Origin of the sequence: Stenotrophomonas sp. S39 (assembly GCF_016624665.1) — a bacterium.
Classification (GTDB): Bacteria; Pseudomonadota; Gammaproteobacteria; order Xanthomonadales; family Xanthomonadaceae; genus Stenotrophomonas.
The window spans coordinates 1-40830 of sequence record NZ_JACVTT010000039.1 but is presented as its reverse complement, the minus strand read 5'-3'; the positions used below and the strand labels follow the sequence as shown (position 1 = coordinate 40830).

Sequence of the window (40830 nt, the reverse complement as noted above, 5' to 3'; positions counted from 1 at the left end):
TGGGGCGCTCCCCCCCCAAATTGGCCCCCGCTCGGGGGCGCCGCCCGAGCATGGGCTCGGGCGCTACCACCGGATCACGGCCGCCAATTGGCGTTGTTCTCCCAGAACTGCACCGCGCGCTGGTAGGCCTCGCGGTCTAGTGGCACGCCGGAACCGCCCTCCTCCACACCCAGTGCATTGCGCATCATGGTGATCGGCGCCATCGGAACCTCTTCCGGTTCGGCGGTATAGATGCAGCCGACGATGCCCCAGTCCGCGTCGACCGGCGAGCCTTCCTTCGCCAGCTGTTCGGCGCTGTACAGGATCACCACCAGGTAATTCGCGCGCGGCGATTCCACGCCCTCGAACCAGCGCACCAGCACCGGCAGTTCCTCGCGGTTGCGCGCCTCGTAGCCGCTGCGCAGCAGGTGGCGGTTGGCCTCGGTGACCGGCACGGTCAGGCAGCGCGTGCTGGTCCAGTTCTCGTACACGAACAGCTTGCAGAACGGCGCATAGCCGTCGAGCACCTTCAGCGGCGCATGCGCGTTGAGGTGCGCCTGGAACTGCTCGGCGCTGATGTCCTGGATGGTGTTGGCGCGCGGCACGCGCGGGAACAGGCGGGGACGGGCGAATTCAGTGAGGACGATGGACATGGCGTGCACGGGCGGGAACAGGTCATCAGGGTAACGGTCGATACGCTTGAAGTCTGCTTCACATTTGACGGCCACAGTGCGCATACACCTCCCGGAGAGTCCTGCATGAACCGCTTCCACCGCCCCCTGCTGTCCGGCCTGTTGGCCCTCCTTCTCCCCGCTGCCTTGTCCATCCCTTCCGCATCTGCCGCATCACCGCGGGTGCTGCTCGTGGTCAGCAGCGAAGGCCGGGACCAGGGCAAGACCCGTCCTGGTTTCGAGATGGACGAATTCGCGCAGGCCTGGCTCATCCTCAAGCAGAACGGCTTCGACATCGATGTGGCAAGTCCGCGAGGTGGCGCCGTCGAGGCTGACAAATACAACCCCTCCGAGGCTTTCAATGCCGCCGTCCTTGCCGATCCGCAGGCCATGGGCAAGTTGGCCGCGACCGTGCCCACCGCACAACTGCGTGCCAGCGACTACCAGGGCGTCCTGGTGATCGGCGGCAAGGGCGCCATGTTCGATCTTCCCGTCGATACGGCCCTGCACGCCACGATTGCCGGAATCTGGCAGCAGGGCGGGCTGGTCGCGGCGGTGTGCCATGGCCCGGCGGCGCTGGCAGGTGTTCGCCTTCCCGATGGCCGGGCAATGGTGGATGGCCGCGCCATGACCGGTTTCACAGAAGAGGAAGAAGCGCTGTTTGGCAAACGCTGGGCGAAGGAATTCGCGTTCCAGCTTGAACCGCGCATGCGCGAGCTGGGGGCACGCTGGCAGGAGGCACCGTTGATGATGCCGAAAGTCGTGGTCGATGGACGCCTGCTGACGGGTCAGAACCCGTTCTCGACCGCCGCACTGGCCGAAGCCTTCGTGCGTGCCAGCGGACGCGTGCCACTAGCCCGCCAGGCATGGCGCGACGAGCGCAGCATGGCGCTGGTGGAGCAGCATCTGCAGCAGCGCGATGGGCAAGCGGCGCGGGAACTGGCGCAGCGCCCCTCCGACCACCACGTCGAGTTGATCGGCATGCTGGGCTTCTACCAGCTGAAGGGCGCCAAGGATGCCAGCGCCATCACCGACGCGCTGTCCATCATGCAATTGGCCAGCCCGCATATGGACGAACCGAGGTTGCAGGTCGCGATCGCAGAAGCCCACTGGCGTCTGGGCCGGACCGAACTGGCCCGTTCGCAGGTACTGGCTGTGCTGGAAAAGCAGCCCGGACTGGACGAAGCTAGCGCTCTCCTGGCCCGCATGCAGCCCTGACCATGGACGCCGAGCGCCTGCGCCTGCTGTTGATTGAAGACAACCTGCCGTTGGCCTCGGCCATCATCGACATGCTGCAGGCGCATGGGCATCTGGTCGATTTCGCCGCTGACGGACACCTCGGGCTGCAGTTGGCACTGGCATCACCGCCGGATGTACTGCTGCTCGATATCGGGTTGCCCGGCATCGATGGCACGACCGTCTGCCATCGATTGCGCGAACGCAGCGATCGGCACGTCCCGGTGCTGATGCTGACCGCACGAGATGCGATCGGCGACAAGCTGCAGGGCTTCGCTGCGGGCGCAGATGACTATCTGGTCAAGCCCTTCGACGACGCCGAACTGCTCGCCCGCTGTCTCGCCCTCGCCCGCCGCCATCGCGTAGGTCAACCGAATCTTCTGCAGGTTGGACCGTTGAGCATCGACCGCCGCAGCGGCCGGGCCTGGCGTGCCGGAACGCTGCTGGAACTGGCACAGGTTCCGCAGAGCATCCTGCTCATACTGGCCGAGGCCTGGCCGCGAACGGTCACGCGCAGCGAGCTCGTTCAACGCCTGTGGGGTGATGAGGCGCCGCCTTCCGATCCGCTGCGATCGCACCTGTATCTGCTGCGGCAGGCACTGGACAGGCCGTTCGAAGGCGAGATGCTGCGCACCGTCCACGGTGTCGGATTCCGTCTGGAAGCCTCGCCATGAAGCCGCGGCCAACCCAGCGCCTGCGCCGTCGACTGGTGATCACATTCACCGCCTTCGCGCTGTTCACCGCGATGGTGTTCGGCACCTATTCGATGGTGTTCATGTACGTGGTGGAAGACAGCATCTTCAACGCCCAGCTGGAGCGTGAAGCGCGGGCCCAGCTTGCCCGCCACGCGCACGAAGGGGACTGGGGGACGCCTGCCGACGCCGCCATCCAGCTGCATGACTCACCCTCGACCTTCCCCGACGATCTACGCAGCGAGTTCGCGAAGGAACCCTGGCGCTCGGAGTTCGCAGGCGTCGATGGGCGGCACTACCATCTCAAGCGGATCGATCCTCCGGCCGGCGCCCCGCCTGCGTGGCTCGTGTCGGAAGTCAGCGCGCAACTGGTGGTCCGACCGATCCGCGACCGGGTTGTCATGCTGCTGGCCGGCACGGCACTGCTGGTCTTGATCGCGGCGATTGCTCTTGGCATGTGGCTCGCCCATCGCAGCACGCGCTCGCTCTACGTGCTGGTCGAAGAGGTTGAAGCGCTGCAGCCGGAACCTGGCCACGGCATGCGCCTGGCAGCACGTTTCGACGATGACGAGATTGGCGTACTCGCGCGCGCGCTCGATGGGTTGTCCGCACGCGTCGCTGCCTTCCTTGCCCGCGAACAGGCGTTCACGCGCGATGCCAGCCATGAGCTGCGCACCCCTCTGAGCGTCATCTCCAGTGCGGCAGGCCAACTATCCAGCGAGCCAGCATTGTCCGAGCGTGGCTGCCAGCATGTGCAGCACATCCGCCTTTCGGCACTGCAGTTGCAGCAGGCCATCGCAGCGCTGCTGGCGCTGGCACGCGAAGAAACCGCCAGCCACGGTGCGCCGCCGGTCAAGCTGGTACCGCTGCTGGAACGGGTGATCATCGAGCAGTCTCCGTTGCTGGCCGCGCGGCCTGTCGAAGTGCGGCTGACCGTGCCCAACGAGGCCGCGCTGCGTGCGCCCGAGGCGGCCCTGCGCGTCGTCCTGGCCAATCTGGTCGGCAATGCGTTCGCGCATACCGCGCAGGGAGAGGTCCTGATTGCATGGCAGGACGATCACCTGCTGGTGCGCAACACAGCGGGTACATCGCCCTTTCTGGGCAACTGGCCCGAACCGCGGCCCTTCGACAAGCGAGATGGCAGTGAGGGCAACGGTCTGGGCCTGGACATCATGCGGCGACTCTGCAGCCATTACGGGCTCGAGCTGGTCATCCAGCATGGCGGCGATGGGGTCATGGCCCGTTTGAGGGGTCAGCCCGCCGAGCTGTAGCAGCAGCTACAGCGCCATCCGCTCGCGCAGCTCACGCGCCTGCCGCCGCGACACCTCCACCTCGCTGCCATCATCCAGCGCCAGGTCGTAGCCATCGCCCACGCTGGGGCTGACCGCGCGGATCCGCCGCAGGTTCACCAGCGTGTTGCGGTTGGCACGGAAGAACAGCTCCACCGGCAGGCGTGCTTCCAGCGCGCTCAGGCTGCGTGCCAGCAGCGCGTTCTGGTCGCGGAACCACAGGCGGGTGTAGTTGCCATCCACCACCAGCCGGCGGATCTCGCCCACGGCCACGAACCAGCACCGCTCGCCATCACGCACGAACACCTGGTCCTGCGCGCTCAAGCTGCCAGCGGCGGCCACCGGCGGCGCGGCAGGCACATCTTGCTGGCGCGCGCGTTCCAGCGCTTCATGCAGGCGCGGCGCTTCCACCGGCTTGACCAGGTAATCCAGCGCATTGGTCTGGAACGCGCGCACCGCATACGCATCGTAGGCGGTGACGAACACCACGGCCGGCGCCTGTTCCAGGCCATCAAGCACATCGAAGCCGGTGCCGGAGGGCATCTGCACGTCCAGCAGCACGAGGTCGGGTTTCAACCGTGCGATCGCCTCGCGCGCGGCCGGCACGTCATCGGCCTCGCCCACGCACTGCACCCACGGCAGCGCCGCCAGCAGCGTGCGCAGTTCCTGCCGCGCCAGGCGCGCGTCATCGACGATCAGGACATTCAGGGTCGTGCGCATTGCGGGATCTCCAGGACGGCCTGCATGCGGCCGTCCGCCGGTTGCAGGTGGAAGCGGCCACCGCGGCCCAGCTGCGAACGCAGGTAGGCCAGGCCGACGCCGTGCCCGGCGGTGGCGGTGGCGGTGGCATTGCCTGCGGCGGCCACACCCAGCGGATTGTCGACCTGCAGCCGCAACAGGCCATCGCTGCACTGCGCGCTTATACGCACTTCGCCGCCGCCAGGACACACGGCGATGCCGTGCTTGATCGCATTTTCCACCAGCAGCTGCAGCGCCATCACCGGCAGGCGCGCCTGTGCGGCTTCGCCACTCACCTCGAAGTGCACCTGCAGGCGCTGTTCGTAGTGCACGGCTTCAACAGCCAGATAGTCCTGCACCACGGCCAGTTCGTCGGCCAGCACGGCCTCCTCGCTGCGCGCGTGCTCCAGCGCATGGCGCAGCGTGCGCGACAGATCGGTGACCATCTGCCGTGCGCGCTCGGGATCTTCGAGGATCAGCGCGCGCAGGTTGTTCAACGCGTTGAACATGAAGTGCGGGTTCAAGCGCGCGCGCAGCGCATCGCGCTCCAACGCACTGCGTTCGGCTTCGGCACGCAGGCGCGCCAGTTCGGCCTGGCGCGCACTGCGCACGCCGTGCAGGCCGGCCCACAACGCGGTCCACAGCCCCAGCATCAGCACGGTGTTGAGCCAGTAGAGCAGGCGTGCGACCGGGCGGAAATCACCCGATCGGCCAGCAAAATCCACCCAGCCCAGTGCCAGCGCCGGCTGCAGCACCGCCGTCAGCAGCAGTTGCGCCAGTGCTGCACCCAGCAGCACCGCCAGCGCCAGCCGCAGCACCAGCGCGCCCAGGTCCAGCCGCCACCAGTGGCGCCGCAATGCCAGCGCGCGCACGCTGCCGCTGATGGCATACAGCAGCACGCCCAGGCCGACGCTGATGAGCGTGCTCCCACTGCTGCTGCCGCCGCCAAACGCGCCGGTCATGGCCAGGCTGACCACGCAGAACAGCGCCCAACCGAGGGTGTTGATCAACCAGAAACGCAGCGTGGAGGTCGATTCGGGCATGGCAATGGCCGGCGGGGACGGAAGGATCAGCGGTGGCTGTCGAGGAACGCCTGCACCTGCCCACGCAGCCATTGCGGATCATCCCACATCAGGAAGTGGTGGCCGGTCGCGCTCAGTACGATGCGCACGCCGGGCAGCGCGGCGTACTGCGACTGGAAGATCGCACGCGCCGAGGCTTCGGTCGCGCCCATTGCCTGGTAGGACGCCCAGGCGCCAAGGACCAGCGTGGGCGAACGGATGCCGGCCACTTCGCTGCGCAGGTCGGTCACCAGCAGCGAGTACATCGCATCGGCGGTGGTGGCGCGATCGCTGTCATGGCCCCAGCGCTTCAGCTCGGGCAGGCGCGCGGTGCTGTTGGTCAACGGGGCCAGCGCCGCTTCGGCCTGCGCCTGGTAGCTGGCCGGGTCCGCGGCCAGCATCGCCGTGCGCATCTGTTCGGCCATCGGCTGCACGCTCTGCGCGGTCGCCTGCGGGTTCTGCATGCCCGCGTAGAACGGCAGGGAATCGACGATGACCAGCGGCCCGAGCGCATCCGGCGCCTTCACCGCCATCTGCAGGGTCAGCACGCCACCCAGGCTGTGGCCGATCACCGCCGGATGGCCCAGCTTCTGGTCATGCACATAGGCCAGCAGCTGGTCGCGCATGGCCGACAGGAAATCGGCCGGTCGCGGGTCGGCGGCGCGGGCGCCGGCAAAGCCCGGCAGCTGCACCAGGTGGCACTGCACGTCCTTCAGCGCCCGACAGGTCTCGTGCCAGACCTCGGCGCTGCTGTTCAGGCCGGGGATCATCAGCAGCGGGCGGCCATGCCCGACCACTTCCACCTGCACCTTGCCGGTGCCAGCCGGGGCCGCCGCGGAGGCATGGGCAGCGCCCGAGCCGAGCACGGCCATCGCCATGCCCAGCATCGCCAGCCGGGCCAGGGCCTTCATCGCGTAGTACATCGCCAGCATCATCTTCATCGCGTACTCCTTGCAGGGACGGGTGCGTGGGGGGATGCGGCCAGCCTGGCCGCCGTGGCTGCCGGCGTGTTGCAGTAGCGGAGCAACGGCCGTGCGCCCGGGTGAACGGTCGCCCGGGGCGGACCGGTTCTTCACGTCGCGCAGCTTCACATCCATCTTGATGGAGAGATATACTCAACCGCACCCACCGCCACCGCCCGTGCCATGAGCGCCATCAGCTTCGAGTTCTACCCGCCCAAGACCGATGAGCAGCGTGGCCAGCTGGACCGAACCGCCGCCCGCCTGAAGGCGTATGCCCCCGAGTACGTGTCCTGCACCTTCGGTGCCGGCGGCTCCACCCTCAGCTACACCTCCGAGACGGTGCGCCATCTCAACCAGCACCACGGCCTGGACGCTGCGCCGCACCTGTCCTGCGTCGGCGGCACCCGCCAGGAGATCCGCGAGCTGCTCAAGCTGTACCGCGCCATCGGCTGCCGGCGCCTGGTCGCGCTGCGCGGTGACCTGCCCTCGGGCATGGGCTTCCCCGGCGACATGCGCTATGCGTCCGAACTGATCGCCTTCATCCGCGCCGAACACGGCGATGCCTTCCGCATCGAAGTGGGCGCTTACCCGGAAACCCATCCGCAGGCACCGGACGCACTGACCGACCTGAAGCACTTCAAGGCCAAGGTCGATGCCGGCGCCGATGCGGCCATCACCCAGTACTTCTACAACGCCGACGCGTACTTCCACTTCGTCGATGAAGTGCAGCGGCTGGGCGTGCAGGTGCCGATCACCCCGGGCATCATGCCGATCGCCAACTTCAGCCAGCTGCGGCGGTTCTCCGAACAGTGCGGCGCCGAGATCCCGCGCTGGATCAGCCGCAAGATGCTGGCCTATGGCGACGACAGTGAGTCGGTGCGTGCGTTCGGTGCCGAAGTCGTGGCCAAGTTGTGCCAGCGGCTGGTCGAAGGCGGCGCACCCGGCCTGCACTTCTACACGCTGAACCTGGCCAAGCCGACGGTGTCGGTGCTGAAGCTGCTGAACGGCTGAAAGCGCACTGTGTTGTCGCGTTCAACGCTACCCTGTGGCGATGAAAGCCGTCCTGTCCCTGCTGCTGGTGCTGTTGTCCGCTGCCAGCATCGACGCCCACGCCCAATCCACGCGCTTGAACCGCTGCACCGATGCGCAGGGCCAGAGCGTCTATACCGACCGTCCCTGTGACAGCGTGGGCGCGCAGTCGCGGCGCCCGCCGCCGCCACCGGCCGGCAGTACCCTGCAGCGCGACAGCCTGGGCGCCAGCTGCCCTCGCCGCCTGAGCGAACTGGTGCAGGCCCTGCACGACGCGGTGAACACCCAGGACGTCAACCGGCTGTCCACGCTGTACCTGTGGAGCGCGGTGTCCGATGCCGGTGCGCAGCGCATCCTCGGCCAGCTGGAATCGGTGGTGCGGCGGCCGCTGGTGGACGTGGTGCCGGTGTATCCGCAGCAGGTTGATGAGGTGCAACCGGATGAGGGTCAGAGCCCTGCTGCGCAGGGATCCGACCCGGAGCCGACGGCGCCACGGCATCCCATCGGCCTGCGCCTGGAACAGACGCTGCCGGGCAGTGCGGCGCGCGCGGCGACGGTGCTGGGGCTGCGGCGGCAGTACGGGTGTTTCTGGATCACGTTGTAGGGCCGCATCCACGCATGGCGTGGATCTACTGACGGCGGGCGAGACCGACCCTATCCACGCATGGCGTGGATCTACCGGCGTCCTGCGGCGGGGTAGCGCCGGGCCATGCCCGGCGAAGGGCCAGAAGCCCCGCGCTACCCGCCCGGCCACAGCCCGCGGATCGCGGCGATGCCCTGCCCGCCGTGGCGACGGGCCTGGCTGACCTGGCCTGCATCCAGCCCGCCCAGCGCGTAGATCGGCAGCGACACCTGCGCCCGCAACGCGGCGAACGCCTCCCAGCCCAGCGGGGTGGCTCCGGGGTGGCTGGCCGTGGCCTGCACCGGGCCGAGCACCGCGAAATCGCAGCCCAGCCGCTGCGCTGCCTGCAGCTGCGCCAGGTCATGGCAGGAGGCAGCCACCAGCTGGCCCTCCGGCAGCGGTCGTTCCTGCAGGGCCAGCAGCTGTTCGCTGCCCAGGTGCACGCCGATGCCCAGCGCGCGGGCCAGTTCGATATCGCGGTTGAGCAGCCATTGCACGCCCTGCCGGTGCGCCTGCAGGGCCTGCTCGATCAGCACCTGCCGCTGCGGGTGCGCGGCCGGCAGGCGCAGCTGGATGCGCTGCTGGCCCGTGGCCACCGCCTGCTGCAGCTGGTCCTGCCAGCGCTGCACGCCGGCCTCGCCCTCTTCCGGCGCCGGGGTGATCAGGTAGCGGTCGGGCTGGCGCAGCGCGGCTACCACCGGCAGGTCGGCCGGCGGCATCGAATAGCGGCCCAGCTTGTCCGGCGCCACCCAGGTGATGGCCTGGCCCTCGCGCCCGCGCGGGGTGCCCTTCCAGCTGCGGATGTGCCGCACCTCCAGGGTCAGGTGCTTGTCCGGGTAGTGCTGCGGCACGTCCATTATCCACTCGCCGATCTCGGCCTCGATGCCGAGCTCTTCGCGCAGCTCACGCACCAGTGCCTGTTCGGAACTCTCGCCGGCCTCGCGCTTGCCGCCGGGGAATTCCCACAGGCCGGCCATGTCGCGGTTCTCGGTACGGCGGTTGAGCAGCACGCGGCCACGGACGTCGGTGATGACGCCGGCCACGACATGGATCGATCGTTTCGGGGAAGGCATGGGGACAGGATGCCGAATCGGCAGGGCGCCGCGCAATGCCGGCCGCCGGCCCGGCGCGGCCATCGCCCCGGCCACAACGAAGAAGCCCCGCTTTCGCGGGGCTTCCTGGGTCAGCTCAGCTGGCCGTGGCAGTGCTTGTACTTCTTGCCACTGCCGCAGGGGCACGGATCGTTGCGGCCGATCTTCGGCTCGTCACGCTGCAGCGGGCTCCCGCCCTGCTGGGCGGCTTCCACCTGTGCCGCTTCTTCGTCGGCGCTGTAGCTGCCGGCGTCCTGGTGCTGGAACTGCGACTGGCTCAGGCGGGCTTCCACCTGCTGCCGCTCGGCGGCTTCCAGCGCCTGCACTTCCTCGTCGCTGCGGATGCGCACGCGTGCCAGCAGGGTCACCACTTCGCGCTTGACGTTCTCCAGCATGTCCGAGAACAGCTCGAAGGCTTCCTTCTTGTACTCCTGCTTGGGCTGCTTCTGCGCGTAACCACGCAGGTAGATGCCCTGGCGCAGGTAGTCCATGCGGGCCAGGTGTTCCTTCCAGCTCTGGTCGAGCACGGTCAGCATGACGTGCTTTTCCAGCGCGCGCATGGTTTCCTCGCCCACGCCGGCTTCCTTCTCGGCGAAGTGCTGGTTGACGCGCTCCAGCACCTTCGCAGCGATGCCTTCGGCGTCCAGTTCCTCGTGCGACTTGACCATGTCCACCAGCGACATCTGCAGGCCGAAGTCCGACTCCAGGGTCGCTTCCAGGCCACGCAGGTCCCACTGCTCGTCCACCGAGTTCGGCGGCACGAAGCGGGCGACCACGTCGAAGATCACGTCGTCGCGGATGCCGTCGACGTTGTCCTTCACCGATTCGGCGTCCAGCAGCTCGTCGCGCTGGGCGTAGATCACCTTGCGCTGGTCGTTGTTGACGTCGTCGAAGTCCAGCAGGTTCTTGCGGATGTCGAAGTTGTGGGCCTCGACCTTGCGCTGCGCCTTTTCGATCTGGCGGCTGACCAGGCGGTCCTCGATGACGTCGTCTTCCTTCATGCCCATCATGCGCATGGCCTTCTGCACCCAGTCGGAGGCGAAGATGCGCATCAGGTTGTCTTCCAGCGACAGGTAGAAGCGGGACGAACCCGGGTCACCCTGGCGGCCGGAACGGCCACGCAGCTGGTTGTCGATACGGCGCGATTCGTGGCGCTCGGTGCCCACGATGTGCAGGCCGCCGGCGGCCTTCACCGCGTCATGGCGCTTCTGCCATTCGGCCTTGACCGCCGCCTTCTGCTCGTCGGTCGCGCCCTCGCCCAGCTCGTGGATTTCCGCTTCCAGCGAACCGCCCAGCACGATGTCGGTACCGCGGCCGGCCATGTTGGTGGCGATGGTCACGGCGGCCGGGCGACCGGCGTTGGCAACGATGGTCGCTTCGCGGTCATGCTGCTTGGCGTTGAGCACTTCGTGCTTCACGCCGGCCTTGCTCAGGTGCTCGGACAGCATTTCCGAGGTTTCGATCGAGGTGGTACCCACCAGCACCGGCTGGCCGCGCTTGGCGCACTCTTCGATGTCGGCCAGCACCGCATTGAACTTGCCCTTGCGGTTGAGGAACACCTGGTCCGGGCTGTCCTTGCGGATGGTCGGGCGGTTGGTCGGGATGACCACCACTTCCAGGCCGTAGATGCTCTGGAATTCGAACGCTTCGGTATCGGCCGTACCGGTCATGCCGGACAGCTTCTTGTACATGCGGAACAGGTTCTGGAAGGTGATGCTCGCCAGCGTCTGGTTCTCGCGCTGGACCGGCACGCCTTCCTTCGCTTCCACCGCCTGGTGCAGGCCGTCGGACCAGCGGCGGCCGGCCAGGGTACGGCCGGTGAATTCGTCGACGATGACCACTTCGCCGTCGCGCACGATGTAATCCACGTCACGCTGGTAGATGGCGTGCGCGCGCAGGGCGGCGTTGAGGTGGTGGACCACGGTCAGGTTCTGCGGCGCGTACAGGCCTTCGGTTTCGCCGTCGAGGATGCCGGCTTCCACCAGCAGCTGCTCGGCGTGCTCCATGCCCGCTTCGGACAGGTGCACCTGCTTGCCCTTCTCGTCGACCCAGAAGTCGCCCTCGCCGTCTTCCACTTCCTGCTTGACCAGGTTCGGCACGACGCGGTTGACGCGGATGTACAGCTCCGGGGAATCATCGGCCGGGCCGGAGATGATCAGCGGGGTACGCGCTTCGTCGATCAGGATGGAGTCGACTTCGTCGACGATGGCGTAGTGAAGGCCGCGCTGGTAGCGGTCGGCCTTGGACAGCGCCATGTTGTCGCGCAGGTAGTCGAAACCGAATTCGTTGTTGGTGCCGTAGGTGATGTCCGAGGCATAGGCCTCGCGCTTGTCGCTGTGCGGCATGCCCGGGTAGACCACGCCCACGCTCAGGCCCAGCCAGTTGTACAGCTTGCCCATCTGCGCGGCATCGCGGCGGGCCAGGTAGTCGTTGACGGTGACCACGTGCACGCCCTTGCCTTCCAGCGCGTTCAGGTACACCGGCAGGGTCGCGACCAGGGTCTTGCCTTCACCGGTGCGCATTTCTGCGATCTTGCCCAGGTGAAGCACCATGCCGCCGATCAGCTGCACGTCGTAGTGGCGCATGCCCAGCACGCGGCGGCCGGCTTCGCGGCAGACCGCGAACGCTTCCGGCAGCACCTTGTCCAGGGCTTCACCCCCGGCGATGCGCTGCTTGAACTCCGGCGTCTTGGCCTGCAGCTGCTCGTCGGAAAGCTTCTCGATCTCCGGCTCCAGCGCATTGATCTTGGCGACGATGCGGTTGAGCTGGCGCAGCTGTCGTTCGTTACGACTGCCAAATACGCGGGTAAGCAGGCTGTTGATCATTGAAGGAACCGGGTTGGATGGACACAGCGGCCCGGCCTCCCCCCCGGGGATCCGATCGCCGCAAACGAAACAGGGCGCCTGGCGCCCTGTCGATGGCAACACCCATTGTAGCTTGGGACGGGCCGCTGGGGTTTCAACCCCGCAGGCGTCTGCGGAACCGGGAACGGGGTCGGATCGACCGCGCTGCGCGCTCGCGGGGCGTGGCCCCGCGCTACCACCTTGGCCCGGTAGCGCCGGGCCATGCCCGGCGTTGGGTTCAACCGCGGCTGATGCGGCCGACCGGGGTATTGCCGCCGTCGCCGAGGAACTTGCGCGGGTTGACCACGTTGCCGTTCTCCCACACCTCGAAGTGCACGTGGGCACCGGTGGAGCGGCCGGTGGAACCGGCCTTGGCCACTTCCTGGCCGGCACGGACCAGGTCACCGACCTTCACCACCAGGCGCGAATTGTGCGCGTAGCGGGTGACATAGCCGTTGCCATGGTCGACGTCGACCACGTTGCCGTAGCCGCCCTTCACGCCGGAGAAGCTGACCACGCCATCGGCCACGGACATCACCGGGTCGCCGACGCGGGCGTGGAAGTCCATGCCCTTGTGGGTGGCGGCACCGCGGCCGAACGGGTCGGCACGGGTGCCGAAGCCGGAGGTGACGTAGCTGTTGCGGATCGGCATGCGCGAGGGCACGGCGTTCTGCTGCAGCTGGTGGTCGAACATCAGCGATTCCATCACCGACAACTGGCGGCCTGAAGCAGCGAAGCGCTGCTCCAGCACCTGTAAGTCGGCGTTGACGTCCTTGACCGGGATGTCCGCGGTCGGGCCGCCGGCATCGCCGTCACCCAGGCCGGGGGTCTCGTTGAAGTCGAACTCGCCGTCTTCCAGCTTGCCCATCTGGGTCAGGCGCTCGCCGAGGGCGTTCAGGCGGGTGGCCTGTGCCTGCAGCTCGCCCAGCCGGGCGGCCAGTGCGTTGACCTGGGTCTGCGCATCGCGCTGGACCTTGGCCAGTTCAGCTTCCTGGCGGTCGACCTTGGCCTGCAGGCGCGAGTCGTTCAGCGCGCTGGCGCCAATGCCACCGGCAAGGCCGATAATGCAGCCTACCCCGAGCACGCTGCCCAGCAGGGCGCGGGGGCGGTCCTCGAAATAGAACCGCAAACGCGCGATCGGCGATTTGGCCTGCCCTTCACGCGTTTTGATTACGATCTTTTTGAATGCCATCAGTGAGTTTTCATGTCTGAGCCGAAATCCAGCGTTCGTCCCGCGACCAGGCCGAAACCGGCACTGGATGCAGTGATGGCGGACAAAAGCGGGAACCCTCTGCGTCGTGCCCTGTGGCTCGATGCGTTGGACCGTCAGTTGCGCCCCCAGTTACCGCCCGCGTTGCGCAACCGTTGCCGGCTGGCCAATGTGGACGGGGAACACCTCATTTTTCTCGTCGAATCACCGGTCTGGCATGCCAAGTTGCGGCTTGCCGAAGCCCAGTTGCTCGACGCGGCCCGGTCCATCGGGCTGAAGGCCACCAAGGTGACCATCAAGACTGCGTCTCCCACTCCCACGCGCTCCCCAGCGCACGACAACCGGAATGGCCCCCACGCAGTTTCAGCCGCCACGCACAAAGGGCTACGCGACGCCTTGGCGGCCCTGCAGGATGCCCCGGTCAAACCGAAGCAAGGGTCCTGAGGACAACGGAGCATCCTGCTCCGATCCCCGTCGCGCGTGTCACCGCAGCGTGAAACATTTTCGTGGGCCGGGTCGCATCCTAGCCGCCCCGGGTGGTCGAGTCGTTAGATTGTTGTTAAATAATCGTTATATTCAGGCTTCCAGACGGTCTGGTTCACAAAACCGTGATCCGGAGCCGACAGTCGCTTTACCCGCTGCGCCATTCAGCCAGCGGCGCCCGGAAACGACAACGCCGCCCTGGAAGGCGGCGTTTTCCTGTTTTATTTCAACAACCTGGAACGATCAGGCGTAGGCCGGAACGGCGTACACCACCGGATCTTCGGCGGTCGGCGACTCATAGGTCACCCACTCCCAGGCGGTGGCGTCGGCCATCAGCGCCCGTACCAGCTTGTTGTTGAGCGCGTGGCCGGACTTGAAGCCCTCGTAGGCACCCAGCACCTGGCCACCGGCCAGGTACAGGTCGCCGATCGCATCGAGGATCTTGTGGCGCACGAATTCGTCGGCGTAGCGCAGGCCGTCTTCGTTGAGCACGCGGAACTCGTCGAGCACGATGGCGTTGTCCATCGAACCGCCCAGGCCGAGGTTGCGCTCGCGCATGTACTCCAGGTCGCGCATGAAGCCGAAGGTGCGCGCGCGGGAGATTTCCTTGGTGTAGGCCATGGTCGAGAACTCGATTTCCTGGCGCGACTGCTTCGCCGGGATCATCGGGTGGTCGAACTGGATGGTGAAGCCCAGCTTGTACCCCTCATACGGGGTGAAGCGGGCCACCTTGTCGCCCTCGGTCACTTCCACGGTCTTCAGCACGCGGATGAAACGCTTGGGCGCGTCCTGTTCCACGATGCCTGCCGACTGCAGCAGGAACACGAACGGGCCGGACGAACCGTCCATGATCGGCAGCTCGGCCGAGGACAGTTCGACGATGATGTTGTCCACACCCAGGCCGGCCAATGCCGACATCAGGTGTTCGACGGTCTGGATCTTGGCGTCGTTGCAGGTCAGGCCGGTGCACAGGGTCACTTCGGTGACCAGTTCGGCCTTGGCCGGCACTTCCACCACCGGGTCCAGGTCCACGCGCCGGAACACGATGCCATGGTTGACCGGTGCCGGGCGCAGGGTCATGTAGACCTTGTCACCGCTGTGCAGGCCAACGCCGGTGGCGCGGATCGTGTTCTTGAGGGTGCGTTGCTGGATCATGGGGGTAGACCGGAAGTGACACGCTAGATTAACACGCACGGTCCCATACCCCGGCTGAAACGCCTTTGCAGGCTGCCGGTGGGACACGCGTCAAGCAAGGCGGCCGGGCCCATCCTGGCCCGGCGCCCGCATTATCAGGACATGGTGGCGCAACCCGGGGGGGACAAGCCCCGGGCAGCTCCGCTTAGTCCGCCTGGCGGCGCAGGAACGCCGGGATGTCCAGGTAATCGTTGGGCAGTTCAGCCGAAGCCGGGGCCGAGGAGGCCGGCGCCGACGGGGTCGAAGCGGCCACGCTGTCGCTGCTGGCACGACGCAGGCCCAGGCCCATGCCGCCGACGGCCTTGGACACGGCGTCGCCACCGTTGTCGAAGTCGCCGAATTCCGGCTGGCCGGTGGTCGCGTTGCGCACCAGCTTGATCGGTGCACGCTCGCCCGGGCGCTGGCTCTTGCTGGCCGAGACGCGGTTCAGGCCGGTAGCCACCACGGTCACGCGCACTTCGTCCTGCATGTCCGGGTCGAGCACGGTACCCACCACCACGGTGGCGTCTTCGGAAGCGAAGCCATCGATGGTGCGGCCGATCTCGTCGAACTCGGCCATGGTGAAGTCGGCGCCGGCGGTGATGTTGACCAGGATGCCGTTGGCACCGGCCAGGTTGACGTCGTCCAGCAGCGGGTTCTGGATGGCGGCTTCGGCGGCGGCCTGGGCGCGGTCATCGCCGCGGGCGGTGCCGGTACCCATCATCGCCAGGCCCATTTCGGACATGACGGTGCGCACGTCGGCGAAGTCGACGTTGATCAGGCCCGGACGCACGATCAGGTCGGCGATGCCCTGCACGGCGCCCTGCAGCACGTCGTTGGCGGCACGGAAGGCCTGGATCATGGTGGCGTTGCGGCCCAGCACGGTGATCAGCTTTTCGTTCGGGATGGTGATCAGCGAGTCGCAGTGCTGGCTCAGTTCCTCGATGCCCTTCAGCGCCACCTGCATGCGGCGACGGCCTTCGAACGGGAACGGCTTGGTGACCACGGCCACGGTCAGGATGCCCATTTCCTTGGCCAGCTGTGCCACCACCGGTGCAGCACCGGTGCCGGTGCCGCCGCCCATGCCGGCGGTGATGAACACCATGTCCGCACCCTGCAGCGCGTCCATGATGCGCTCACGGTCTTCCAGCGCGGCCTGGCGGCCGACTTCCGGGTTCGCGCCTGCGCCCAGGCCCTTGGTCACGTTGGTACCCAGCTGCAGCTGCAGCTTGGCACCGCAATTCTTGATGGCCTGCGAGTCGGTGTTGGCGGTGATGAATTCCACACCATCCACTGCCGAGTTGACCATGTGCGCCACGGCATTGCCGCCGCCGCCGCCCACGCCAACCACCTTGATCACCGCATTGGGTGCCATCTTTTCGATCAGTTCAAAATGCGCCATGTCCGTGTCCTCGTTGTATCCGCTTGTCGGTGGCATGGGCGTTCAGGCCTCCTGCCTTTTCGCGTCATGTTGCCGATGCGGCTGTGTGGGTTGTGTGTTGCGTTGTTGCGTCGTGTTGCCGGTATTGCAACCGGGCGGACCCGGGTGATGCAGGCTCCGCGTCAGAATTCGCCGCGGAACCAGGTCTTGAGTTTCTTGAACATGCTGCCCGCGCGTCCGGTCGGCAGCGACGGCCGGCGCGGATGCTCGTTCTGGCTGCCCATCAGCAGCAGGCCCACGCCGGTGGCATGCACAGGGTTGCCCACCACTTCGCCGAGGCCGGTGACGTGCTGCGGAATGCCCACGCGCACCGGCATCTGCAGCATTTCCTCGGCCAGTTCGACCACGCCTTCCATCTTCGAGGCGCCACCCGTCAGTACCAGGCCGGCGCGCACCAGTTCCTCGAAGCCGGAGCGGCGCAGTTCGGCCTGCACCATCTCGAAGATCTCTTCGTAACGGCCCTGCACTGCCTGCGCCAGCGAATGGCGCGGCATGCGGCGCGGCGGACGGTCGCCCACCGACGGCACCTGGATGCTTTCCTCGGCGGTGGCCAGCTGGGCCAGGGCGCAGGCGTAGCGCACCTTGATCTGCTCGGCTTCCGGGGTCGGCGTGCGCAGCATGTGCGCGATGTCATTGGTCACGTGGTCGCCGGCGATCGGCAGCGACGCGGTGTGGCAGATCGCGCCCTGCACGAACACGGCGATGTCGGTAGTGCCGGCGCCCATGTCCACCAGCACCACGCCCAGTTCCTTTTCGTCGGCGGTCAGCACCGCCACGCTGGAGGCCAGCGAGGACAGCACCAGGTCGTCCACCTGCAGGCCGCAGCGCTGCACGCACTTGCTGATGTTGGCAGCAGCAGACTGCGCGCAGACCACCAGGTGGGCATGAACTTCCAGGCGCACGCCGGTCATGCCGACCGGGTTGCGGATGCCTTCCTGCGAATCATCCAGCACGTACTCGCGCGGGATCGCATGCAGGATCTTCTGGTCAGCCGGGATCGCCACCGCCTTGGCCGCATCCAGCACGCGATCCAGGTCACCCCAGGTCACTTCGCCGTCGCGGATCGGCACGATGCCGGGCGAGTTCTTGCACTGCACGTGGTTGCCGGAAATGGAGGCGTACACCGAGCGGATCTCGCAGCCGGCCATCAGCTCGGCTTCTTCCACCGCACGCTGGATCGACTGCACGGTCGATTCGATGTCCACCACCACGCCGCGCTTGAGGCCGCGCGACTCGTGCGAGCCGATGCCGATCACTTCGATCGGGTTGCCCGGCGAATACTCGCCCACCAGCGCCACCACCTTGGAGGTGCCGATATCCAGGCCGACGATCAGCGATTTGTCACCCTTGCGATTCATGTCCTTTCCTGCGTTCGTCTGGCCGGGGTCGCGGGTGCGCCGGCCGGCGTGGCCGGCGTTCCCCAGCTCAGGGTGAAACCATTGGTGTATCGGAGGTCGGCGCGCTCGATCGGCGCAGCCTGGTTAGCCAGCTGCGGCAGCACGCGCACGAAGCGCTGCAGGCGCGAGCGGGCATCGTCACGGCCGACCACCACTTCGGTGCCATTGCTCAGCAGCAGCGACCAGCTGCCGCGCGCATCCATGGTCAGGCGGCGCACGTCCACACCGGCCGGTGCGAACAGCGCGCGCGCATCGTTGTACAGCTTCACCACTTCTTCGGTCTGGCTGTCCGGGCCATCCAGCTCGGGCAGCTGCAGGTCGGCCAGCTTCTTCGGCGTGGGGAACAGCTTGCCCTGCTCGGAGAGCAGGCGGCCTTCGCCCCAGCGCGCGAACGGCTTGTGCTCGACCAGGGTCACTTCCAGCACGTCCGGCCACTGCTTGCGCACCTGCGCGCTTTCCACCCACGGCAGCTTTTCCAGGGCGTCCTGCGCGTCCTGCAGCTTGACCGCGAAGAAGCCGGCATGTGCGTACGGCAGCAGCACCTGCTGCAGCTGTTCCGGCGGCACCCGCTTGAACTCACCGTGCACGCGCAGCTTCGCCAGCGGCCAGCGCTCGGCGCCGACCCAGCCATTGACCACGGCCACCACCGGCAGTGCAACCACCGACAGGGCCAACAGCCAGACGAAGATGCGCAGCAGCGCGTTCATGCGTGCGATGCCTCCAGGGTCTGTTCCAGCACGCGCCACACCAGTTCCTCGAAACCGATGCCGGCCTGTGCCGCGGCCTTGGGCACCAGCGAATGGCTCGTCATGCCCGGCGCGGTGTTCACTTCCAGCAGGAAGAAACGGCCGCTGGTGCGGTCACGCATCACGTCCACGCGGCCCCAGCCACGGCAGCCGGCGGCGCGGAACGCGGCCAGGGCGATGCGGCGGATTTCTTCTTCGTCAGCGCCGTCCAGGCCCGGGCACAGGTACTGGGTGTCCTCGGCGATGTACTTGGCGTTGTAGTCGTACCACTGGCCCTTGGGCACGATGCGGATCGACGGCAGCGCGACGTCACCAAGGATGGCCACGGTCAGTTCGTCACCCACCACCATCTGTTCCATCAACAGTTGGCCGTCGTAGCGCGCGGCCAGGGCCACCGCTTCGTCCAGGCCTGCCTCGTCGGTCACCCGGCTGATGCCCACGCTGGAACCCTCGTTGGCCGGCTTGACCACCACCGGCAGGCCGAGTTCGGCCGCATTGGCATGCACGTTCTCCGCGGTCACCTTGCGATACTGCGGGGTCGGCAGGCCCAGCGACAGCCACACCTGCTTGGTGCGGATCTTGTCCATGCTCAGCGCCGAACCCAGCACGTCAGAACCGGTGTACGGCACGCCGAAGGCGTCCATCAGGCCCTGCACGATGCCGTCCTCACCACCACCGTTGTGGCCGTGCAGGATGTTGAACACGCGGTCGATGCCGCCGGTGGCCAGCGCCGTGGCCAGCGCCGGGATGCCGTCCACGGCAACCGCATCGACGCCGCGCGACTGCAGCGCTTCCAGTACGTTGCGGCCCGAATCCAGCGACACCTCGCGTTCGCTGGAACTGCCGCCCAGCAGCACCGCGACGCGGCCGAACACGGCCGGGTTGGTGGCGCGCAGCGGCGGGAAGGTCAGTGCGCTCACGCCTGGCCCTCCGCCTTGAAGCCTTCCACGGCGATGTGGCTGGCGACGGCGCCGATGTCGCCCGCGCCCATCATCAGCAGCAGGTCACCGTCCTGCAGCACGTCCGGCAGCACGCTGGCCAGCTCGGCGGCCTTGCCCACCACCACCGGCTCGCTGCGGCCACGCGCACGGATGGCGCGGGCCAGGGCGTGCGAATCGGCACCGGCAATCGGCTCTTCGCCGGCCGGGTAGACCTCGCTCAGCACCAGCGCATCGACGCTGGACAGCACGGCGGCAAACTTGTCGAACTGGTCGCGGGTACGGCTGTAGCGGTGCGGCTGGAACGCCACCACCAGGCGCTTGTCGGTCCAGCCACCGCGCGCGGCGGCAAACACCGCTTCCAGCTCGCTGGGGTGGTGGCCGTAGTCGTCGATGATGCGGACCTTGGCGCCGCTGGCGGTGGTCACTTCGCCCAGGTCGTTGAAGCGGCGGCCGACGCCGGCGAAGCTTTCCAGTGCACGCGCGATCGCGTCCGGGGCCACGCCCAGCTGCCAGCCGACCGCAGCGGCGGCCAGCGCGTTCAGCACGTTGTGCTTGCCCGGCAGGGCCAGCACCACTTCCTGGCTGGTGCCCTGCGGCAGGCGCAGGGTGAAGCGCATGCGCGAGCCTTCCTGCACCACGTTCTCGGCGCGCACGTCGGCCTGCGGGCTCATGCCGTAGCTCATCACGTGGCGCGGGGTCTTGGCCGCCAGTGCGGCCACTTCCGGGTCGTCGATGCACAGCACGGCCAGGCCGTAGAACGGCAGGCGCTGCAGGAACTCGGCGAACGCCGCCTGCACGCGGGCGAAATCGTTGCCGTAGTTTTCCAGGTGGTCGGCATCGATGTTCGTGATGATCGACATCAGCGGGTTCAGGCGCAGGAAGCTGCCGTCGCTTTCGTCGGCCTCGGCCACCAGCCACTGGCCACCACCGAGCTTGGCGTTGGCACCGGCGGCCAGCAGCTGGCCACCGATCACGAACGTCGGGTCCAGGCCACCTTCGCTCAGCACCGCAGCGGTCAGGCTGGTGGTGGTGGTCTTGCCGTGCGTGCCGGCCACGGCGATGCCGCGGCGGAAGCGCATCAGCTCGGCCAGCATCGCCGCACGCGGCATGATCGGAATGCGCTGGCTGCGCGCTTCCATCAGTTCCGGGTTGTCTTCGCGGATGGCGCTGGACACCACCACGCAGTCGGTGCCCAGCACGTTGGCCGCCGAGTGGCCGCGCATGATGCGCGCGCCGAGGCCGGCCAGGCGGCGGGTGGCCGCGTTGTCGGCGTTGTCCGAACCGGACACTTCATAGCCCAGCGTCAGCATCACTTCGGCGATGCCGCTCATGCCGGTACCGCCGATGCCGACGAAATGCACGCGCGGGAACGCGCGCACCAGGTCATTGGTGTCGTGCAGGCGGCGGATCATGCGCGGCCTCGCGCGTGGCAGGCGCAGTGGCGGGCCTTCTTCATACAGCTTCCTCGAGAATGATATCGGCGATGCGCTCGGCGGCATCGACCTTGGCCAGCGCACGCGCGGCTTGCGCCATCTGCATGCGGCGGGCGGGATTTTCGGACAGTTCGCGCAGCAGTGCGGCAATGCCGTCGGCCAGCGTTCCATCCTGCTTCAGCAAAACCGCCGCGCCGCGCTCGACCAGATACTCCGCATTGCGGGTCTGGTGATCGTCAACGGCAGCGGGGAATGGCACCAGCACGCTGCCGACACCGACCGCGCACAGCTCGGCCAGGGTCGACGCACCGGCACGGCACACCACCAGGTCGGCCCAGGCGAACGCCTCGGCCATGTCGGCGATGAACGGGGTGATTTCAGCCTGCACGCCGGCCTTGGCATACGCCTCGACCGCTTCGGCATGCAGCTTCTCGCCGCTCTGGTGGCGCACCTGCACCGGCACGGCACTGCCCAGTGCAGCAATGGCCTGCGGCACGCCGGTGTTGAGTGCGCGCGCGCCTTGGCTGCCGCCCACCACCAGCAGCCGCAGCGGGCCCTGGCGATCGGCGAAGCGCTGTTCCGGCGGCGCGATGGCGGCGATCTCCGCGCGCACCGGGTTGCCCACGAACTCCTCGCCCTTGGCGAAGGTGCCCGGGAAACCGGTCAGCAGGCGGCGCGCGTAGCGGGCCAGGATGCGGTTGGTCATGCCCGGCGCACGGTTCTGTTCGTGCACCAGCAACGGCAGGCCATGCAGGCGCGTGGCCATGCCGCCGGGGCCGGAGGCGAAACCACCGAAGGCGACCACGGCACGCGGCTGGCGCTTGCGGATGATCATGCCGGCCGCGCGCAGGGCGCGCATCAGCCGCCACGGCGCGCCCAGCAGGGCCAGCTTGCCCTTGCCGCGCAGGCCGGTGATGGCCAGCGTGTCGATCGGAATGTCGTGCTGCGGCACCAGGCGGGTTTCCATCGCACCGTCGGCCCCCATCCAGGTGACCGGCACGCCGCGCTGGCGCAGCACGCGGGCCACGGCCAGACCGGGGAAAATGTGGCCACCGGTACCGCCGGCCAGGATCATCACCGGGCGGGCCTGGGTGGTCGCGTTGGAGGCGGTGCTCATGACAGCCTCCCGAAGGTCGGTTCGATGCGCGACTGCAGACGGCTGGTGCCACGTGCGGCGGCCGGTGCAGCGGCAGCCACCGGTTCGGCGCCCATCGGCGCACTGGCGGCGGCCGGCGCGGCCGGCTCCGGCACGGGCGCGGCCACGGCGTCTTCGCCACCACCGATGCGCACGGCCTGGCGGCGCTCGGCGCGCTTCAGTTCATAGGACACGCGCAGCAGCAGGCCCATCGCCACGCAGGTCATCAGCACCGACGAACCGCCCGACGAGATCAGCGGCAGGGTCAGGCCCTTGGTCGGCAGGATGCCCAGGTTCACGCCGATCGAGACGAAGGTCTGCATGCTGATCCACAGGCCGATGCCGAAGGCGATGTAGCCGGAGAAGTGGCGCTTCATTTCCACGCAGCGCATGCCCAGCCAGAAGGTGCGGCCGACCAGCAGCGCGTACAGGGCCACGATCACGCAGGTGCCCAGGAAGCCGAATTCCTCGGCGGTGACCGAGAAGATGAAGTCGGTATGCGCCTCGGGCAGGTAGTACAGCTTCTGCACCGAGTTGCCCAGGCCCACGCCGGTCCACTCGCCACGGCCCACGGCCATCAGCGCGTTGGACAGCTGGTAGCCGTCGCCCTGCTGGTCGGCCCACGGGTCCAGGAAGGAGGTGATGCGGCGCATGCGGTACGGCTCGATGATCGCCAGCGCGCTCATGCCGACCAGGCCGATGATCACCGGCATCGACATGCGCGGCATGTTGACGCCACCCAGCACCAGCATGCCGGCGGTGATCGCCAGCAGCAGGGTGGACGAACCGAAGTCCGGCTGCAGCAGCAGCAGCACCACCAGCGCACCGGCCACGCCCAGCGGCTTGAGCATCGCCGGCCAGGTCGCATTGACCTCGTCGCGGAAGCGCACCAGGTAGCTGGACAGCCAGACGATGTAGAGGACCTTCACCGCTTCGACCGTCTGGAACTTGGAGATGCCCAGGTTGATCCAGCGGCGCGCGCCGTTGACGGTGCTGCCCAGGCCCGGCGTGAACACCGCCAGCAGCAGCACGAAGCAGCCCAGCAGCAGCAGCTGGTTGTACTGCTCGATCGACTTCAGCTCGGTGCGGGCGGCCACGACCGCCAGCACGATGCCCACCGCCAGGAAGATCAGGTGGCGGTTGAGGTAGTAGAACGGGCTGCTCATCAGCGCGATCGAGCTGGACGCCACCATGACCACGCCAATGCCCGTGAGCGCGATGATCGCGCCCAGCAGCCACTTGTCGTAGCTGCCTTCGATGGCTTCGAGGCGTGTTGCCTGGCGGGACAGGTCGTTCATTCTCAGCGCACCTTCAGGGTGGCAAGGCCGATCAGCACGAGCACGACCGAGATGATCCAGAAGCGCACGATCACGCGCGGCTCCGGCCAGCCCTTCAGCTCGAAGTGGTGGTGGATCGGCGCCATGCGGAACACGCGCTTGCCGGTCAGCTTGAACGAGGCCACCTGGATCATCACCGACAGGGTTTCGATGACGAACACGCCGCCCATGATCACCAGCACCAGCTCCTGGCGGGTGATGACCGCGATCGTGCCCAGCACCGCGCCCAGCGCCAGTGCGCCGATGTCGCCCATGAAGACCATGGCCGGATAGGTGTTGAACCACAGGAAGCCGAGGCCCGCGCCGGCGATGGCCGCGCAGATGATGACCAGTTCACCGGCACCAGGAATCTGCGGGATCTGCAGGTAGTTGGCGAACACCACGTTGCCCGAGGCGTACGCGAACACGCCCAGGCCGCAGGCCACCAGCACGGTGGGCATGATCGCCAGACCATCCAGGCCGTCGGTCAGGTTGACCGCGTTGGAGAAGCCGACGATCCAGAAGTAGGCGATGGCCACGAAGCTGATGCCGGCCAGCGGCAGCGCGATCGACTTGAACATCGGGATGTAGAAGGTCAGCGCGGCCGGCACGTCGGCGGTCTGCAGCAGGAAGATGCCCGCGGCCAGGCCGAAGATCGACTGCAGCAGGTACTTCCAGCGCGAGGCCAGGCCGTTCGGGTCGCGGCGCACGATCTTGATCCAGTCGTCGTACCAGCCGATGGCGCCGAAGCACAGCATGACGGCCAGCACCAGCCACACGTAGCGGTTGCGCAGGTCGGCCCACATCAGCACCGACAGGGTGACGGTGAGCAGGATCAGCGAACCGCCCATGGTGGGCGTGCCGGCCTTGACGAAGTGGGTCTGCGGGCCGTCGGTACGGATCGGCTGGCCGCCCTTGAACTGGGCAAGCCGGCGGATCACCGCCGGGCCGAGCCACAGCGACAGGAACAGGGCCGTCAGCGCGGCAAGGATGGCGCGGAACGTCTGGTAGTTGAACAGCCCGAACAGGCTCTCCAACTGCTGCAACCATCGAGCCAGTTCATACAACATGCGGGGAATCCTCTCCTTGCGCCAGCAGCGCTTTGACAATCGTGTCCATGGCGCTGCCACGGGAACCCTTGACCAGGCAGCGCACGCCAGCGTGCAGCTCGTCCTTCAGCGCCTGCGACAGCGCGTCATGGGTGGGGAAATGACGGCCGCCTTCGCCGAAGGCGGTGGCGGCGGCGGCGCTGAGCGGGCCCAGTGCGTACAGGCGCTTGAGACCGGCGGCGCGCGCACGCAGGCCGGCCTGCGCGTGCAGGGCTTCGGCATCCGGGCCCAGCTCGCGCATGTCGCCCAGCACCAGCCAGCCCTCTTCCGGGGCGGCGGCCAGGGCATCGATGGCGGCGGCCAGCGAACCGGGGTTGGCGTTGTAGCTGTCGTCCACCAGCACCGCACCGTTGTGCAGCTGATGGGCGATCTGGCGGCCAGGCACTGGCTGCGCGGCGGCCAGGCCCGAGGCCACCAGGGCCAGGTCGATGCCGGCGGCCAGGGCCAGGCTGGCTGCGGCCAGCGCATTGCTGACGTTGTGCCGGCCCGGCAGGCCGAGCGCCACGCGGGCCTCGCCCATCGGAGTCACCAGGGTGAACTGGCTGCCCTGCGCACCGCCGCGGATGTCGCGCGCGGTGACGTCGGCACTGTGGTCCAGGCCGTAGCGCAGCACTTTGCAGCGCGCCGGGGTGCCGACGAAATGCTGTTCGAACCAGCGGCCGTAGGCATCATCGACATTGATGACGGCCACGCCATCGGCCGGCAGCGCGGCGTAGATCGCGCCCTTGGTCATCGCCACGCCGAGCAGGCTGCCCATGCGTTCCAGATGGGCCGGGGCGATGTTGTTGACCAGCGCATAGCGCGGGCGGGCGATGTCGGTCAGGTAGGCGATGTCGCCCGGCTTGCCGGCACCCATCTCGTAGACGGCGTAGTCGGCATCTTCCGGTGCATCGATCACCGCCAGCGGCAGGCCGATCTCGTTGTTGCGGTTGCCCGGGTTGGCGTAGACCACCTTGTGCGCATGCGCGGCCACCTGCTGCAGGATCGCCAGCAGCAGGCTCTTCACGCTGGTCTTGCCGTTGCTGCCGGTGATCGCGAACACCTCGGTGTCGCGGTCGCGCTGCATGCCGGCGGCAATCTTCGCCAGAGCCAGTTCGCTGTCGGCCACCAGCACCTGCGGCACGTCCAGCGGCAGCAGGCGCTCGACCAGCAGCGCGCTGGCACCACGCGCCTGCGCATCGGCGGCGAAATCATGGCCGTCGAAACGCTCGCCGCGCAGGGCCACGTACAGGGTGCCCGCGCCCAGGCTGCGGGTGTCATTGCTGACCGCATCGATGGCCACGTCGTCGCCGTGGATCTCGCCACCGGCCCAGTGCGCGATCAGCGAAAGCAGGGTGCGCTTCATGCGATGCCCTCCCCTGCCTGCGCTGCGATCACACCGGCTTTCGCGGCCAGCGCGGCAGCCGACACTTCGGTGTCGTCGAAGTCGTGGCGCACGCCGTTGACTTCCTGGTAGGGCTCGTGGCCCTTGCCGGCGATCAGGATGATGTCGCCCGCGCCAGCACGCTTCACCGCCAGGCCGATCGCACGCGCGCGGCTGCGCTGCACGGTCACGGCCGAGGCATCGGTGAAGCCCGCGAGGATGTCGGCGACGATCACATCGCCATCCTCGCCACGCGGGTTGTCGTCGGTAACGATGACCTGGTTGGCCAGGCGCTCGGCGATGGCGGCCATCTGCGGGCGCTTGCCGGTATCGCGCTCGCCACCGCAGCCGAACACGCAGTACAGCGTGCCCTGCAGGTGGCCGTGCAGGCTGTCCAGTGCCTGTTCCAGCGCGTCGGGGGTGTGGGCGTAGTCGACCACCACGGTCGGCAGGCCATCTTCGCCGCCCAGGCGGTTCATGCGGCCACGGATCGGCTGCAGTGCCGACAGCACTTCGGCGATGCGCTCGACCGGTTCGCCCAGTGCATGCAGGCTGCCGGCCACCGCCAGCAGGTTATCCACGTTGAAGCGGCCCAGCAGCGGCGACTGCACGGCAGCGCGCGCGCCATCGATGACCAGCTCGAAGCCGATGCCGCGACCGTCCAGCTGCAGGTTCTCCGCACGCACGCGGGCATCGGCCGCACCGCGCGAGCTCAGGCCGATGGCCTGCACGCTGGCCGGCAGGCCGGCAAACAGCTGGCGACCGAAGGCATCGTCCAGGTTCACCACCGCCGCCTTCAGGCCCGGTCGGTGGAACAGGCGCGCCTTGGCCGCGCCGTAGCTGGCCATGTCACCGTGGTAGTCCAGGTGGTCGCGGGTGAGGTTGGTGAACACCGCCACGTCGTAGTGCACGGCATCCACGCGGCCCTGGTCCAGCGCGTGCGAGCTGACTTCCATCGCCACCGCGCGCGCACCGTCGTTGCGCAGCTGCGCCAGCAGCGCATGCATCTGCAGCACCAGCGGGGTGGTGAAGCCGGTCGGCTCGATCGAACCATAAAGTCCGGCACCCAACGTGCCGATACTGCCACTGGGCGTTCCGAGCAGGTGCCAGGCCTGGGCCAGCAGCTGCACGGTGGAGGTTTTGCCGTTGGTGCCGGTCACGCCCACCATCGTCATCGCGCGCGAGGGCGCGCCATGGAACTGGTCGGCCATCGCGCCGAGGCGCACGCGCAGGCCCGGCACGGCGATGGCATCGGCCGGCGCCGGCAGCTCGGCCGGGGCCGGCGGCTCGAACAGGATGGCGCTGGCACCGGCCGCACGCGCCTGTTCGACAAAGCCCAGGCCATGCGCGCCGAAACCGGCGATGGCGACGAAGGCATTGCCGGGGCGCACGGCACGGCTGTCCAGCACCAGGCCGGTCAGGACGGGATCGTTGCCCGCCAGGGCAACGTCCGGAAGCAACTGCGAAAGCAACATCGAAGGACTCATTGCGTGCCTCCCGCGGGCGGGGCCGGCACATGGTTCTGCGCGCTGGGCAGCGCGGCGTCGAATTCGGCGGCGGCATCGGCCGGCAGCGCGGCCTCGGCCGGCGGCGCCGGCAGGATGGAGGCCGAATGACCCATCTTTCCCGACTGCTGGGCGGCCAGCCACGACTGGAGGTCGTCCAGCGGGACGTCCATCAGGCGCAGGGTGCCCTCCATCACGTTGTGGTACACCGGCGCCGAGACAAGGCCGCCGTAGAACTTGCCGCCCTGCGGGTCGTTGATGACGATGACCGTGGCGAAGCGCGGGTTGGTGGCCGGCACCACGCCGGCGAACAGCGAGTTGTAGTGGCCACGCTCGTAGCCCCCCGGGCCGGCCTTGCGCGCGGTGCCGGTCTTGCCGGCCACGTGGTAGCCGAGCACGGCCGCCTGCTTGGCACCGCCCTGGGTCACCACCGTTTCCATCATGGCCACGACTTCCTTGGCCACGTTCTCGTCGATGATCTGCTTGCCTTCGTTGCGCTGGCCCTTCACGAAGGTCGGGGCGATCAGCTTGCCGCCGTTGGCCAGCGCCGAGTAGGCGGTAGCGATCTGCAGCGGCGTCACGTTCAGGCCATAGCCGTAGGACATGGTGGTCTTGGTGGCGCCATCCCAGTTGCCCGGGCGGCGCACCACGCCACCGGATTCACCGGGAAAACCGCTGTGCGGCACCGAGCCGTAACCGAAGCGGCGCACGCCGTCATAGAAGGTCTGGTCGGTCATCTTCGCCGCGATCTTGGCCGCGCCGATGTTCGAGCTGCGGGTGATCACGCCGGTCACGTTGAGCACGCCGTTGTTGCGCGGCACGTCACGGATGGTGAAGCGGGCCACCTGCATGTAGCCCGGGTTCGTGTCGATGATGGTGTCCTTGGTCACCGCACCGGACTGCAGCGCGGTGGCGATGGTCAGCGGCTTCATCGTCGAACCCGGCTCGACCAGGTCGGTCACGGCGCGGTTGCGGCGCGTATCGGGCACGGCACCGTTCAGCGAATTCGGGTTGTAGGTCGGCAGGTTGACCATGGCCAGGATTTCGCCCGTGGCCACGTCCATGATCACCATCGAGCCACCGGCAGCCTTGTTGGCCACCAGCGCACTGCGCAGTTCCTTGAAGGCCAGGTACTGGATGCGGCGGTCGATGCTGAGGGTCAGGTCCTTGCCCGGCTCGGCGGCGCGCAGCAGGTCGCTCTCCACCGTCTCGCCCTTGCGGTTGCGGATCACCCGCTTGGCGCCGGCCTTGCCGCGCAGCCATTCGTCAAAGGCCAGTTCCAGCCCTTCCTGGCCGCGGTCATCGATGTTGGTGAAGCCCAGAACGTGCGCCATCGCCTCACCCTGCGGGTAGAAGCGGCGGAACTCGCGCTGCGCGGCCACGCCCGGAATCTTCAGCGCGACCACCTTCTCTGCCTCGTCCGGATTGATCCGGCGGCGCAGGTACATGAATTCCTTGTCCGACTTCTGCGACAGGCGGCTGCTCAGCTCGTCCACCGACATGCCCACGGCCTGGGCCAGTTCGGGGATGCGGTCCGGCGCGCGCAGCAGGTCCTGCGGGTTCACCCAGATCGAAGCGACCGGGGTGGACACCGCCAGCGGCTCGCCGTTGCGGTCGGTGATCATGCCGCGCGAGGTCTTGATCGGCAGTTCGCGCAGGTAGCGCGCCTCGCCCTGGCGCTGGTAGAAATCGCTGTTGATGATCTGCACGTACGCCGCGCGACCGACCAGCGACACCGAGCACAGGCCGAGCGCCAGCGCGACCCAGCGCAGGCGCTGGCGCAGGTTGAAGGCGTTGCGCGGGCGGTTGCGGCCGGTCTTGCTCATGGGCGCACCACCACCACGTCGGCGGCTTCGGGGAACTTCATGCCCAGCTTCTCGCGGGCCACCCGGTCGACGCGGTTGGCTTCAGCCAGGGTGGCCTGTTCCAGCTGCAGGCGGCCGAATTCCAGGTTGATGTCATCACGCGTGCGCTCGGCACGCGACAGCTCGATGAACGTCTGCCGATGACGGTGACGCACGAACACGACGCCGATCGCCGAGGCCACGGTGCAGGCCAACAGGATGATCAGCAGCAGCCGGCTCATGCATCGGCCTCCCGCTTCTGTGCCACGCGCAGCACGGCGCTGCGGGCACGCGGGTTGGCGGCCAGTTCTTCATCGGTGGCCTTGATGGCACCGCCGATCAGGTCCAGGGTCGGCACGAACGCCACGGCCTCGGGCAGGCGGCGGTTGGCCGGCGGCGCCTTGGCCAGGCGGTTCATGTACTGCTTGACGATGCGGTCTTCCAGCGAGTGGAAGCTGATCACCGCCAGGCGGCCACCGGGCTTGAGCCGCACCACGGCCGCATCGAGACCGGCTTCCAGATCGGCCAGCTCGCGGTTGATGTGGATGCGGATGGCCTGGAAGCTGCGCGTGGCCGGGTGGATCTTGTCCTTGCCACGCGGCATCACCGAAGCGATCAGCTCGGCCAGTTCGGCGGTGCGGGTGAACGGCTGCTTCTCGCGGCGGGCGACGATGGCACGGGCGATGCGGCGGCTCTGCCGCTCTTCGCCGTAGGTCCACAGCACATCGGCAATCTCGCGGTCTTCGACGCGGTTGATCCACTGCGCCGCGCTTTCGCCGCTGTCCGGGTCCATGCGCATGTCCAGCGGGCCGTCCTTGCCGAAGCTGAAACCCCGCTCGGCCACGTCCAGCTGCGGCGAGGACACGCCGAGGTCGAACAGCACGCCATCCAGGCCCTCGGCCGTCGCATCCCACTGCAGCAGCTGGGCGAAGCTGCCGCGGAAAATGGACACGCGCGGGTCCGGCGCGAAATCGCGCTCGGCTACGGCGATGGCTTCCGGATCCTTGTCCATGACCAGCAGGCGCCCCTCCGGGCCCAACTGGGTGAGCACGCCACGTGCATGACCGCCACGACCGAACGTGCCATCCAGATAACGTCCGTTTTCGATCACCCTCAGGCCGTCAATGACCTGGGTGTACAGGACCGGCAGGTGCACCGCCGGCGACTGCGACACCGGAAGGTGACCGGTCTGCGCTTCTGGGCGCATCCGGGCACCCCGGCTCACAACTTCAGGTCGAGCAACCCATCACCCAGATCCTCGTCAGACAATGTCTGCTGGATCAGGGCCCGATGCGCCTGCTCGCTCCACAATTCGAACTTGTCGCCCATACCGAGCAATACCGCCTTTTTTTCAATGCCCACCGCACCGCGGTGGCTGGCGGGAATGCTGATACGACCGTTGCCGTCCAGCTCGAGATGGGCGGCCGAACCGACCAGCTTCTGCTGCAACAGGCGTACGACACGCTGGGTGTTGGGCTTGGACATCACGTCGTCGCGGACCCGTTCCCATTCCGACTCGGCATACAGCCACAGGCAGCCGGCTTCGAACGGGTTGTAGGTAAGAACAAGACGGTTGTTGCTGGCACGCGCGACGAGGTCGCGGTAGGCGGTGGGAACCGCCATGCGTCCTTTATCGTCAACTGTGATGGCCGTCTCGCCCTGGAACACGACGCGTGCACCTTTCCTTCGCCCGGTGAAACATTGAACCACGAAAACCCACAAAACACCCGGATTTCCCTCTGATGCCCACCTTAGCAGCGGCCCTAGGGTTGTCAACAACTTTTCAGCGGGGAAATCGCCAGCCACATCAATGGCTTGCAGCAATGTTTAGAGAATTGTTCAAGGCTTATCCACAAGTTGCTGATCCGTCTCAATTTTTGAGATTGAACAGAAGTTCAGGGGTGTGGAGAGCGCGTGAAACATGGGCTGCGCATTCATCAAAAACGGGTTGAAAGCGGCGTCGCTCTGCGCAAACCGGGCACAATGACGCCATGTGCCTGCTTGCTCTTGGCTGGTTGCATCACCCGCGCTGGCGACTGGTGATGACCGGCAACCGCGATGAGTTCCACGCCCGCCCGACGGCGGCCCTGGCCCCCTGGCAGGGCGAGCCGTCCATCATCGGCGGGCGCGACCTGCGTTCGGGCGGCGGCTGGGCCGGTGCAGGCAGTGCCGGCCGCATGGCCGTGGTCACCAACGTGCGTGACCCGCTGGCCGCCCAGGCCGGTCCTTCCCGCGGTGCGCTGGTGGCCGATTTCCTGCGCGGCCGCGAACCGGCCGCCGTGCACATGGACCGCCTGGCCGGCATCGCCGCGGCGTATGCCCCGTTCAACCTGCTGTTGGCCGATAGCGACAGCCTCGAGTACCTGGGCAACCATCCTGCCGAGCGCCAGACGCTGGGACCGGGCGTACACGGCATGTCCAACGGCGCCCTGGACGCGCCCTGGCCGAAGACCCGCCGGCTGATGGCCGCACTCTCGACCTGGCTGGACGACGACGGGGCCGCCGACGGGGTCGGATCCCTTTCGCAAAGCGAAAGGGCTCTGACCCCAGACCTGACCCCGCTATGGAATGCCCTCGCCGACGAGCACCGCCCCGCCGACAGCGAGCTGCCCGACACCGGCATCGGCCTGGAGCGCGAGCGCTGGCTGAGCCCGGCCTTCATCCGTGGCGACGACTACGGCACGCGCGCCAGCACGGTGCTGCTGATCGATGCCGCGGGCCATGGGCAGATGCACGAACGCCGCTTCGGCGCGCAGGGCGTGTTCCTGGGCGAAAGCCGCGTCGACTTCTGAATTGATCGCGCGTACCCGGTAGATCCACGCCATGCGTGGATGGAATTGCCGATTCGAGAAATGGAGGCGGAGCCGGCCGATAAGCCGGGTTCTGTCGTGGACAGTCATTCCTCTAGGCGTTACGTCACCGCAACGCTCAAGCAACCTACCCGGATCCAACGCGGGCCGCGCCAATGGATCCCTATTTGGTCTTGCTCCAGGTGGGGTTTGCCGTGCCGGTCTGTTGCCAGACTCGCGGTGCGCTCTTACCGCACCATTTCACCCTTACCGGCCTTCCGAAGAAGACGTAGGCGGTATCTTTCTGTTGCACTTTCCGTCGGCTTGCGCCGCCCAGGCGTTACCTGGCACCTTGCCCTATGGAGCCCGGACTTTCCTCGGCACCCCCGAAGGGATGACGCGACTGTCTGGCCGGCTCCGCCAACGCGCATTCTAGCGCACACACGCCTTTTCTGCCGTGCTGATCGCGGCGCCTGGTTCATCCATCCACGCATGGCGTGGATCTACTGGCGGATGCATCAGTAGAGCCACGCCATGCGTGGCTGCGGCCATCCATCAGCTTCCGTACAACGCCTTGCGCGGGGCACCGGTCAGTTCGGCCGCCAGCTTGGCGGCGGTCGACGGCGGCAGGTGCTCGCTCAGCTTGGCGTAGACGTGGCGGCCGTGCGCCAGCTGCGCCTCGGCATCGTCGCCAGCGCCCTGCACCATCACCACGAATTCGCCCTTGCGCTGGTTCTCGTCGGCTTCGACCCTGGCCAGCAGGCCGGCCAGATCGCCGTCCAGCACGGTCTCGAACAGCTTGGTCAGCTCGCGCGCCAGCACCGCCGGGCGCTCGGCGCCGAAGATCGCCGACATGTCCGCCAGCGATTCGACGATGCGGTGTGACGATTCGTAGAACACCATCGTGCGCACCTCGCCGGCCAGCGCCTGCAGGCGGTCGCGGCGGCCACTGGCCTTGGCGGGCAGGAAGCCCTCGAAGCTGAAGCGATCGCTGGGCAGGCCGGCCACGCTGAGCGCGGCGATGGCCGCACAGGCACCGGGAATGGGGCTGACCTTGATGCCAGCCGCACGCGCGGCGCGCACCAGGCGGAACCCCGGGTCGCTGACCAGCGGCGTGCCGGCATCGCTGACCAGGGCCAGCGACTCGCCGGCCTGCAGGCGCGCCACCAGGCGCTGCGACAGCGCCTCTTCGTTGTGTTCGTGCAGGGCCACCAGCGGCTGCTGGATGCCGAAATGGGACAGCAGCTGGCCGCTGCGGCGGGTGTCTTCGGCACAGATGGCCGCTACCGAGCGCAGCACCTCCTGCGCGCGCGGGCTCATATCGGCCAGGTTGCCGATCGGCGTGGCGACGACATACAGGGTTGGCACACTCATTTCAGCGGTACTCACGGGGCAAGGGTAGAATCCTAGCGTGTACCTGGCCACGGCCGCTGCCCTCATCGCATGGACCCGATCATGAACAAGCCCGCCGCACGCATCTCCGCCCTGTCGTTGTCGCTGATGCTTCTGGCCGGTTGTGCCACCACCAGCCTTACCAGCGCCCCCGAATCGCCGGCCCAGAGCCAGGCGCTGGCGCTGATCGAACAAGGCAAGCCGCGCGACGCTGCCCTGCAGCTGGAAGCGCAGGCCGCCACCCTGCGCGGCGGTGCCCGCAGCAACACCCTGGCCGATGCGGCCTGGGCCTGGCACCTGGCCGGTGACAGCGCCCGCGCGCGCAGCCTGCTGGGCCAGCTGACCGCGCGCCAGCTGTCCGGCGCCAGCCTGCAGCGCTTCCAGCTGGCCAGCGCCGAGCTGGCCCTGGCCGACCAGCAGCCTGCACAGGTGCTGGTCCTGCTGAAGGACCCGGGCGACAACGTGCACCCCAGCCTGCGCACGCGCTGGCACCTGGCCCGCGCCGCCGCGCTGCAGGCCAGTGGTGACGGCTTCGCCGCTGCTGGTGAGCGCGCCCGCGCCCACGCCGGCCTTGCGGGCACCGCCCGCAGCGAGAACCAGACCGCCATCGCCGGCCTGCTCGGCACGCTGGACGACGCCAACCTGCGCAGCCGTGCCGCCGCGCTGCCGGCCAACGACCCGCTGTACAACTTCGCTGGCCGCGCGCTGATCGCCCGTGGCCTGCCGCTGCCGCGCCCGTTCGACCGCGAGGGCGCGGCCCAGTTCGATACCAGCAAGCGCCCGCCGGCCATGAGCGACGGCTACCGCCCGCCGGCGAAGATGGCCGTGCTGCTGCCGCTGAGCGGCCGACTGGCCACCGCCGCACAGCCGGTGCGCGATGGCCTGCTGACCGCCTATTACGGTGAAAGCCGCCGCCGCCCGGACATCAACTTCTTCGATACCGCCGGTACGCCTGCCGGCGCGCTGGCGGCCTATGACAAGGCCGTGGCCTCCGGCGCCGACTTCGTGGTCGGCCCGCTGGGCCGCGACGAGGTGGATGCGGTGTATGGCCGCCAGCCGCTGCAGGTGCCGGTGCTGGCGCTGAACCGTGGCAAGGATGCGCCGCCGGCTGGCAGCGCGGGCTTCTCGCTGGCACCGGAAGACGATGGCATCGTGGCCGCCGAGTACCTGCGTGGCCGCGAGCGCAACCGCGCCCTGGTCATCAGCAGCAACGACGACACCGGCCGCCGCGCCGCTGCCGCCTTCGCCCAGCGTTTCGCCCAGCGCGGTGGCCAGGTGGCCGCCACGGTGGCCGTGGCTGAAGCCGTGGGCGATGTCAGTGCGCAGGTGCGCAATGCCGGCCAGATCGATGCGGTGTTCCTGGCGGTGCGTGCGCCGCAGGCACGGCTGCTGGCGCCGCAGCTGGCCCTGGCCGGTGCCGGTGGTACCACCCGCGTCGGCACCAGCCAGCTGACCACCGGCAGCGGCAAGGCCGAGGAAGACGTGGCGCTGGACGGCATCATCTACCCGAACGAAGCCTGGAACGTGCGCAGCGTGTCCGGCGTGCCGTCGGCCGCACAGGTGGGCCAGACCCTGCCCAGCGCGCGCGGTGCCGCCGGTCGCCTGTTTGCCTTCGGTGCCGATGCGTGGAAGATCAGCGCCTACCTGGAAAAGCTGTCGAACGAAGGCGGCCTGGATGGCGCCACCGGTACGCTGTACCTGGACAGCAACGGCAACATCCTGCGCCAGCCGGCGTGGTCCACCTTCAGCGGTGGCCGCCCGATGCCGATCGTCGGTGGTCGCTGAGCACCTGCAACGGGGCTCGGCGGTGGAAGCCGCCGCCGAGCAGCACCTGCAACAGGCCGGGTTGCAGCCGCGCGCACGCAACGTGCGCTACCGCGGTGGCGAACTGGACCTGGTGATGGACGACGCGGGCACCGTGGTGTTCGTGGAGGTGCGCTACCGCGCACGTTCGGATTTCGGTGGCGGCGCCGCCTCGGTGGATGCGCGCAAATGCCGGCGCCTGGCCCACGCCGCGCTGCTGTACCTGCAGGATCACCCTGCCTTGGCCGACGCGCCCTGCCGTTTCGATGTGGTGGACGCCAGTGGCGATCCGCCGCAGCTGCACTGGCTGCGTGATGCGTTCCGTTTGGATGATTGCTGATGCCGTCGATCATCACCCATGCCGCCGTGCCGCTGGCGCTGTGGTGCGCCGCTGACCGCGGCCGCATTCCGCCGCGGCTGCTGGCCGCTGGCGTGATCGCCGCCATGCTGCCCGATGCCGACGTGCTGGCCTTCGCCCTGCACATTCCCTATGCCGATGCGTTCGGCCACCGCGGCGCCAGCCATTCGCTGCTGTTTGCCTGCGTGCTGGCCGCGTTTGCTGCGTCGCTGGCGTTCTTTGGTAGTCGCCGACCTTGGTCGGCGGTTCTGTGCCAACCAAGGTTGGCATCTACCACGGCGCGATCAACCGCGGCATCGACCGCGCAGGCCGCGGCCTTCGTCTTCGTCTGCGCGGCCAGCCATCCGCTGTTGGATGCGATGACCTCGGGCGGCCTGGGCGTTGCCCTGGCCTGGCCGTGGAGCGAGCACCGCTTCTTCGCACCGTGGCGACCGATCCGCGTATCACCGTTTGCCCCGCAGTTCTTCAGCGCGCGTGGCCTGGCCACGTTGCTGTCCGAACTGCGCTGGGTGTGGCTGCCGCTGGCCACCGCCGTGGTCGCCTGGAAACTGATCCACCCTGCCCCTGCCGTTCCCCGGGAACCCTCATGAGTACTGCCCTGCCCGCCCCCCTCGTTGCCGAACTGTCCGCCCTGCTGGGCGCGGAGGGCTGGCGCGTGGATGACACCGCGCTGGAGGCCAACGCGCAGGACAATTCCTGGCGCCGGCAGCGCCCGGAAGCCGTGGCCCTGCCGGCCGATATCGGGCAGGTGCAGGCCCTGGTGCGTGCGTGCCGCGCGCATGGCGTGGCCCTGGTGGCGCGCGGCGCGGGCACCGGCACCACCGGCGCGGCGGTGCCGCAGCCGGGCAGCATCGTGCTCTCGTTCACCCGCATGGACCGCATCGTTGACATCCGTGCCGGTGACCGCTGCGCCGTGGTGCAGCCCGGCGTCCTGAACGGCACGCTGCAGCAGGCGCTGGCGCCGCACGGCCTGTTCTGGGCACCGGACCCCTCCAGTGCGGATATCTGCAGCATTGGCGGCAACCTGGCATGCAACGCCGGCGGTCCGCGCGCGGTGAAGTACGGCACCAGCCGCGACAACGTGCTGGGGCTGGTGGCGGTCACCGGCGCCGGCGAAGTGATCCGCTGCGGCGGCGCCTACACCAAGGATGCCACCGGCTACGACCTGACCCATCTGCTGGTGGGCAGCGAAGGCACGCTGGCACTCATCGTGGAGGCCACCCTGAAGCTGACGCCGCTGCCGGTCAGCCAGGCCGGCCTGCGCGTGCTGTACCGCGACGCCGACGCCGCCGCTGCCGCCGTATCGCGGCTGATGTCGCAGCCGGTCGTGCCCACCCGCCTGGAATTCATGGATGCACGCAGCCTGGAGCTGCTGCGGTTGAATGGCGCCGACGTTCCCGAGGCCGGCGCGATGCTGCTGGTCGAAGCCGATGGCGACCACGACACCCTGCCCTACCTGCTGCAGGCACTGGCCAGCGCCGCCGAAGGCGAGGGCATGATCGAACTGGACGTGGCGATGGAAGGCCGCGCCCGCGACCAGCTGTGGGCCGCCCGCAAGGCGCTGTCGCCCGCGCTGCGCAGTGTTGCCCCGGGCAAGATCAACGAAGACGTGGTGGTGCCGGTATCGCGCATTCCCGATCTGGTGGCCGGCGTGCAGGCACTGGCGCGCGACTACATGCTCACCATCGTCACCTTCGGCCATGCCGGCAACGGCAACCTGCACGTCAACATCCTCTACCACCCTGAGGATGCCGAGGAGAACGCACGCGCGCAGGCCGCGCTGCCGAAGATCTTTGAGCTGACGCTGGCACTGGGCGGCACGTTGTCCGGCGAACATGGCATTGGCATCGCCAAGCGCGATTTCATGGCCCAGGCGTTCACCGCGGAGACGCTGGCGGCGATGCGCGCGATCAAGGCGGCGCTGGACCCGGATGGGATTCTCAACCCGGGCAAGGTGCTGCCGGCGGCGTAGCCCGCACGCAACCCTGTAGTGCCGAGCCCATGCTCGGCTGACGCTTTCACGCAAGCCGCCGAGCGTGGGCTCGGCGCTACAGAAGATGTCGCAATCGGCATGCGTTGACGTTCTTCGCCGCGACGCTGCAATGATTCGTATTTTTTCTACTTTGCAACTTTCCTCATTGGGCGCCAGGCGCTTGCGGCCAATCATGGGCGCGCCACCGACAACGGGTGGCACGGGACTCCAATTCCGTTCTGTAATCATGTTGTTTACGCTTGTCTGCCGGCGTCGCGCATTCCGTGTGCGTGGCGTCGGCAGGCATTCTGTCCGCGCATCTATGGCGGGCGGTGCGTGGAGGGTCTCGGCCCGCCGGCGTTTCGCATGATTACAACCGGTATTGGAGCCACGCATCGTCCGCCACCCTCGCATTCCCGCGCAGGTGGCATCCCGGTTTCATGCACAAGGACGCCAAGATGACCGCAACCAAATATCCCTGCCTGTTCGCCACGCTGGGCGAAGCCGCCAAGCAGTTGCCCGATGAGCTGGCACGCGCACTGGAACGCACGCTTGCCGCCGCACCGGCGGCGAATGACTCTGAGTACACGCCTGGCAGCATCACCGTGCTGGACTGCCTGCAGCGCATCCGCCAGGGCGAAGCCGCCGATGGCCAGCCGTGGCCGAGCGATGGCCATACCCCGGGCCAGTGCATGGCGCTGGCGGGCATCGATCGTGCCAATGCCGGGCAGACCTTCCTGCTGGAACTGCTGCACGCCATCGAACGCACCCGCGTGGATGGCGATGAAAACCCACAGATGGGCGATGCCGCGCGCGAGGGGATTCTGTTTGCCTGCCGCGCGTTGGCCGAGTACGTGGGTGTGCAGGTACGCGCGGCGTAGCGGGCGCCATCCCGCACCTGCACCGCTACGCGGTAGCGCCGGGCCATGCCCGGCGTGTTCCTGTATCAGGCGAAGTGCTGGTATCCGCCGCTGGCGGGTTCACCATCGACCTGCACGCCCTGCCCTTCGGTGATGCGGCCGACGCGGGTCAGCGGCACATCCAGCGATTCGGACAGGTACAGCAGCGCATCGCGCTGGTCGGCTGCAGCGGTGAAGCACAGTTCGTAATCGTCGCCGCCACGCAGCGCGCACTCACGCGCACCGTCGCGGCCCAGCAGGCCACGCAGTTCGGGCGAGATCGGCAGCACGTCGGCATCGATCTGGGCGGCGACGCCACTGCGCGCCGCGATATGGCCCAGATCGGCCAGCAGGCCATCGGAGATATCGACTGCGGCATGCGCGAAGGCACGCAGGCGCAGGCCGAGGGTGACCCGCGGGGTGGGACGCAGCAGGCGCAGGCGCAGGGTTTCGTAGTCACCCAGCAGGGTGGCGGTGGCCACGTCCAGCGCGCCCTGCTGCCAGAGCTTCAGTGCACCGGCGGCATCACCGATCGTGCCGCTCACCCAGACATCGTCACCCACCTGGGCGCGGTCGCGGCGCAGCGCCTGGCCGCGGCCAACCTGGCCCATCGCTGTCACCGTCAGCGACAGCGGGCCGCGCGTGGTGTCGCCCCCCACGAGGGCCATGTCGTGCTGGTCGGCCAGGGCGAAGAAACCCTCGGCGAAGGCGTCGATCCACTCTTCGCTGGTGTCCGGCAGGGACAGTGCCAGCGTGCACCACGCCGGGCGTGCGCCCATCGCGGCCAGATCGGACAGGTTGACCGCCAGGGTCTTCCAGCCGATGTCGTAGGCAGGGGTTTCCGCCGGGAAATGCACGCCGCTGTTGAGCGTATCGGCGGTGACGACCAGGTGTTCGTTGGCACGCGGCTGCAGCAGCGCGGCATCATCGCCGATGCCGAGCAGGATGTCGTCGCGCTCGCTGGTGCGCGCGCGGATACGGTCGATGAGGGCGAATTCGGCCAGGGACATGGGGCGCTCCGGCGGGTTGCATGGATGGGCGGCGGGCGCGAATGCGGGCAGATCGTGCCGATCGGATGGAACCGCCGGGGTAGAGTCGACTGTCAGTCGACTGCTCTCCCGTCCGACACTACGACTGCTGATCGAAAGGCAGTCGACTGACAGTCGACTCTACCGAAGCAGATTCCCGCGCCGTTCAACGAACGATGCGGGACGCAGGGGGTCAGTGACCCGATTCGACCTTGCGCCATTCCACGGCGGCACGATCCAGCACGCCGTTGACGTAGGTGTGGCCATGCTCGGAACCAAAGCGCTTGGCCGATTCGATGGCTTCGTTGATGACCACGCGGTACGGCACGTCCAGGCGGAAGCGCAGCTCGTAGCCGGCCAGGCGCAGCACGGCGCGTTCGATGGCGTCCACTTCTTCAATGCCACGGTCCAGGTACGGGCCGAGGGCTTCGTCGATGTCGCGGCGGTTGTCCAGCACGCCATGCACCAGCGCTTCGAAATAGGCCAGATCGGCGATTTCGCGGGCCTGTTCGTGGGCGAACTGGGCGATCAGCGACTGCGCGTTGCCGCCGGAGATCTGCCAGGCGTACAGCGCCTGCACGGCACGACGGCGGGCACGCGAACGCAGCACCGGGTCGATGCCATCACGGCGGACGGGTTTACCGGAGGGCTTGCCCTGGGTGTTCTTGTTCATGGCAGTTGCTCCAGCAGGTTGACCATTTCCAATGCAGCGATTGCGACTTCTTCACCCTTGTTGCCATGGCTGCCACCGGCGCGGGCCTCGGCATCCTCGGCACGTTCCACCGCCAGCACGCCGTTCAGCACCGGCACGCCGAAATCCAGCTGCACGCGCATCAGGCCTTCGGCGCAGCGGTCGGCCACGTGTTCGTAGTGGCGGGTATCGCCACGGATGACGCAGCCCAGGGTGAGGATGGCGGCGTGTTCATGGGCGGCGGCCAGGCGCGCGGCGACCAGCGGCAGTTCCCAGGCACCCGGCACGCGGATCACGTCGATGTTGGCTTCGGCAATGCCGTTGCCGGCCAGGCTCTGGCGGGCGCCAGCAACCAGGGTATCGGTGATGCGGGCGTTCCAGCGGCTGGCCAGGATGGCAAAGCGCGCCGACTCGGGGGTGCGAAGATCGCCTTCGTAGTGGCTCATATGCGGCTTGGGGGTTCGATTAGGGGGTGATTCTACCGCATGGTGTGCCGACCAACGGTCGGCACCTACCAGGGGGGCGGGGAGGATGTGCCGACCAACGGTCGGCACGCACCGTGGGTGGCCCCCCGTGGGGGGGCCCCCCA

General features: G+C 68.0%; 38 protein-coding genes and 1 other RNA gene. 12 read left to right on the top strand and 27 right to left on the bottom strand.

Annotation, left to right across the window (positions count from 1 at the left end; all coding sequences use genetic code 11):
• Positions 1-74: 74 nt before the first annotated feature.
• Positions 75-632, bottom strand: a complete 558-nt coding sequence (locus tag IAE41_RS11855) for a DUF3228 family protein (protein ID WP_200733257.1) — start codon at positions 630-632, stop codon at positions 75-77.
• 105 nt (positions 633-737) lie between these two features.
• On the opposite strand from IAE41_RS11855, the gene IAE41_RS11850 reads away from it, so the two are divergent.
• The 3 genes from IAE41_RS11850 to IAE41_RS11840 are packed head-to-tail and all read left to right on the top strand — an operon-like array spanning position 738 to position 3849.
• Complete coding sequence (locus tag IAE41_RS11850) at positions 738-1868, top strand: type 1 glutamine amidotransferase domain-containing protein (RefSeq protein ID WP_200733256.1); 1131 nt, start codon at positions 738-740, stop codon at positions 1866-1868.
• Positions 1869-1885: 17 nt separating this feature from the next.
• A complete protein-coding gene (locus IAE41_RS11845; protein ID WP_200733259.1) occupies positions 1886-2560 on the top strand; it encodes a response regulator transcription factor in 675 nt (224 codons plus the stop codon).
• Complete coding sequence (locus IAE41_RS11840) at positions 2557-3849, top strand: HAMP domain-containing sensor histidine kinase (protein ID WP_200733255.1); 1293 nt, start codon at positions 2557-2559, stop codon at positions 3847-3849. The genes IAE41_RS11845 and IAE41_RS11840 overlap by 4 nt, the downstream gene beginning before the upstream one ends.
• A 6-nt stretch (positions 3850-3855) precedes the next feature.
• Here IAE41_RS11840 and IAE41_RS11835 read toward each other — a convergent pair whose 3' ends face one another.
• Genes IAE41_RS11835 through IAE41_RS11825 form a run of 3 tightly spaced genes read right to left on the bottom strand, consistent with a single transcriptional unit; the run spans position 3856 to position 6607 of the window.
• A complete protein-coding gene (locus IAE41_RS11835) occupies positions 3856-4587 on the bottom strand; it encodes a LytTR family DNA-binding domain-containing protein (protein WP_200733254.1) in 732 nt (243 codons plus the stop codon).
• The gene (locus tag IAE41_RS11830) at positions 4572-5648 is read right to left on the bottom strand and encodes a histidine kinase (RefSeq protein WP_200733253.1); all 1077 of its coding nucleotides are present in this window, start codon (positions 5646-5648) and stop codon (positions 4572-4574) included. Before IAE41_RS11830 ends, IAE41_RS11835 begins: the two co-directional genes overlap by 16 nt.
• Positions 5649-5674: 26 nt before the next feature.
• The gene (locus IAE41_RS11825; protein ID WP_200733252.1) at positions 5675-6607 is read right to left on the bottom strand and encodes an alpha/beta hydrolase; all 933 of its coding nucleotides are present in this window, start codon (positions 6605-6607) and stop codon (positions 5675-5677) included.
• Positions 6608-6811: 204 nt separating this feature from the next.
• Here IAE41_RS11825 and metF point away from each other — a divergent pair, with 204 nt between their 5' ends.
• Together metF and IAE41_RS11815 are read left to right on the top strand one after the other, a co-directional pair.
• Positions 6812-7639 carry a methylenetetrahydrofolate reductase [NAD(P)H] gene (gene metF / locus IAE41_RS11820; RefSeq protein ID WP_200733251.1) on the top strand — a complete coding sequence of 276 codons (828 nt, stop codon included), beginning with the start codon at positions 6812-6814 and terminating at the stop codon, positions 7637-7639.
• 40 nt (positions 7640-7679) lie between these two features.
• On the top strand, positions 7680-8261 hold the full coding sequence (locus IAE41_RS11815; RefSeq protein WP_200733250.1) for a DUF4124 domain-containing protein: 582 nt from the start codon (positions 7680-7682) through the stop codon (positions 8259-8261).
• Between the two features lie 134 nt (positions 8262-8395).
• Here the strand turns inward: IAE41_RS11815 and IAE41_RS11810 are convergent, their stop codons facing one another.
• The 3 genes from IAE41_RS11810 to IAE41_RS11800 form a co-directional block, all read right to left on the bottom strand.
• Complete coding sequence (locus IAE41_RS11810; protein ID WP_200733249.1) at positions 8396-9352, bottom strand: Nudix family hydrolase; 957 nt, start codon at positions 9350-9352, stop codon at positions 8396-8398.
• 110 nt (positions 9353-9462) lie between these two features.
• The gene (gene secA, locus IAE41_RS11805) at positions 9463-12195 is read right to left on the bottom strand and encodes a preprotein translocase subunit SecA (protein WP_079220639.1); all 2733 of its coding nucleotides are present in this window, start codon (positions 12193-12195) and stop codon (positions 9463-9465) included.
• Positions 12196-12451: 256 nt separating this feature from the next.
• Positions 12452-13405 carry a M23 family metallopeptidase gene (locus IAE41_RS11800; protein ID WP_200733248.1) on the bottom strand — a complete coding sequence of 318 codons (954 nt, stop codon included), beginning with the start codon at positions 13403-13405 and terminating at the stop codon, positions 12452-12454.
• Between the two features lie 12 nt (positions 13406-13417).
• Here IAE41_RS11800 and IAE41_RS11795 point away from each other — a divergent pair, with 12 nt between their 5' ends.
• Positions 13418-13867, top strand: coding sequence for a DUF721 domain-containing protein (locus IAE41_RS11795; protein ID WP_079220637.1), 450 nt, complete (start codon positions 13418-13420; stop codon positions 13865-13867).
• A 282-nt stretch (positions 13868-14149) separates the two neighbouring features.
• Here the strand turns inward: IAE41_RS11795 and lpxC are convergent, their stop codons facing one another.
• The 15 genes from lpxC to mraZ form a co-directional block, all read right to left on the bottom strand.
• Complete coding sequence (gene lpxC / locus IAE41_RS11790; protein WP_079220636.1) at positions 14150-15061, bottom strand: UDP-3-O-acyl-N-acetylglucosamine deacetylase; 912 nt, start codon at positions 15059-15061, stop codon at positions 14150-14152.
• A gap of 184 nt (positions 15062-15245) precedes the next feature.
• Positions 15246-16481, bottom strand: a complete 1236-nt coding sequence (gene ftsZ / locus IAE41_RS11785) for a cell division protein FtsZ (RefSeq protein ID WP_079220635.1) — start codon at positions 16479-16481, stop codon at positions 15246-15248.
• 161 nt (positions 16482-16642) lie between these two features.
• Positions 16643-17878: a cell division protein FtsA gene (gene ftsA, locus IAE41_RS11780; RefSeq protein ID WP_079220634.1), complete on the bottom strand. Its 1236-nt coding sequence runs from the start codon at positions 17876-17878 to the stop codon at positions 16643-16645.
• Complete coding sequence (locus IAE41_RS11775; protein ID WP_200733247.1) at positions 17875-18624, bottom strand: cell division protein FtsQ/DivIB; 750 nt, start codon at positions 18622-18624, stop codon at positions 17875-17877. Before IAE41_RS11775 ends, ftsA begins: the two co-directional genes overlap by 4 nt.
• Positions 18621-19583: a D-alanine--D-alanine ligase gene (locus IAE41_RS11770; protein ID WP_200733246.1), complete on the bottom strand. Its 963-nt coding sequence runs from the start codon at positions 19581-19583 to the stop codon at positions 18621-18623. Before IAE41_RS11770 ends, IAE41_RS11775 begins: the two co-directional genes overlap by 4 nt.
• Positions 19580-21016, bottom strand: coding sequence for a UDP-N-acetylmuramate--L-alanine ligase (gene murC / locus IAE41_RS11765; protein ID WP_200733245.1), 1437 nt, complete (start codon positions 21014-21016; stop codon positions 19580-19582). The genes IAE41_RS11770 and murC overlap by 4 nt, the downstream gene beginning before the upstream one ends.
• A gap of 40 nt (positions 21017-21056) precedes the next feature.
• Positions 21057-22154 carry an undecaprenyldiphospho-muramoylpentapeptide beta-N-acetylglucosaminyltransferase gene (gene murG, locus IAE41_RS11760; protein WP_200733244.1) on the bottom strand — a complete coding sequence of 366 codons (1098 nt, stop codon included), beginning with the start codon at positions 22152-22154 and terminating at the stop codon, positions 21057-21059.
• The gene (gene ftsW, locus IAE41_RS11755) at positions 22151-23470 is read right to left on the bottom strand and encodes a putative lipid II flippase FtsW (protein ID WP_079220629.1); all 1320 of its coding nucleotides are present in this window, start codon (positions 23468-23470) and stop codon (positions 22151-22153) included. Before ftsW ends, murG begins: the two co-directional genes overlap by 4 nt.
• A gap of 2 nt (positions 23471-23472) precedes the next feature.
• Complete coding sequence (gene mraY / locus IAE41_RS11750) at positions 23473-24558, bottom strand: phospho-N-acetylmuramoyl-pentapeptide-transferase (protein ID WP_079220628.1); 1086 nt, start codon at positions 24556-24558, stop codon at positions 23473-23475.
• Positions 24548-25942 carry a UDP-N-acetylmuramoyl-tripeptide--D-alanyl-D-alanine ligase gene (gene murF, locus IAE41_RS11745; protein WP_200733243.1) on the bottom strand — a complete coding sequence of 465 codons (1395 nt, stop codon included), beginning with the start codon at positions 25940-25942 and terminating at the stop codon, positions 24548-24550. Before murF ends, mraY begins: the two co-directional genes overlap by 11 nt.
• Positions 25939-27447 carry a UDP-N-acetylmuramoyl-L-alanyl-D-glutamate--2,6-diaminopimelate ligase gene (locus IAE41_RS11740; protein WP_200733242.1) on the bottom strand — a complete coding sequence of 503 codons (1509 nt, stop codon included), beginning with the start codon at positions 27445-27447 and terminating at the stop codon, positions 25939-25941. Before IAE41_RS11740 ends, murF begins: the two co-directional genes overlap by 4 nt.
• Positions 27444-29291, bottom strand: a complete 1848-nt coding sequence (locus tag IAE41_RS11735) for a penicillin-binding protein 2 (RefSeq protein WP_200733241.1) — start codon at positions 29289-29291, stop codon at positions 27444-27446. The genes IAE41_RS11740 and IAE41_RS11735 overlap by 4 nt, the downstream gene beginning before the upstream one ends.
• Complete coding sequence (gene ftsL, locus IAE41_RS11730) at positions 29288-29551, bottom strand: cell division protein FtsL (RefSeq protein ID WP_079220624.1); 264 nt, start codon at positions 29549-29551, stop codon at positions 29288-29290. The genes IAE41_RS11735 and ftsL overlap by 4 nt, the downstream gene beginning before the upstream one ends.
• On the bottom strand, positions 29548-30516 hold the full coding sequence (gene rsmH, locus IAE41_RS11725; protein WP_200733240.1) for a 16S rRNA (cytosine(1402)-N(4))-methyltransferase RsmH: 969 nt from the start codon (positions 30514-30516) through the stop codon (positions 29548-29550). The genes ftsL and rsmH overlap by 4 nt, the downstream gene beginning before the upstream one ends.
• A gap of 14 nt (positions 30517-30530) precedes the next feature.
• Entirely contained in the window at positions 30531-30977 is a 447-nt protein-coding gene (gene mraZ, locus IAE41_RS11720; RefSeq protein WP_004143635.1) for a division/cell wall cluster transcriptional repressor MraZ, read from the bottom strand.
• Positions 30978-31300: 323 nt separating this feature from the next.
• Between mraZ and IAE41_RS11715 the strand changes: the two genes are divergently transcribed.
• Positions 31301-32101, top strand: coding sequence for an NRDE family protein (locus tag IAE41_RS11715; RefSeq protein WP_200733239.1), 801 nt, complete (start codon positions 31301-31303; stop codon positions 32099-32101).
• Positions 32102-32165: 64 nt separating this feature from the next.
• Here the strand turns inward: IAE41_RS11715 and rnpB are convergent.
• Positions 32166-32517: RNase P RNA component class A (gene rnpB, locus IAE41_RS11710), an RNA gene on the bottom strand.
• 136 nt (positions 32518-32653) lie between these two features.
• A complete protein-coding gene (gene rsmI / locus IAE41_RS11705; protein ID WP_200733238.1) occupies positions 32654-33472 on the bottom strand; it encodes a 16S rRNA (cytidine(1402)-2'-O)-methyltransferase in 819 nt (272 codons plus the stop codon).
• 81 nt (positions 33473-33553) lie between these two features.
• Here rsmI and IAE41_RS11700 point away from each other — a divergent pair, with 81 nt between their 5' ends.
• The 5 genes from IAE41_RS11700 to IAE41_RS11680 all read left to right on the top strand — a co-directional run bounded on the left by IAE41_RS11700 (position 33554) and on the right by IAE41_RS11680 (position 38504).
• Positions 33554-35275: a penicillin-binding protein activator gene (locus tag IAE41_RS11700; RefSeq protein WP_200733237.1), complete on the top strand. Its 1722-nt coding sequence runs from the start codon at positions 33554-33556 to the stop codon at positions 35273-35275.
• Positions 35265-35633 (top strand): YraN family protein, encoded by a 369-nt coding sequence (locus IAE41_RS11695; RefSeq protein WP_200733236.1) that lies wholly within the window; start codon positions 35265-35267, stop codon positions 35631-35633. Before IAE41_RS11700 ends, IAE41_RS11695 begins: the two co-directional genes overlap by 11 nt.
• On the top strand, positions 35633-36241 hold the full coding sequence (locus IAE41_RS11690; protein ID WP_200733235.1) for a metal-dependent hydrolase: 609 nt from the start codon (positions 35633-35635) through the stop codon (positions 36239-36241). Before IAE41_RS11695 ends, IAE41_RS11690 begins: the two co-directional genes overlap by 1 nt.
• Entirely contained in the window at positions 36238-37623 is a 1386-nt protein-coding gene (locus tag IAE41_RS11685; protein ID WP_200733234.1) for an FAD-linked oxidase C-terminal domain-containing protein, read from the top strand. Before IAE41_RS11690 ends, IAE41_RS11685 begins: the two co-directional genes overlap by 4 nt.
• 458 nt (positions 37624-38081) lie before the next feature.
• Positions 38082-38504 (top strand): hypothetical protein, encoded by a 423-nt coding sequence (locus IAE41_RS11680; protein ID WP_200733233.1) that lies wholly within the window; start codon positions 38082-38084, stop codon positions 38502-38504.
• Positions 38505-38569: 65 nt separating this feature from the next.
• Here IAE41_RS11680 and thiL read toward each other — a convergent pair whose 3' ends face one another.
• From thiL to ribH, 3 genes are all read right to left on the bottom strand, one after another.
• Complete coding sequence (gene thiL / locus IAE41_RS11675; RefSeq protein WP_200733258.1) at positions 38570-39526, bottom strand: thiamine-phosphate kinase; 957 nt, start codon at positions 39524-39526, stop codon at positions 38570-38572.
• Between the two features lie 217 nt (positions 39527-39743).
• Positions 39744-40223, bottom strand: a complete 480-nt coding sequence (gene nusB / locus IAE41_RS11670) for a transcription antitermination factor NusB (protein WP_079220616.1) — start codon at positions 40221-40223, stop codon at positions 39744-39746.
• Positions 40220-40687, bottom strand: a complete 468-nt coding sequence (ribH, locus tag IAE41_RS11665) for a 6,7-dimethyl-8-ribityllumazine synthase (protein WP_079220615.1) — start codon at positions 40685-40687, stop codon at positions 40220-40222. Before ribH ends, nusB begins: the two co-directional genes overlap by 4 nt.
• Positions 40688-40830 lie beyond the last annotated feature (143 nt).

What these genes read in the sequence shown, in the direction of transcription:
- IAE41_RS11855 (WP_200733257.1), bottom strand. Translation starts at nt 632, where the DNA reads ATGTCCATCGTCCTCACTGAATTCGCCCGTCCCCGCCTGTTCCCGCGC.
- IAE41_RS11850 (WP_200733256.1), top strand. Translation starts at nt 738, where the DNA reads ATGAACCGCTTCCACCGCCCCCTGCTGTCCGGCCTGTTGGCCCTCCTT.
- IAE41_RS11840 (WP_200733255.1), top strand. Translation starts at nt 2,557, where the DNA reads ATGAAGCCGCGGCCAACCCAGCGCCTGCGCCGTCGACTGGTGATCACA.
- IAE41_RS11835 (WP_200733254.1), bottom strand. Translation starts at nt 4,587, where the DNA reads ATGCGCACGACCCTGAATGTCCTGATCGTCGATGACGCGCGCCTGGCG.
- IAE41_RS11830 (WP_200733253.1), bottom strand. Translation starts at nt 5,648, where the DNA reads ATGCCCGAATCGACCTCCACGCTGCGTTTCTGGTTGATCAACACCCTC.
- IAE41_RS11825 (WP_200733252.1), bottom strand. Translation starts at nt 6,607, where the DNA reads ATGAAGATGATGCTGGCGATGTACTACGCGATGAAGGCCCTGGCCCGG.
- metF (WP_200733251.1), top strand. Translation starts at nt 6,812, where the DNA reads ATGAGCGCCATCAGCTTCGAGTTCTACCCGCCCAAGACCGATGAGCAG.
- IAE41_RS11815 (WP_200733250.1), top strand. Translation starts at nt 7,680, where the DNA reads ATGAAAGCCGTCCTGTCCCTGCTGCTGGTGCTGTTGTCCGCTGCCAGC.
- IAE41_RS11810 (WP_200733249.1), bottom strand. Translation starts at nt 9,352, where the DNA reads ATGCCTTCCCCGAAACGATCGATCCATGTCGTGGCCGGCGTCATCACC.
- secA (WP_079220639.1), bottom strand. Translation starts at nt 12,195, where the DNA reads ATGATCAACAGCCTGCTTACCCGCGTATTTGGCAGTCGTAACGAACGA.
- IAE41_RS11800 (WP_200733248.1), bottom strand. Translation starts at nt 13,405, where the DNA reads ATGGCATTCAAAAAGATCGTAATCAAAACGCGTGAAGGGCAGGCCAAA.
- IAE41_RS11795 (WP_079220637.1), top strand. Translation starts at nt 13,418, where the DNA reads ATGTCTGAGCCGAAATCCAGCGTTCGTCCCGCGACCAGGCCGAAACCG.
- lpxC (WP_079220636.1), bottom strand. Translation starts at nt 15,061, where the DNA reads ATGATCCAGCAACGCACCCTCAAGAACACGATCCGCGCCACCGGCGTT.
- ftsZ (WP_079220635.1), bottom strand. Translation starts at nt 16,481, where the DNA reads ATGGCGCATTTTGAACTGATCGAAAAGATGGCACCCAATGCGGTGATC.
- ftsA (WP_079220634.1), bottom strand. Translation starts at nt 17,878, where the DNA reads ATGAATCGCAAGGGTGACAAATCGCTGATCGTCGGCCTGGATATCGGC.
- IAE41_RS11775 (WP_200733247.1), bottom strand. Translation starts at nt 18,624, where the DNA reads ATGAACGCGCTGCTGCGCATCTTCGTCTGGCTGTTGGCCCTGTCGGTG.
- murC (WP_200733245.1), bottom strand. Translation starts at nt 21,016, where the DNA reads ATGATCCGCCGCCTGCACGACACCAATGACCTGGTGCGCGCGTTCCCG.
- murG (WP_200733244.1), bottom strand. Translation starts at nt 22,154, where the DNA reads ATGAGCACCGCCTCCAACGCGACCACCCAGGCCCGCCCGGTGATGATC.
- ftsW (WP_079220629.1), bottom strand. Translation starts at nt 23,470, where the DNA reads ATGAACGACCTGTCCCGCCAGGCAACACGCCTCGAAGCCATCGAAGGC.
- mraY (WP_079220628.1), bottom strand. Translation starts at nt 24,558, where the DNA reads ATGTTGTATGAACTGGCTCGATGGTTGCAGCAGTTGGAGAGCCTGTTC.
- murF (WP_200733243.1), bottom strand. Translation starts at nt 25,942, where the DNA reads ATGAAGCGCACCCTGCTTTCGCTGATCGCGCACTGGGCCGGTGGCGAG.
- IAE41_RS11740 (WP_200733242.1), bottom strand. Translation starts at nt 27,447, where the DNA reads ATGAGTCCTTCGATGTTGCTTTCGCAGTTGCTTCCGGACGTTGCCCTG.
- IAE41_RS11735 (WP_200733241.1), bottom strand. Translation starts at nt 29,291, where the DNA reads ATGAGCAAGACCGGCCGCAACCGCCCGCGCAACGCCTTCAACCTGCGC.
- ftsL (WP_079220624.1), bottom strand. Translation starts at nt 29,551, where the DNA reads ATGAGCCGGCTGCTGCTGATCATCCTGTTGGCCTGCACCGTGGCCTCG.
- rsmH (WP_200733240.1), bottom strand. Translation starts at nt 30,516, where the DNA reads ATGCGCCCAGAAGCGCAGACCGGTCACCTTCCGGTGTCGCAGTCGCCG.
- IAE41_RS11715 (WP_200733239.1), top strand. Translation starts at nt 31,301, where the DNA reads ATGTGCCTGCTTGCTCTTGGCTGGTTGCATCACCCGCGCTGGCGACTG.
- rsmI (WP_200733238.1), bottom strand. Translation starts at nt 33,472, where the DNA reads ATGAGTGTGCCAACCCTGTATGTCGTCGCCACGCCGATCGGCAACCTG.
- IAE41_RS11700 (WP_200733237.1), top strand. Translation starts at nt 33,554, where the DNA reads ATGAACAAGCCCGCCGCACGCATCTCCGCCCTGTCGTTGTCGCTGATG.
- IAE41_RS11690 (WP_200733235.1), top strand. Translation starts at nt 35,633, where the DNA reads ATGCCGTCGATCATCACCCATGCCGCCGTGCCGCTGGCGCTGTGGTGC.
- IAE41_RS11685 (WP_200733234.1), top strand. Translation starts at nt 36,238, where the DNA reads ATGAGTACTGCCCTGCCCGCCCCCCTCGTTGCCGAACTGTCCGCCCTG.
- IAE41_RS11680 (WP_200733233.1), top strand. Translation starts at nt 38,082, where the DNA reads ATGACCGCAACCAAATATCCCTGCCTGTTCGCCACGCTGGGCGAAGCC.
- nusB (WP_079220616.1), bottom strand. Translation starts at nt 40,223, where the DNA reads ATGAACAAGAACACCCAGGGCAAGCCCTCCGGTAAACCCGTCCGCCGT.
- ribH (WP_079220615.1), bottom strand. Translation starts at nt 40,687, where the DNA reads ATGAGCCACTACGAAGGCGATCTTCGCACCCCCGAGTCGGCGCGCTTT.